Annotated in this window: 52 protein-coding genes (2 of these 52 cut by a window edge); 8 read left to right on the top strand and 44 right to left on the bottom strand. The window is 68.3% G+C overall.

What is annotated here, in order from left to right; genetic code table 11:
- The 11 genes from CHC08_RS15935 to rpsP all read right to left on the bottom strand — a co-directional run.
- Positions 1-1,042, bottom strand: the 5' portion of a protein-coding gene (locus CHC08_RS15935; protein WP_089208055.1) for a YifB family Mg chelatase-like AAA ATPase. Its footprint begins 605 nt before the window's first position; the window shows 1,042 of its 1,647 coding nt (coding positions 1-1,042); its start codon is at positions 1,040-1,042; the stop codon falls past the left edge of the window.
- Positions 1,043-1,105: 63 nt separating this feature from the next.
- Positions 1,106-1,459 carry a YraN family protein gene (locus CHC08_RS15930; RefSeq protein ID WP_089208054.1) on the bottom strand — a complete coding sequence of 118 codons (354 nt, stop codon included), beginning with the start codon at positions 1,457-1,459 and terminating at the stop codon, positions 1,106-1,108.
- Positions 1,460-1,765: 306 nt separating this feature from the next.
- Positions 1,766-2,089 carry a DUF2469 domain-containing protein gene (locus CHC08_RS15925; RefSeq protein WP_089208053.1) on the bottom strand — a complete coding sequence of 108 codons (324 nt, stop codon included), beginning with the start codon at positions 2,087-2,089 and terminating at the stop codon, positions 1,766-1,768.
- A gap of 39 nt (positions 2,090-2,128) precedes the next feature.
- On the bottom strand, positions 2,129-2,815 hold the full coding sequence (locus CHC08_RS15920) for a ribonuclease HII (protein ID WP_089208052.1): 687 nt from the start codon (positions 2,813-2,815) through the stop codon (positions 2,129-2,131).
- 64 nt (positions 2,816-2,879) lie between these two features.
- Complete coding sequence (lepB, locus tag CHC08_RS15915; protein ID WP_089208051.1) at positions 2,880-3,509, bottom strand: signal peptidase I; 630 nt, start codon at positions 3,507-3,509, stop codon at positions 2,880-2,882.
- 9 nt (positions 3,510-3,518) lie between these two features.
- Positions 3,519-4,388 carry a signal peptidase I gene (lepB, locus tag CHC08_RS15910; RefSeq protein WP_089208050.1) on the bottom strand — a complete coding sequence of 290 codons (870 nt, stop codon included), beginning with the start codon at positions 4,386-4,388 and terminating at the stop codon, positions 3,519-3,521.
- Between the two features lie 156 nt (positions 4,389-4,544).
- A complete protein-coding gene (rplS, locus tag CHC08_RS15905) occupies positions 4,545-4,898 on the bottom strand; it encodes a 50S ribosomal protein L19 (RefSeq protein WP_089208049.1) in 354 nt (117 codons plus the stop codon).
- A gap of 292 nt (positions 4,899-5,190) precedes the next feature.
- Positions 5,191-5,964, bottom strand: a complete 774-nt coding sequence (gene trmD, locus CHC08_RS15900) for a tRNA (guanosine(37)-N1)-methyltransferase TrmD (RefSeq protein WP_089208048.1) — start codon at positions 5,962-5,964, stop codon at positions 5,191-5,193.
- 1 nt (position 5,965) lies between these two features.
- Positions 5,966-6,481 (bottom strand): ribosome maturation factor RimM, encoded by a 516-nt coding sequence (rimM, locus tag CHC08_RS15895; protein WP_089208047.1) that lies wholly within the window; start codon positions 6,479-6,481, stop codon positions 5,966-5,968.
- Positions 6,482-6,584: 103 nt separating this feature from the next.
- Positions 6,585-6,827, bottom strand: coding sequence for an RNA-binding protein (locus CHC08_RS15890; protein WP_089208046.1), 243 nt, complete (start codon positions 6,825-6,827; stop codon positions 6,585-6,587).
- Between the two features lies 1 nt (position 6,828).
- Positions 6,829-7,335 (bottom strand): 30S ribosomal protein S16, encoded by a 507-nt coding sequence (gene rpsP / locus CHC08_RS15885; protein ID WP_089208045.1) that lies wholly within the window; start codon positions 7,333-7,335, stop codon positions 6,829-6,831.
- A gap of 258 nt (positions 7,336-7,593) precedes the next feature.
- Here rpsP and CHC08_RS49590 point away from each other — a divergent pair, with 258 nt between their 5' ends.
- Positions 7,594-7,899, top strand: a complete 306-nt coding sequence (locus CHC08_RS49590; protein WP_179282065.1) for a hypothetical protein — start codon at positions 7,594-7,596, stop codon at positions 7,897-7,899.
- Between the two features lie 306 nt (positions 7,900-8,205).
- Here CHC08_RS49590 and ffh read toward each other — a convergent pair whose 3' ends face one another.
- The 9 genes from ffh to CHC08_RS15835 form a co-directional block, all read right to left on the bottom strand.
- Positions 8,206-9,762, bottom strand: coding sequence for a signal recognition particle protein (gene ffh, locus CHC08_RS15875; protein ID WP_089208044.1), 1,557 nt, complete (start codon positions 9,760-9,762; stop codon positions 8,206-8,208).
- Between the two features lie 85 nt (positions 9,763-9,847).
- Positions 9,848-10,408 carry a GTP-binding protein gene (locus CHC08_RS15870; RefSeq protein WP_089208133.1) on the bottom strand — a complete coding sequence of 187 codons (561 nt, stop codon included), beginning with the start codon at positions 10,406-10,408 and terminating at the stop codon, positions 9,848-9,850.
- A gap of 13 nt (positions 10,409-10,421) precedes the next feature.
- Complete coding sequence (locus CHC08_RS15865; protein ID WP_089208134.1) at positions 10,422-10,778, bottom strand: DUF742 domain-containing protein; 357 nt, start codon at positions 10,776-10,778, stop codon at positions 10,422-10,424.
- Between the two features lie 354 nt (positions 10,779-11,132).
- Positions 11,133-11,546, bottom strand: a complete 414-nt coding sequence (locus CHC08_RS15860) for a roadblock/LC7 domain-containing protein (protein ID WP_204359038.1) — start codon at positions 11,544-11,546, stop codon at positions 11,133-11,135.
- Between the two features lie 55 nt (positions 11,547-11,601).
- Positions 11,602-14,745, bottom strand: coding sequence for a sensor histidine kinase (locus tag CHC08_RS15855; RefSeq protein ID WP_089208042.1), 3,144 nt, complete (start codon positions 14,743-14,745; stop codon positions 11,602-11,604).
- 248 nt (positions 14,746-14,993) lie between these two features.
- Entirely contained in the window at positions 14,994-16,283 is a 1,290-nt protein-coding gene (locus CHC08_RS15850) for a flavin-dependent oxidoreductase (protein ID WP_089208041.1), read from the bottom strand.
- Between the two features lie 25 nt (positions 16,284-16,308).
- Positions 16,309-17,178, bottom strand: a complete 870-nt coding sequence (locus CHC08_RS15845; RefSeq protein ID WP_089208040.1) for an ABC transporter permease — start codon at positions 17,176-17,178, stop codon at positions 16,309-16,311.
- Positions 17,175-17,954, bottom strand: a complete 780-nt coding sequence (locus CHC08_RS15840) for an ABC transporter permease (RefSeq protein WP_089208039.1) — start codon at positions 17,952-17,954, stop codon at positions 17,175-17,177. The genes CHC08_RS15845 and CHC08_RS15840 overlap by 4 nt, the downstream gene beginning before the upstream one ends.
- Positions 17,951-18,937 (bottom strand): ABC transporter substrate-binding protein, encoded by a 987-nt coding sequence (locus CHC08_RS15835; RefSeq protein WP_179282064.1) that lies wholly within the window; start codon positions 18,935-18,937, stop codon positions 17,951-17,953. The genes CHC08_RS15840 and CHC08_RS15835 overlap by 4 nt, the downstream gene beginning before the upstream one ends.
- Positions 18,938-19,191: 254 nt before the next feature.
- Here CHC08_RS15835 and CHC08_RS15830 point away from each other — a divergent pair, with 254 nt between their 5' ends.
- The gene (locus CHC08_RS15830) at positions 19,192-19,968 is read left to right on the top strand and encodes an ABC transporter ATP-binding protein (protein WP_179282063.1); all 777 of its coding nucleotides are present in this window, start codon (positions 19,192-19,194) and stop codon (positions 19,966-19,968) included.
- Positions 19,969-20,635: 667 nt separating this feature from the next.
- On the opposite strand, the gene CHC08_RS15825 is transcribed toward CHC08_RS15830, so the two are convergent.
- The 6 genes from CHC08_RS15825 to CHC08_RS15800 all read right to left on the bottom strand — a co-directional run bounded on the left by CHC08_RS15825 (position 20,636) and on the right by CHC08_RS15800 (position 28,044).
- On the bottom strand, positions 20,636-21,175 hold the full coding sequence (locus tag CHC08_RS15825) for a GTP-binding protein (RefSeq protein ID WP_089208132.1): 540 nt from the start codon (positions 21,173-21,175) through the stop codon (positions 20,636-20,638).
- Between the two features lie 7 nt (positions 21,176-21,182).
- The gene (locus CHC08_RS15820) at positions 21,183-21,584 is read right to left on the bottom strand and encodes a DUF742 domain-containing protein (RefSeq protein ID WP_089208036.1); all 402 of its coding nucleotides are present in this window, start codon (positions 21,582-21,584) and stop codon (positions 21,183-21,185) included.
- Between the two features lie 9 nt (positions 21,585-21,593).
- The gene (locus tag CHC08_RS15815; protein WP_089208035.1) at positions 21,594-22,016 is read right to left on the bottom strand and encodes a roadblock/LC7 domain-containing protein; all 423 of its coding nucleotides are present in this window, start codon (positions 22,014-22,016) and stop codon (positions 21,594-21,596) included.
- Positions 22,013-25,144 carry a nitrate- and nitrite sensing domain-containing protein gene (locus tag CHC08_RS15810; RefSeq protein ID WP_179282062.1) on the bottom strand — a complete coding sequence of 1,044 codons (3,132 nt, stop codon included), beginning with the start codon at positions 25,142-25,144 and terminating at the stop codon, positions 22,013-22,015. The genes CHC08_RS15815 and CHC08_RS15810 overlap by 4 nt, the downstream gene beginning before the upstream one ends.
- 195 nt (positions 25,145-25,339) lie before the next feature.
- On the bottom strand, positions 25,340-26,737 hold the full coding sequence (locus CHC08_RS15805) for an aminobutyraldehyde dehydrogenase (protein ID WP_089208033.1): 1,398 nt from the start codon (positions 26,735-26,737) through the stop codon (positions 25,340-25,342).
- Between the two features lie 35 nt (positions 26,738-26,772).
- Positions 26,773-28,044, bottom strand: a complete 1,272-nt coding sequence (locus CHC08_RS15800) for a glycosyltransferase (protein WP_179282061.1) — start codon at positions 28,042-28,044, stop codon at positions 26,773-26,775.
- Between the two features lie 126 nt (positions 28,045-28,170).
- Between CHC08_RS15800 and CHC08_RS15795 the strand changes: the two genes are divergently transcribed.
- A complete protein-coding gene (locus tag CHC08_RS15795; RefSeq protein WP_089208032.1) occupies positions 28,171-28,797 on the top strand; it encodes a TetR/AcrR family transcriptional regulator in 627 nt (208 codons plus the stop codon).
- Here CHC08_RS15795 and CHC08_RS15790 read toward each other — a convergent pair.
- From CHC08_RS15790 to CHC08_RS15775, 4 genes are read right to left on the bottom strand one after another with little or no spacing between them, the layout of a single operon-like run.
- The gene (locus tag CHC08_RS15790; protein WP_089208031.1) at positions 28,791-29,816 is read right to left on the bottom strand and encodes an ABC transporter ATP-binding protein; all 1,026 of its coding nucleotides are present in this window, start codon (positions 29,814-29,816) and stop codon (positions 28,791-28,793) included. The genes CHC08_RS15795 and CHC08_RS15790 overlap by 7 nt on opposite strands.
- Positions 29,816-30,589, bottom strand: coding sequence for an ABC transporter permease (locus CHC08_RS15785; protein ID WP_089208129.1), 774 nt, complete (start codon positions 30,587-30,589; stop codon positions 29,816-29,818). The genes CHC08_RS15790 and CHC08_RS15785 overlap by 1 nt, the downstream gene beginning before the upstream one ends.
- On the bottom strand, positions 30,582-31,463 hold the full coding sequence (locus CHC08_RS15780) for an ABC transporter permease (RefSeq protein ID WP_179282060.1): 882 nt from the start codon (positions 31,461-31,463) through the stop codon (positions 30,582-30,584). Before CHC08_RS15780 ends, CHC08_RS15785 begins: the two co-directional genes overlap by 8 nt.
- Positions 31,463-32,590, bottom strand: a complete 1,128-nt coding sequence (locus tag CHC08_RS15775; protein WP_179282059.1) for a polyamine ABC transporter substrate-binding protein — start codon at positions 32,588-32,590, stop codon at positions 31,463-31,465. The genes CHC08_RS15780 and CHC08_RS15775 overlap by 1 nt, the downstream gene beginning before the upstream one ends.
- A 363-nt stretch (positions 32,591-32,953) precedes the next feature.
- On the opposite strand from CHC08_RS15775, the gene CHC08_RS15770 reads away from it, so the two are divergent.
- A complete protein-coding gene (locus CHC08_RS15770) occupies positions 32,954-33,922 on the top strand; it encodes a hypothetical protein (RefSeq protein WP_089208030.1) in 969 nt (322 codons plus the stop codon).
- A 157-nt stretch (positions 33,923-34,079) separates the two neighbouring features.
- Positions 34,080-35,177 (top strand): SIS domain-containing protein, encoded by a 1,098-nt coding sequence (locus CHC08_RS15765; protein ID WP_089208029.1) that lies wholly within the window; start codon positions 34,080-34,082, stop codon positions 35,175-35,177.
- Positions 35,178-35,377: 200 nt separating this feature from the next.
- Here the strand turns inward: CHC08_RS15765 and CHC08_RS15760 are convergent, their stop codons facing one another.
- Together CHC08_RS15760 and CHC08_RS15755 are read right to left on the bottom strand one after the other, a co-directional pair.
- Entirely contained in the window at positions 35,378-35,854 is a 477-nt protein-coding gene (locus tag CHC08_RS15760) for a DUF742 domain-containing protein (RefSeq protein ID WP_245878343.1), read from the bottom strand.
- A 267-nt stretch (positions 35,855-36,121) separates the two neighbouring features.
- Positions 36,122-38,737 carry a sensor histidine kinase gene (locus CHC08_RS15755; RefSeq protein WP_245878342.1) on the bottom strand — a complete coding sequence of 872 codons (2,616 nt, stop codon included), beginning with the start codon at positions 38,735-38,737 and terminating at the stop codon, positions 36,122-36,124.
- 900 nt (positions 38,738-39,637) lie between these two features.
- On the opposite strand from CHC08_RS15755, the gene CHC08_RS15750 reads away from it, so the two are divergent.
- Entirely contained in the window at positions 39,638-40,474 is an 837-nt protein-coding gene (locus tag CHC08_RS15750) for an ABC transporter substrate-binding protein (RefSeq protein ID WP_245878341.1), read from the top strand.
- 220 nt (positions 40,475-40,694) lie between these two features.
- Here CHC08_RS15750 and CHC08_RS15745 read toward each other — a convergent pair whose 3' ends face one another.
- The 7 genes from CHC08_RS15745 to CHC08_RS15715 all read right to left on the bottom strand — a co-directional run bounded on the left by CHC08_RS15745 (position 40,695) and on the right by CHC08_RS15715 (position 49,347).
- Positions 40,695-41,252 carry a GTP-binding protein gene (locus tag CHC08_RS15745; RefSeq protein ID WP_089208126.1) on the bottom strand — a complete coding sequence of 186 codons (558 nt, stop codon included), beginning with the start codon at positions 41,250-41,252 and terminating at the stop codon, positions 40,695-40,697.
- 10 nt (positions 41,253-41,262) lie between these two features.
- Positions 41,263-41,625 carry a DUF742 domain-containing protein gene (locus CHC08_RS15740; protein ID WP_089208026.1) on the bottom strand — a complete coding sequence of 121 codons (363 nt, stop codon included), beginning with the start codon at positions 41,623-41,625 and terminating at the stop codon, positions 41,263-41,265.
- A 27-nt stretch (positions 41,626-41,652) separates the two neighbouring features.
- Complete coding sequence (locus tag CHC08_RS15735) at positions 41,653-42,075, bottom strand: roadblock/LC7 domain-containing protein (protein ID WP_089208025.1); 423 nt, start codon at positions 42,073-42,075, stop codon at positions 41,653-41,655.
- A complete protein-coding gene (locus CHC08_RS15730) occupies positions 42,072-45,284 on the bottom strand; it encodes a nitrate- and nitrite sensing domain-containing protein (protein WP_089208024.1) in 3,213 nt (1,070 codons plus the stop codon). The genes CHC08_RS15735 and CHC08_RS15730 overlap by 4 nt, the downstream gene beginning before the upstream one ends.
- Positions 45,285-45,415: 131 nt before the next feature.
- Complete coding sequence (locus CHC08_RS15725; protein WP_089208023.1) at positions 45,416-47,695, bottom strand: [protein-PII] uridylyltransferase; 2,280 nt, start codon at positions 47,693-47,695, stop codon at positions 45,416-45,418.
- A gap of 3 nt (positions 47,696-47,698) precedes the next feature.
- The gene (locus CHC08_RS15720) at positions 47,699-48,037 is read right to left on the bottom strand and encodes a P-II family nitrogen regulator (RefSeq protein ID WP_089208022.1); all 339 of its coding nucleotides are present in this window, start codon (positions 48,035-48,037) and stop codon (positions 47,699-47,701) included.
- On the bottom strand, positions 48,034-49,347 hold the full coding sequence (locus tag CHC08_RS15715) for an ammonium transporter (protein WP_089208021.1): 1,314 nt from the start codon (positions 49,345-49,347) through the stop codon (positions 48,034-48,036). The genes CHC08_RS15720 and CHC08_RS15715 overlap by 4 nt, the downstream gene beginning before the upstream one ends.
- Before the next feature lie 264 nt (positions 49,348-49,611).
- On the opposite strand from CHC08_RS15715, the gene CHC08_RS15710 reads away from it, so the two are divergent.
- Positions 49,612-50,541 carry an ABC transporter substrate-binding protein gene (locus CHC08_RS15710; RefSeq protein WP_089208020.1) on the top strand — a complete coding sequence of 310 codons (930 nt, stop codon included), beginning with the start codon at positions 49,612-49,614 and terminating at the stop codon, positions 50,539-50,541.
- A gap of 156 nt (positions 50,542-50,697) precedes the next feature.
- On the opposite strand, the gene CHC08_RS15705 is transcribed toward CHC08_RS15710, so the two are convergent.
- From CHC08_RS15705 to CHC08_RS15685, 5 genes are all read right to left on the bottom strand, one after another.
- Positions 50,698-51,636 carry a sigma-70 family RNA polymerase sigma factor gene (locus tag CHC08_RS15705; RefSeq protein WP_089208019.1) on the bottom strand — a complete coding sequence of 313 codons (939 nt, stop codon included), beginning with the start codon at positions 51,634-51,636 and terminating at the stop codon, positions 50,698-50,700.
- Between the two features lie 247 nt (positions 51,637-51,883).
- The gene (gene hutI / locus CHC08_RS15700) at positions 51,884-53,053 is read right to left on the bottom strand and encodes an imidazolonepropionase (protein ID WP_089208018.1); all 1,170 of its coding nucleotides are present in this window, start codon (positions 53,051-53,053) and stop codon (positions 51,884-51,886) included.
- An 88-nt stretch (positions 53,054-53,141) separates the two neighbouring features.
- A complete protein-coding gene (locus CHC08_RS15695; protein ID WP_089208017.1) occupies positions 53,142-54,515 on the bottom strand; it encodes a formimidoylglutamate deiminase in 1,374 nt (457 codons plus the stop codon).
- Entirely contained in the window at positions 54,503-55,666 is a 1,164-nt protein-coding gene (locus CHC08_RS15690; protein WP_089208125.1) for an allantoate amidohydrolase, read from the bottom strand. The genes CHC08_RS15695 and CHC08_RS15690 overlap by 13 nt, the downstream gene beginning before the upstream one ends.
- Positions 55,667-55,954: 288 nt before the next feature.
- A complete protein-coding gene (locus CHC08_RS15685; RefSeq protein WP_089208124.1) occupies positions 55,955-56,641 on the bottom strand; it encodes an SDR family oxidoreductase in 687 nt (228 codons plus the stop codon).
- Positions 56,642-57,086: 445 nt separating this feature from the next.
- Here CHC08_RS15685 and CHC08_RS15680 point away from each other — a divergent pair, with 445 nt between their 5' ends.
- Positions 57,087-57,671 carry the 5' portion of an ATP-binding cassette domain-containing protein gene (locus CHC08_RS15680; protein WP_089208016.1) on the top strand. The gene runs 375 nt beyond the window's last position, so only the first 585 of its 960 coding nucleotides appear in the window; its start codon is at positions 57,087-57,089; its stop codon lies off the right edge, out of view.

Below are 57,671 nucleotides of genomic sequence, written 5' to 3'. Positions count from 1 at the left end.
CCTCATCCATGAACAGGACTCCCCGATGAGCGAGCGAGACCGCACCGGGGCGGATCATTCCGCCGCCACCACCGATGATGGCCGCGACGGTCGCGGTGTGGTGGGGCGCCATGAAGGGCGGACGGATCAGCAGCGGGCGGTCCTGGGGCAGCACTCCGGCGACCGAGTGGATCGCGGTCACCTCAAGTGCCTGATCCAGTTGCAGAGGCGGGAGCAGGGTGGGCAATCGCTCGGCGAGCATCGTCTTGCCGGTGCCGGGAGGGCCCAGCATCCAGAGGTTGTGCCCGCCGGCGGCGCAGACCTCCAGCGCGTGGCGGGCGAGGGGCTGGCCCGCCACGTCTCCCAGGTCGGGGAGTATCGCGCCGGGGCCCGCGGAGGCTCCGTGACCGGCCGAGAACCCGGGATCGGCAAAAGAGCCGGGCCCGCCCGAGGACCGGGAGAATCCGGGCACGCCCGAGGAAACCGGTCGCGCGCCATCCCCTGCGCCGCCGGGGCCGGGTCCTTCGGCGGGCAGGCCGTCGAACGGATCGTCGCTCCGAAGCCAGCTCACCAATTGCCCCAGGGTGGCGGCCGGGATCACGGTCACATCCGGCACGAGACCGGCCTCGGCGGCGTTGCGTGCGGGGACGACGACGGTGCAGGCACCGGCGGCGACGGCCGCCAGCACGGCGGGGAGCACGCCTCGCACCGGTCTCACGGATCCGTCGAGACCGAGCTCACCCAGGAAGAACGGCTCTGCGACCTTGGCGATGGGCACGACTCCGGCCGCCGCCAGCAGTGCCACTGCGATCGCGACATCGAACATGCTTCCTCGCTTGGGCAGGCTGGCGGGAAACAGGCTGACGGTGATCCGCGCGTCGGGCCATGTGTGGCGGCTGTTGACCACGGCCGAGCGGACTCGATCTCGTGCCTCGCTCAGCGCGGTGTCCAGCATGCCGGTGAGATGGAGACCGGCCAGGCCGTTGCCCACGTCGGCCTCGACCTCAACGAGATGGCCTGTCACGCCGATCAGCGCGACACAGTGTGTGCGTGCGACGGCCACTCACGCCACCCCCTGGATGTGGCGGACGATCCAGGACAGTCCGGGGGACATCTTCGGAGGCATCTAGCTCATCCCCCGCTCATGGCGGATGACAAGATCTCCGGCGAACCGCTCCAGCGCGATGACATCGATGCGGACCGCGTCGAACCCCTCGGCCTGCTCACCCAGCCATCTGCCCGCGAGCCTGCGCAGGCGGGCGACCTTCGCCTCGGTTACCGCCTCGAAGGCGGTGCCGTGGGTGCGGCCGGACCTGGTCTTCACCTCTACCACGACGAGCGTCCGCCCCTCGCGGGCGACGACGTCGATCTCTCCGTCCGGGCACCGCCAGTTGCGATCCAGGATCTGCATGTCGTGTGCCAGCAGATAGTCGACGGCGACCTGCTCACCGTGCTTACCGAGCTCATCCTTCGTGGCCATGGAACCACCTCCGGTTCCAGACCTTCGCTCAGCTCACCACGGCCCCGAGGAACCGAATTCGGCTCTGTGGACACACAGCCACCAGAGGCCACACCTGTGGACAACTCTCGACCGGCCGTGAGCCGCACTCATCGAAAAATGCTCGCGGAGCCCCGAGCGCCTACGGAGCAACGCCCGTCGAACAGCCCTCCAGGCGCGGCAGGAGGCACTCGTCAAGCGCCCCGGCGCACACGGAGCAGAACCTACGGGGCCGCACTCGTCGGGCGACGCCCCTCGATCGGTCTGTGAGGGCTCCTGGAGGACGTCTCAGCCGGAGAAGCCCTCCTTGGGCATCTGCAGGTCCGGCTTGGCGAGCTCCTCGACGTTCACGTCCTTGAAGGTGACCACGCGCACGTTTTTCACGAACCTCGCGGGCCGGTACATGTCCCAGACCCAGGCGTCCTGCATCTTCACGTCGAAGAACACGTCGCCGTTCTCAGCTGTGCGGACGTCCAGATCGACGGAGTTGGTGAGATAGAAACGCCGCTCGGTCTCCACCACATAGGTGAACAAGCCGACGACGTCACGGTACTCACGGTAAAGCTGCAGCTCCATCTCGGTTTCGTACTTCTCGAGATCCTCTGCGCTCATACCGGTCCTCCTGTTAAACGCCCTCCCCGGCCCGCCCGATCAGGCGACACCGGCCCCCACTTCATTCTCACCCATCACCCCGCCCGCCCCTGACCGCGCCACCGTCGAGAAGGAGAAACGGTGATCCGGACAAGGGCCGTAAGTCTCAAGGGCCCTGCGATGATCTACGGTGCCATACCCCTTGTGTACGGCGAAGCCGTATCGGGGATGGCATTCGTCCAGCGCGATCATCATCCTGTCTCGTGTTACCTTGGCCACGATCGAGGCCGCGGCGACGCAGGCCGCGACCTGGTCACCCTTCCATATGCCGAGTGACGGGACGGGCAGCCCTGGGACGGGAAACCCGTCGGTGAGCACATAACCAAACTCACAGGATAGCCGTGCCACGGCCCGGCGCATTCCATCGATGTTGGATTTATGGAGGCCCCTCGTGTCGATCTCGCCCGGCGGGATCACCACCAGGCCTATCGCCTCCGCCGTCGCCGTGATCCGCTCGTACAGCGCCTCGCGCCGGGAGGCCGTCAGCAGCTTGGAATCGTTCAGGCCGTCGATCGGACGGCCCAGCACCACCGCGGCGACCACCAGCGGCCCGGCGCAGGCCCCCCTGCCGGCCTCGTCGACTCCCGCCACGGGACCCAGCCCGCGGCGCGTGAGAGCCCGCTCATAGCCGTACAGTCCCGAATCCCTCCGGACCACACTGGGTCTGGGGCGAAACGCAACCGTCATGGCACCACGGCAGACAGAGCAACCATTCCCAGAGAGTACGCCCCATCCGGTGTAATCGGTACTGCTATCTCACCTTGGTGAACGACTTGGTGAACGTCTCGGGCGTCGAAAGGATGGTCGCCCTGGAGAACGGCCAGTAGATCGCGAAGGCGCGACCGACCACGTCGTCCTCGGAGATCGTCCCGTCCCCCTCGTGCACCTCGTGGTCCCGGGAGTCGGCGGAGGCCGAACGGTGATCGCCCATCACCCACAGGCGCCCCTGGGGCACGACCTTCTCGAACGGATCACCCGAGGGAAAGTCCATGGAGTACAGGTAGTCGCCCTCGTCGATCGGCACCCCGTTGACCGTGATCCGCTTCTGGGCGTCGCAGCACTTCACGGTGTCACCGCCGATCGCGATGACCCGCTTGATGGTGTCTTCGTTGCCCCAGCCCTTGAAGACGACGATGTCTCCGCGTTCGGAAGCGCCGTGCAGCTTGTTGACGATCACTCGGTCGTGCTCGACGAGGGTGTTCTCCATGGACTCCGAAGGGATCCAGAACGACTGGAAGACGAAGGCCTGGAGCAGCAACGCCACCACCACACCGCACACGAGCAGGAAGAGCGACTCGCGCAGACCACCCTTTCCGGATGACTTTTTCCTCTTGCCCTTCTCGGGCTCGTTTTCCTTCTTGGCCTCGGGGTCAACGGTCATGGGGTACGGCTACCGCCTTGAAAGCCAGCGACGACGCCACAGCAGCAACGGCACGGCCCCCGCGAAACCGGCGAGGAGCGGGGCGGCTCCCGCCGCCGCGGAGGCGGCCTTGAGGGCCGGCTGGCTGAAGGTGTCTGGAATGGGAAGAATAGTGGCCCTGGAGAAAGGCCATACGATCACGAAGGCCCGGCCGATCACCTTGTCCACCGGGATCGTCCCCCCACCGGGGTCACCCTGGTGGGAGCGGGAGTCGAGGGAGACCGACCGGTGGTCGCCCATCACCCACAGGCGATCCGCCGGCACCTTGATCTCGAACTCCGATGTGGATGGCTTGTCGCCGGGGTAGAGATAGCTCTTCTCGTCGAGGGGGACGCCGTTGACCGTGACCCGGCCCTGCGCGTCACAGCACTTCACCGTGTCGCCGGCGACGCCGATGACCCGCTTGATGTAGTCCTTCTCGCCGGGCACCACGCCGAAGGCCGTGCCGACCCAGCGGAAGAAACCGGCCACCGGGTTGGACGGCTCCTCGAACTGCACCTCACCGTCCCAGGATTCGACTCCGGAGAAAACCACCACGTCACCGCGCTCGATGTCACGGATCCGGTAGACGGGCTTGTTGACCAGGACCCGGTCGTTGACGAGGAGGGTGTTCTCCATCGACTCCGACGGGATGTAGAACGCCTGGATCACGAAGGTCTTGATTATGAGCGCGAGGACCAGTGCGACGACGACCAGGACGGGCAGCTCTTTCCAGAAAGAGCCCTTTTTCTTGTCCTTGTCACCCTTGGCGCTCTTCTGCGTTTCTTCGGCGACCACGTCCACCTCGTCCTCGACAGGTCGACGCGAAGCTGCGCCGTACTCCCGGTCTTCGCTAGTCATCGCTGACGAGCCTAGATGATGCCCGAGGTCAACCGGTCGCGTGGTGGGGTACGTACAGCTATGCGTCTTGCCATAGGAGGCCAAACCTCCTTACATGCGTCTGGCCCGCTCCCCAGAGAGTAGAGGGTGCGGGCCAGGCGAAGGCTACCGGGCGCTCTAGCGCGCGTCGCGCTTCTCGCGGATGCGGGCGGCCTTGCCGCGCAGGTCGCGCATGTAGTAGAGCTTGGCGCGACGGACGTCGCCGCGGCTCACGAGGGTGATCTTCTCGATGACCGGGCTGTGCACCGGGAAGGTCCGCTCGACACCGACGCTGTAGCTGACCTTGCGGACGGTGAAGGTCTCGCGGGAGCCACCGCCCTGGCGGCGCAGGACAAAACCCTTAAAGATCTGGACACGGGAGCGGCTGCCCTCGATGACGCGGACGTGAACTTCGAGCGTGTCACCAGGACGGAAGTCCGGGACATCGGTGCGGAGCGCGGTTTTCTCGAGCTCGCTGATCAGCGTGTGCATGGCAGTGCTACCTCATTTACGCGCGCACGCGGAGGTCCACCCGACCGCGATGAGGCGGCATCATGATGGACACACGTGCTGAAGTGGATGGTCTCCTGGAAGCCGGAGTCGCTCTACCCGGCAGTGCGCGCCGACCCGTGAACGACCGACGACAACGCTTCAGTCTGCCATATCTTCGCGGCAGACTGAAAATCAACCCGTCTGAACGCCTCTGCGGCCCTCGCCGAAAGGCGGAAGGGCCCGCCGGTGAGGCACTCGGCCCCGGCCACGCCGTGACGATCAAACGGGCAGGTCAGGGCCGGGTGGGGAGTCCGAGCTCCGACAGGAGCCGCCGATCGTGCTTGTCCAGGCTCTCCGGATCGAGCAAGGCCAGCAGCTCGGGACGGTTCGCGGCGGTACGGCGGAGCGCCTCGTCCCGCCGCCACCGGGCGACCTTGCCGTGGTGCCCGGAGAGCAGGATCTCCGGGACCTCGTGCCCCCGCCACTCCGGCGGCTTGGTGTAGACGGGACCCTCGAGGAGGTTCTCCATCGCTCCCGGCGCGAACGAGTCGTCCACGGCCGAGCGGACATTGCCTAGCACCCCGGGCAGCAGTCGTCCGACCGCCTCGAGCATCACCAGCACCGCCACCTCGCCACCGGCGAGCACGTAGTCGCCGATGCCGACCTCGTCCACCCGCATTCGCGAGCCGTACTCGGCCATGACCCTGGAGTCGATGCCCTCGTAGCGGGCGGGGGTGAACAGCAGCCAGGGCTCCGAGGCGTACTCCATCGCGAGCTTCTGGGTGAAGGGCACCCCGCTGGGGGTCGGCACGACGATCCTGGGCTGGGCGGCCGGATCGGCGGCGAGGACGGCGTCGATGGCCTCGCCCCACGGGTCCGGCTTCATGACCATGCCCGGGCCGCCGCCGTAGGGGGTGTCGTCAACGGTGCGGTGCACGTCGTGGGCGTGGTCGCGGAGCTGGTGGAGGTGGATGTCGAGGATGCCGCGCTCGCGGGCCTTGCCGATGAGGGAGACGTCGAGCGGGGCGAAGTATTCCGGGAAGATCGAGATGACGTCGACACGCATGTCAGGCGATCGCATCCGGGTCGAGCAGTCCGGTCGGCCCGTCCACGACGAGGATGCCCTTGTCGAGGTCGATGACGGGAACCAGAGCCTTCACGAAGGGCACGTAGACGTCGGCCTTGCCGCGCCGTACGACCAGCAGGTCCTGGCCGTGGTGGAGCACGTCGGACACCTCGCCGACCCGCTCGCCGTCGGGTGTGACCACGGCGAGGCCGATGAGCTGGTGGTCGTAGAACTCGTCGGGATCCTCGGGCGGCGGGATGTCGGCCGAGTCGATGACGAGCATGGTGCCGCGGAGCTCCTCGGCGTGGTCGCGGTCGTTCACGCCCGCGAACCTGATCAGCAGGGTTCCGGAGTGCCAGCGTACGGACTCGATGAGCAGCGGACCGGTGGACGCCGGTTCGGTGGCGATGGCCGCTCCGGCGACGAACCGCTTGTCGGGCTCATCGGTGCGCACCTCCACGGACACGTCGCCCCGGAGTCCGTGCGGGCGGCCTATCCGTCCTACGACAAGCTGCACGCCCGCCTCCTCAAATATTTGCGTGTCATGAAAAGAAGATGGAAAGCAGACGGGTCACCCACGCTCGGTGGGTGACCCGTTCGCTTGGTGGATCTCGTGTCGGCTAGCGGGCCTCGTTCAGATCGAGTAGATCGACCCGAACGTACTTGCCGTCGCCCAGAGCGTTCACGACAGTGCGAAGCGCCTTGGCCGTACGGCCGCCACGGCCGATGACCTTGCCGAGGTCCTCGGGGTGGACCCGGACCTCAAGCACACGCCCGCTGCGAATGCGGCGGCCGTGAACCTGGACCTCGTCGGGATGTTCGACGATGCCCTTCACCAGGTGCTCGAGGGCCTCCTCGAGCACCTCAGGCCTCGCCTTCCGGCTTCTCCTCCACGGCCGGCTTCTCCTCGGAGACCGCGACGGGCTCGGCGGCCGCGACGGGCTCAGCCGGTGCCTCGGCGACGGGCTCGTCAGCCTTCACAGCGGCCTTACGAGTCGACTTCTTCGGCGTGGTGGCGGCGGCCTCAAGGGACAGCGCCTCCTTGGCCGCGGACTCGTAGACGGCGTGACGGTCGGGCTTGGCCTCGGCGACCAGGAGCGGAGCCGGAGCGGGCTCGCCCTTGAACTTCTGCCAGTCACCGGTGAGCTTGAGGAGCTTCAGCACCGGATCGGTCGGCTGTGCGCCGACACCCAGCCAGTAAGCCGCCCGCTCGGAGTTGACCTCGATGCGCGAGGGGTTCTCCTTCGGGTGGTACAGGCCGATCTCCTCGATCGCCCGGCCGTCACGCTTGGTGCGGCTGTCGGCGATGACGATGCGGTACTGCGGGTTGCGGATCATGCCGAGCCGCTTGAGCTTGATCTTGACTGCCACTGGTGTGGTCTCTCCTGCATTAGAGCGTGGGTGAACGGCATCTCGTCGAGTGGGGCACGAAGAGAGGACCGATCGAGGGACAGGCATGGCACGCGGGGGTGAGAGGGCACCCACGTGTCACGATGTTCCAACATGCCATTGTGCCAGACGCGCGGCAGTGCCTGGCCAATCCCCAGACATCTCATGCGGCTGGCAGAGGGCAAATCTCGGTAATTCGCGTGTGTCCGGCGTGCTGGGCGGCTCGATCTGCTGCGCTAAATGACCGCCGTGGCAACCACCCTGAGATCTCTGCTGCTGACCGCGACCGGATCCGTCGCCGTACTGGGTGCGGTGCTCGCCATCAGGGCGACCCCGGCCGGTTTCGCCGACATGACCCCCGGCGGCACCCCCGGCACCACCCACACCGACGTCGACGACGCCCCGGCCTCGACCGCACCCGCGGCCCCGTCCGCGACCCCGTCCATGATCCGGCTCTCGCCTCCGGCCCCTTCCCCTGCCCCGGGTGACAGAAGACCTCGGAACGAGTGGGGGTCTCGGGGCGGGTGGGAGCCTCGGGACCGATGAAGGGCGTGTGACGACGAAGGCGGGGACCGTGGTTTCCCACGGTCCCCGCCCTCCGCCTTCTCACGGATCAGCCGGGTCATCCGTCCGAGCCGTCAGAGGAGCCGAACGGTCCACCCGGCTCACCGTGGCATCCGAAATGCCTGCCCAAGCCGTCCGAGCCGACCCACCGAGAGCCGTTCGAACCCGTTCGAGGCTCACTGCACTACTTGGGCTCTACTCCAAGCAACTCCAGGGCCGTCACGACGATGAAGCCCAGCACGATGACCACCCAGATCCACCGTGCCCGCCGGTGAAACCCTCCGTCGCTCATTTCTGGCCGGGGAGCTTGAACTTCGAGGGGTCGAAGCCCGGCGGCAACTCCAGGCCCGGCGGGAGCTGCCTGCCGCCCAGGTTTCCGAGGACCCCGCCCGCGCTCGGGACGGCCGGGGTGTCGGCCGAGTCGGACCCGCCCTTGGCCAGCCCCGCCTTGCGCGGGTCGCCACTGACCCGGCGCCCCTTGGCCGCCTTCTTCTGTGCGGCCTTGCCCGCCTTGCGGCTCCCCGGCATACCGGGGATGCCCATTCCGCCCGCCATCCGCTTCATCATCTTCTGGGCGTCGAAGAAACGGGTGACCAGGCCGCTCACCTCGGTCACGGTCACGCCGGAACCCTTGGCGATGCGAGCCCTGCGAGAGCCGTCGATCATCTTCGGGTTCTGACGCTCGCCGGGGGTCATCGAGCGGATGATGGCGGCGACGCGGTCCAGGTCGCGGTCGTCGACCTGGTTGAGCTGCTCTCGCATCTGCCCCATGCCGGGCATCATGCCGAGCAGGTTCTTGATGGGCCCCATCTTCTGGACCATCATCATCTGCTCGAGGAAGTCCTCCAGGGTGAAGCCCTCGCCCGAGGTGAGCTTGCCCGCCATCTTGGCGGCCTCGGTCTCGTCGAAGGTCTTCTGGGCCTGCTCGATCAGGGTGAGGATGTCACCCATGTCGAGGATGCGGGAGGCCATCCGGTCCGGGTGGAAGGCGTCGAAGTCTTCGAGCTTCTCACCGGTGGACGCGAAGATGATCGGTTTGCCGGTGATGTGGCGGACCGACAGGGCGGCGCCGCCCCTGGCGTCGCCGTCGAGCTTGGTGAGCACGACGCCGTCGAAACCGACGCCCTCCATGAAGGCCTGGGCCGTGGAGACGGCGTCCTGACCGATCATGGCGTCGACGACGAACAGGACCTCGTCGGGCGAGACCGCGTCGCGGATGTCGGCGGCCTGCCTCATCAGCTCCTGGTCGATGCCCAGACGGCCGGCGGTGTCGATGATGACGATGTCGTGCTGCTGCCGCTTGGCGTGGTCGATCGACTGGCGGGCCACGGCGACCGGGTCGCCGACGCCGTTGCCGGGCTCGGGCGCGTAGACCGCGACGCCCGCGCGCTCGGCCATGACCGCGAGCTGCTGAACCGCGTTGGGGCGCTGAAGGTCGGCGGCGACCAGCAGCGGGGTGTGGCTCTGCTCACGCAGCCAGCGAGCGAGCTTGCCCGCCAGCGTGGTCTTGCCGGCGCCCTGAAGGCCCGCGAGCATGATGACGGTCGGCGGGTTCTTCGCATAGCGAAGCCGCCGGGTCTCGCCGCCGAGGATCTCGACAAGCTCGTCATTGACGATCTTGACGACCTGCTGCGCCGGGTTCAGGGCCTGGGAGACCTCGACGCCCCGGGCGCGCTCCTTGACCTGGGCGACGAACGTCTTGACCACGGGCAACGCGACGTCGGCCTCGAGTAGCGCGATGCGGATCTCGCGGCAGGTCGCGTCGATGTCGGCCTCGGACAGCCGACCCTTGGAACGGAGGGAGGAGAAGACCGATGTCAGCCGGTCGGAAAGTGTCTCGAACACGTGATTTGGCCAGCCTCTGCGCTACAGGTCTGCGACTCGACCTCCCAGCCTATCTCGTTGGGAGGTGCGACTGACGCCTCGGCGCCTAGCGGCCCCAGCCGGGAACGGCCATCCGCATGGTGAGGGCGTGCTCCACCAGCGTGATGAGCGTGGCCTTCACCGCGTCGCGCGAGCGCGCGTCGGTCCGGGCGATGGGGATGTGCGGCGCCAGGGTCAGCGCCTCACGCACCTCGTCCTCACCGTGCAGGTAGGACCCGTCCCATCCGTTGACCGCGACCAGGAAGGGGAGCTTGGCCTCCTCGAAGTAGTCGATCGCCGGGAAGCTGTCGGCCAGCCGCCGGGTGTCGACCAGCACGATGGCCCCGATGGCGCCGCGGACCAGGTCGTCCCACATGAACCAGAACCGGTGCTGACCCGGCGTACCGAACAGGTACAGGATCAGGTCCCGGTCCAGCGAGACGCGGCCGAAGTCCATCGCGACCGTGGTGGTGGTCTTGTTGGGGGTGAGACCGAGATCGTCGATGCCGGCGCTGGCATCGGTCATCACCGCCTCGGTGGTCAGCGGTACGATCTCCGACACCGCCCCCACGAACGTGGTCTTACCCACGCCGAATCCACCGGCGACGACAATTTTCGTCGATGTCAGGCCGCCGCCGCGGCTAGAGCCTGCGAAGTCCACTGAGCACCCTTTCCAGCAGGTTGAGATCCGGCTTGCCCGCGTCCAGCTGCGGCTGATGCAGCTGAACCAGACCCTCGGCCGCCATGTCCGCGACCAGGATCCGGGTCACGCCGAGCGGGATGCGGAGCATCGCGGAGATCTCAGCGACCGAACGCACTTGCCGGCACAAGGCGCTGATCGCCTGGTACTCCGGAGTGCGGGTGGATAGATCTTGGTGTACAGACGTCGCCGAGGAGACCAGGGCCTCCAGGGCGAGCTGGGTCCGGGGGGCGGTCCGCCCCCCGGTTACGGCATACGGCCGGACGAGGGAGCTCTGCTCCCCCTGTGGCGGCTGCATGAGATGCGACGGAGCACCCTGTTGACGATAGGGGTCCTCCGTCTGCGGGTAGGGAGGAGCACCCTGCTGCTGCCGGTAGGGGTCCTCCGTCTGCGGGTAGGGAGGAGCACCCTGCTGCTGCCGGTAGGGGTCCTCCGTCTGCTGATAGGGATTCCCCTGCTGACGATAGGGCTCGTCCGCCGGCTGGTAGGGGTTTCCCTGCTGCTGACGGTAAGGATCGTCCGCCGGCTGGTAGGGACCCCCCTGCTGCTGACGGTAAGGGTCGTCCGTCGCCTGATAAGGCGACCCGCTCAACGGGTCACCCTCACCGGTCCAACCGCGACCTGCCACGGCAGCCTCCTAGCGTCATCGCCATCACCGAGGGTGAGAAGACTGAAGCTCGGCACGGACGGCCGGTGTCAGGACCTGACCGGCTCGCTCGACGAGCAACGTCATCTGGTAAGCCACCAACCCCATGTCGCAGTCGGCGGCGGCCAGTACGGCGAGGCAGGAACCATCACTGATCGACATGATGAGGAGCAGCCCTCGCTGCATCTCCACCACGGTCTGCGTGACGGCTCCACCCTCGAAAACCCTCGAGGCGCCCTGGGTCAGACTGATCAGACCGGCGGCCACAGCGGCCAGCTGGTCCGCCCGGTCCCTGGGGAACCCGTCGGAATACGCCAACGGCAGACCGTCCGCCGACACCACAACCGTGTGCGCCACGCCTGGGACGTTGCTCACAAAATCGGTGATCAGCCAATTGACCCCCCGGGCGGCCTGGCTCATTTCGCGCACGTGTCATCCTCCTTGGCGACCATGATGAGCTCAGTCATCGGTCCTCCTAGTTTCCTTCAACGTTTCGACCGAAATCGGGATACGGCTGCCCGTCGCCTGTTTCGCCCCTGGCTGCCGCGCGGCCCTGTCGGACTCCCTGCTGGAAGCTCGCCAGTCGGTTGCGCACCGCCTCCGGGGAGACGACGGGTCGGGGCATGGGAGTTTGGGAGGCCGCGCTCAGATCGGGAGCGGCCGTTCCCGGCACCAGGTTCGCCTTGGGCACCCGCTTGGGCAGCCCCGAACCGGTGACCCCGCCAAGTGAGGGCTCGCTGGCCGCCTGAGCCGCCTGCCAGCCCACGTCCGCCGGCGACGACCAGGATTCCGGTGCCGGGGCGGGCTGCTGTTGTGGTTTCTGCTGTTGCTGTTGCTGCTGGGGCAGCGGTTGGGGCCTGGAGGTCTCCTTGACCGTCTCGGGCGGGTCCTGGACGGGCGCGACCGCTACGGGCTCGACCTTCCTGAACCAGTCCGACTCGACCGCCGCGAAGATCGGCAGGAATTCCTCCCGCGCCTCCTCCATGGGTGAGGAGTCGGGAACCACCGGCAACGGGCCGGTGTTGTCCGCGGTGTCGAACCCGCGTCGCTCGAACATTCCCGAGTTGCCCGCGGACGGCCATCCGACGGAGTCGCCCCCGTGGATCGAGGTGCTGCCCCATCCCTCGGAGTTGACGGCCTGCGTCGAGGAGTTGTTGGACCAGACATCGGAGTCCGCCCCGCGTACGGGCGTGTTCAGCGCGTTCGACGTCTGGGACCAGATCCCGGAGTCGCCACCGCGCATCGGGTCGTTCGGCCACGGCCCGGGTTCCACCTGGGAGGTGTTCGCCCAGCTGGGCGTGCCGCTCGGCGGCCCCTGGGCCGGCCTGCCGTACTGGCCGCCGTCGTAGGAGGGCCGCGGGGCCTCGAAGGAGTTGAACTGCTGCTGCTGTTGCTGCCCGATGTCGAAGGAGCGCTGGGCGGCCTCGAACGAGGCGAAGGCCTGCTGGGCGGGGTCGAGCGAGGTGGGGCTGGCCATCACCGGCGCCCGGTCCATCGAGGTCATGGATCCGGCCCAGTCGCCGCTCTGCGACATTCCGGGACCGCCGGGCATCTGCCGGTTGGCGGGGGCGGAGAGCATGTTCTCGGGGAGCTGGACCATGGCGGTCAGACCGCCGCCGTCCTGCTGCCTGAGCTGCACGCGGATACCGTGCCGCAGGGCCAGACGGCCGACCACGAACAGACCCATCCGGCGGGACACCGAGACGTCCACCACCGGGGGGTTGGCCAGTCGCCAGTTCGCCTGGGCGAGCTCCTCGGGGGTCACGCCGATGCCGATGTCGCTGACCGAGATCATCACGCCGCCGCCGTCGATGCGGTTGCTGGACACGATGACCTTGGTCTCCCTGGGGGAGAAGGAGATCGCGTTCTCCACGAGCTCCGCGATCAGGTGCACGACGTCGTTGACGGACGTGCCGACCACGGCCACACCGGTGGAGAGCTGCAGGTTCACCCGCTCGTAGTTCTCGACCTCGGAGAGCGAGGCGCGTACCACGTCGATCAGCGGGATCGGCTGGCTCCAGCGGCGCGCGGGTTCCTGGCCGGCGAGGACCAGGAGGTTCTCACTGTTACGGCGCATGCGGGTGGCCAGGTGGTCGAGGCGGAACAGGCTGCCGAGACGGGCCTCGTCCTGCTCGCCCTGTTCTAGGCTCTCGATCAGTGAGAGCTGGCGCTCGACCAGAGTCTGGCTTCGCCGGGAGAGGTTGACGAACATCGCGTTGACGTTGCTCCGCAGCGTGGCTTCCTGACCGGCCAGCCGGATGGCTTCGCGGTGGACCTCGTCGAAGGCCCGGGCCACCTGGCCGATCTCGTCGTCGGAGACCACTCCGATCGGGGAGATCTCCAGGGGAGCGGCGTTCTCTCCGCCCTCCCGCAGCTTCTGCACGGTCTCCGGGAGCCGGCGACCGGCGATCGACAGGGCCTCGGTACGCAGCGTGCGCAGCGGCCGGACCAGCGACTGGGCCATCAGGACGGTGATCGCGAGGACGAAGAGCAGCAGGACCGTGACGATGGCCCCGCCGATCAGCGCACTGTTCTGCTCCGCCTGCTGGAGTTGCTTGGTCCGGACGATGATCGATTCGCCGATGCTCTTCTGGACGTCGCGCATGTTCTCGATGACGTCGCTGGTGGAGCTGAACCACTTGTCGATCTGCGACCGGGGCAGCAGGGGGACGGCACCCGGCAGCTGCCTCAGGGTCGGGGCGATCAGCGCGCGGATGCGGAGCTGCTCGGCCTGGTCCTTCTTCGGGCCGCTCACCGTGTCGTCGTAGGCCTGGCGCTGGGTGAGCGAGGCCTCGGCGCGGAAGGTGACGAGCTCACTGTCGCGCTGAGCGCGGGAGGAGACGAAGGCGTCGAAGCTCTCGCCGACGAAGCGCTGGGAGGCAATGATGATCACGAGGGCGGCGCGCTCGCGAGAGGCCTGCTCCTTCGCGCGGGTCAGCGCGCCGAACGCGCCGACGCTGCTGGTGAGGGCCTCGTCGTTGGTGACGCCCTGGCCGATCTCGTTGTGGATCGCGTGCAGGTCCAGGATCGCCCGCGAGTACATGTCCATGGCGGGCTGGGCCAGCATCTCGGTGTTCGCGACGACCTGGCGCATGCTGGTGAGCTCCGTCAGGCGGCTGCGCACCTGGGCGATCTCGTCGTGGATGCGTTGCCCACCCGAACTGCCCTGGCTGATCTGCTCGACCGAGTCGACCTTCGCCCGGACCTCTCCGGCGGCCTTGTTGACGACCGCCTGCTGGTTCCTCATCGCCGTGCGTGTGTTGGCGATGCGGCGACCCTCGGCGATGAAGCGCACGGAGAGGTCTCGCTCCAGTGCCAGCTCGTGGGTGAGGTTGCTCAGGTGGACGGCGAAGTCGGCGATCGCTCCCGCGCGCTCGTAGTCGGCTGCGCTGGACACCGAGGACACGATCCGAAGACCACCGAAGGCGACTCCGGCGAGGGTCGGGATGAGAACGAGGGCGATCAGCCTGGATCGCACACGCCAGTTGCGCAGCGCGAATCTGCCGCCGCGCCGGACCTCGGGGGCCCCGTACTCGTCGGCCCTGTCCTCGTCCTGGTCTCTGGACGCTTCGAGTGCCTTGTCGATGTCGGAGGCCTCACGCGGTGATGCTGTCCTCATAGATATCCGCTGCCTCTCGTCGGGCGGCCGGGTACGGAGAGGATCGCGTCAAACACCTGAGCGGTGTGAAACACCTGGGAGGTGTGAGACACCGACGCGTCCATGGGGCGAGGGTTATTGGAGCACAGCTCCTTGAATTCGGCCAATGCCCCTAAGTACCTCAAATCGGACTTTCCATCCATATTTGCCTAATTCCCTCATCAACGGCTCCCTGGTCCCCGCGACGCTCAAACGATGAATCATCACCATTACGCCTGATATGCGACATTCCACGAAGAACGGTCGTTAAGAGCTTTAATGTCCATATCGGTGATCCGCTGCTGGGCAGCGGCCATATCCGTCAGTTCCTTCGATGTGAGCACGTCTTTGATGTCGTCGAACCCATCGGGCGCTCGCTCGGTGACCAAGGTGATGGTCTCCTCTATGGGCAGCTCACGATGGGCGAGCACGAGTTTGGTGGTGGCGGTCCTGCGGTCCTGTTCGTACGCGGCCAGTCCCGCGGCCGGGTCGGCCGCACCGGCCAGTTCCCTGGCCAGGACGCGGGCGTCCAGTACGGCCTGCGAGCCGCCGTTGCTGCCCACCGGATACAGCGGGTGAGCGGCGTCACCCAGCAGAGTGACCCTGCCCGTCCCCCACCAGGGGAGCGGATCCTTGTCCACCATGGGATATTCCAGGATCCGCCCAGAACCGGAAATAAGCGCCGGCACGTCCAGAAAGGGCAGCTGCCAGCCGGCGAAATGCGGGAGCACGTCCTCCAGTCGGCCGGGTCTCGACCAGTCGGCGGCCGCAAGGGGACCGGGTTCGGCGATCGCCACCTCGGCCACCCAGTTGATCAGTACTTTCCCCCGGACCGGCGCCGAGATGGGGTAGACCACGAACTTGGACACCGCCATGGCACCCGCGACGATCAGCGTGGTGCCGTCGAGGAAGGGATCTCCCTCGGCCGTTCCCCGCCACATCCGGATCCCGTTCCACATCAGCGGCCCGTCGTCGGGATGCAGCCGGGCGCGCACGGTCGAGTGGATGCCGTCCGCGCCCACGAGGACGTCGGCCGTCTCCTTCAGAAGCTCGCCGGTCCGCACGTCACGCAGCGACGCCGTAACCCCGGTGAACCCGGCGTTCCCGGCAGTTTCAATCGAGTGTTGCTCGAAGTCCTCCAGCGACAGCCCGGTCCTGACGGCACCAGGACCGAGCCGCTCGCGTACCGCGGAGAGAAGCAGCATCTGCAGCTCCCCGCGGTGAATGGAGTACTGGGGCCAGTTGTATCCCGCGTACCTTCCGCGCGGCAGCGCCAGGATCGTCCCGCCGAACCTGTCCGTGTAGGTCTGGTAACTCGTCGGGACGCCGATCTTCGCGAGCTCGTCCCCCAGGCCGAGCTCGATCAGCTCCCGGACGGCGTGCGGCTGCAGGTTGATGCCCACCCCGAGGGGGCGCAACTCCAGGGCCGACTCGGCGACCACGCAGTCGATACCGGCGGCGTGAAGGCTCAGCGCGGTGGTGAGCCCTCCGATGCCACCGCCGATGATCAGTACTTGCATGGCCGCCTCGATGTCCGCCCAGGGTTCATATCGCCCCCCGCGAGCTCAGGTGCCACCTGAGTGCCCGCTTCTCCACCGCCACGAAGACGGCGTTGAGCAGGTATCCCAGTACGCCCAGAATCACGATTCCCGCCCACATCTGGGGCAGTTCGAAGCTGCGCTGGGCGCCGATGAGCAGCGAGCCGATGCCCACGGTGCTCCCGATGAGCTCGGACAGGATCATCAGGATGAGAGCGAGACCGAGACTGATCCGGAGGCCGGCCACGATCTTGGGGGCCGCGGCGGGGATGACGATCCACATGAGCCTGCGGATCCCCCGGACGCCGAAGACCTCCGCGCTGTCCAGGTGGAGCTGCTCCACCGTGCGGACACCGTCGATGGTGTTGAGCAGCACCGGCCAGATGACGCCGGAGACGATGGTCGCCACCTGCATGGGCGTTCCGAGCTGGAACGCCGCGATGTAGAAGGAGATCAGGGTGGGCGGCGGAATCGCCCGCCCGAAGTGGATCATCGGCTCGATGTAGTCGGCCAGCTTGCGGGACAGACCCAGCGCGATGCCGATGGCAACCCCCACGAGGCAGGCGAGCACCCAGCCGCCGAAGAGGTTGTACAGACTGTGCCCGAAGTCGTCCAGCGCGTCCTGGGTGAGGAACAGCCGGCTCGCCGGGCCGGAGAACCACAGCTCGTGCATCGCCACGACGATCTTCGACGGCGGCGGGAAGTAGCTCTCCTGGATGATCCGGGTGGCCACCTCCCAGGCCGCGATCAACACGATCGCGAGCCAGAACCGGGAGAACGCCCCGACGAGAACGCCGCGCACCGCCGTACCGGCCCGGCCCGGCGGACGGGCGTGCCGGCTGGTGTCGTCATGCGTCGCCGTATCGGCCTGGCTCATGCCGCCGTCCTCTCGGTGCGGGCGAAGTGCCAGCGGAAGGCGCCGCGCTCCACCCGGACCAGCAGCGCGTTGACGATGAGTCCGAGGACTCCCGCCCAGATCGCGCCGGCCAGCATCACGTCGGTGTTACCTCCGGAGCTGCCCGCGTTGATGAGGAAGACGCCGAGGCCGCTCGAACCACCGCTCAGAAGCTCGGCACTCACGACCACGACCAGCGCGATGCCCGCGGAGACGCGCACCCCGGTCGCCACGAACGGGGCCGCGCTGGGTAGCGAGACCCGCCAGAGCACGGCCAGGGGGCCGAAGCCGAAACTGCGCATCGCGTCCTTCGCCACGGGATCCACGTCTTGAAGTGCATAAAGCGTGTTGAGCAGGATGGGCCAGCACGCCGCGTAGAGGATCAGCGAGATCTTCATCTCGGTCTCGGAGGTGAACAGCAGGATCGCCAGCGGGATCAGCGCCACCGAGGGGATCGGGCGGAGAAACTCCACCACGATCCTGCTCGGCGTGCTCAGCCACGGGACCGATCCGAGCACCACACCGACGACGACCGCCACGACGACGGCCAGGACCAAACCGACCAGCCAGGCCAGGACCGTGTCCGCCACGCCGGCGAGGAACACGGGGTCCCCCGCCAGCGTGACGGATCGGAGCAGCACCACGGAGATCGGTGGTACGACCTCCGAGTCGACGATCCCCAGCCGGACGACCATCTCGGCCAGGGCCATCGCCGCACAGACTCCGATCACCCCTCGGATGACACGGGTTCTGTTCATTTGCTCGAAGGGGCCGCGATGAGGTCCTGCACGTTGAGGGTCTCATCGAGAAGGCCGTACTCGTGCATGGTGTCGGCGACCCGCTGGAGCCTGGTGGCGTTCAGCGTGGTGGGGAAGCCGCCGATGGCGAGGCTGGCTGCCGCGTCCGCCTTGATGGTGGTGTACTTCGGAATGATCGCGACCACGTTCGCCCGGTCCGCCGCCAGCGCCATGGCCTTGCCCATCGCCCGCTGGAACGCCGCCACGGTGTTGGGGTTCGCCTTGGCGAACTCCGAGGTCGCCGCGTAGCCGGCGATCGGGAAGTCAGCGGTCGGGCCCTGGGAGGTGTCCCAGATGACCCGGGCGCCGATGGACTGACCGATGAAGGTGCCGAACGGCTCCACGGGCTGGATGGCGTCGGCCTTGCCGGCCTTCAGCACGCCCTCCATCTCCGGGAAGGGGAACTCCACGAAGTTCTTGTCCTCGTCGAGGTCGAAGTTGTTCGCCTTGGCGGCGGCGCGGATCAGCATCGTGGAGATGTTGCGCTTGGTGTTGACCGCGATGGTCTTGCCCTTGAGGTCGGCCACGGTCTGGATCGGGCTGTCCTTGGCCACCATGATGGTGTGCGTCCCCTTGGCGCTCTGGAAGCCGTCGGAGACGATCTTCAGGTCGATGACGCCCTTGGCGTCGGCGCTGAAGAAGGAGACGTAGTTACCGAAGCTGATGTCCAGCGCGCCGCTCTTGAGCTTCGGGATCGCCTCCGCGCCACCCGCGAGGGTGGTCAGCGCGACGTCGAGGCCCTCGGCCTTGAACAGGCCCTTCTCCATCGCGATCTGCAGCGGGGCCGTGTCGACGACCGGGATCGTGCCGATGTTGATTTTGGTCTTCTCGAGGGTGGACCCACCGGCGGCCGTGGCCTTGGTGGACTCCTCGGCGCCGCTGCATCCGGTGGCTGCAATAAGCGCCAGCGCCAGGATTCCGACGATGGATGAGCGTAATTTCATGGATCCTCCAGGACCGCACAGCAAGAGAAGACCGCACAGCATGAAGAAACGATCTTCGGAAAGAGAATGGCAGGATCGTAGCGCACATACATGTCTATGAAATGACTTCTACCACTCTGGCATCAAATTTCCGATTTAGAACATATGTCATGATAAATGACGAAAAGGCACAAATCGGGCATAACATGACTGTGGACTTGACCTCCGCTAGAGTCCCCGCACAAGCTCCAGCGAATCGCGCCCTAGGAATCACCTTGCTTGAGATCGCCAACCTCACCCACACCTACGGCAGTGGCGAGAAAGCGCACCGGGCCATCGGCGGGCTCGAACTGAGCGTCGCCGAGGGCGAGCTTCTCTGCATTGTCGGCCCCTCAGGCTGCGGAAAGTCCACTCTGCTGCGTTCCATCGCCGGGCTCATCAAGCCGACCGGCGGAACCATCGAGGTCAGCGGAGTCCCGGTACGGCAGACGCCCGACAACCTGGCCGTCGTCTTCCAGGACTACAGCCGTTCGCTGTTCCCCTGGATGTCGGTGGGCGACAACGTCGCCCTGCCGCTGCGCCGCCGGAACATGGACCGCAAGCAGCGCATGGCCGCCGCCCAGGAGGCGTTGGAGCAGGTCGACCTGCCCGCCGCCGCGAGTAAATATCCCTTCGAGCTCTCCGGTGGCATGCAGCAGCGCGTGGCGATCGCCCGGGCGCTGGCCTACCGTCCCGCGCTGATGCTGATGGACGAGCCGTTCGGCTCCGTCGACGCCCAGACCAGGGAGGACCTGGAGGATCTCGTCCTGCAGGTCAGAGAACGCCACCAGATGACGATCGTCCTGATCACCCACGACATCGACGAGAGCGTCTACGTCGGAGACCGGGTCGTGGTGCTGTCCAAGTCGCCTTCGAGGGTCGTCGGCGACCTGCGCGTCAACCTCCCAGGTCCCCGCAACCAGATCACCACCAGGGAGAATCCGGAGTTCGTCCGCCTGCGCGCCGAGGTCGGCCGCCTGGTCAGGGGAGTCGAGCCGGCCCTCGCGAGCTAGTCGCCTGAATTTCGGCTCAGCCGGCGACGGGCACGTATTTCCCTGAATCCCCAGCTCACACCGCGTGCGATTGCCTCGCGGACAATTTTATTGATGGAACGTTCAAAAGCATGTCCGCCGGTTATACGAGGCGGGCATGCTTTCGGCTGTCGCCATTGATTCCGGCCCCGCCGATCCGCGATCGCCCCGTTCTCTCACTCGATCGCAATCACCCGATCACGCGCTGTTCGATAGCACGCGCCGGCGCGAATCAAATGGCCGAATGCGACCAAAGATCTTTATGAGAAAGATCTTCATGAGAAATAGGTTCCGCGTTCGAAACGAATTCAAATCGTCATCGAATTTTCATACCGCCGCGGCTCGGCGGAACGGATTTCCGTGGAGGACGCGCGCCCGCCCGCCCGGGCCGCCACCGTCACAAGCGGAAGATCAAATCTCCGTACGGACTCTGCCGACGTGCCGCCCGGCCGCCGTCGCCGGGCCGAACCGGGGTGTGCGCCCGCCGATGGCCGTTCTCCCGCCGCGAGACGCGGGACCGATGCCAGGGGGCCCGCCGGTTGGCGCGGGTGCCGGGGGTACTGCGGACTGCGGGGTACTGCGGGGTACTGCGGGTACTGCAGAAACACAGCGTGGGCCCACCCGTTGGGGTGAGCCCACGCAGTGACTTTCAGACCCTGAGGGTGAGGACGTGTTCGACCAAAGTGATCAAGGTTGATTTCACCGCGTCGCGGGACCGGGCATCGGTCCGTACGACAGGAATGTGCGGGGGGATCGTCAGAGCCTCGCGCACCTCCTCCTCACCGTGGGCGTGTGAGCCTCCGAAACCGTTCAGCGCCACGACGAATGGCAGCCCGGCCTCTTCGAAGTAGTCGATCGCCGGGAAACTGTCTGCCAGCCGCCTGGTGTCGACGAGCACGATCGCACCGATCGCACCCTTCACAAGGTCGTCCCACATGAACCAGAACCGGTGCTGACCCGGCGTACCGAACAGGTACAGGATCAGATCGCGGTCCAGCGAAACCCGGCCGAAGTCCATGGCGACCGTGGTGGTCCGCTTGGTCGGAATGTGCGAGAGGTCGTCGACTCCCGCACTCGCCTCTGTCATCACCGCTTCCGTGGTCAGCGGCATGATCTCGGAGACCGCACCAACGAAGGTCGTCTTGCCGACACCGAACCCGCCGGCAACAACGATCTTCGTCGATGTCAATCCGGCGTCAGAGCCTGCGAAGCCCACTGAGCACCCTTTCAAGCAAGTTGAGATCCGGCTTTCCAGCATCCAGCTGCGGCTGGTGAAGCTGCACCAGGCCCTCGGCCGCCATGTCCGCGATCAGTACACGGGTCACACCCAACGGCATGCGCAACAACGCCGACAACTCGGCGACCGAGCGCACCTGCCGGGACAACGAAATGATCGCCTGGTACTCCGTGGAGAGCGTGGATATATCCACGTTCGCCAACGTCGCCGAGGAAACCAGCGCCTCAAGAGCAAGCTGTATCCGGGGGGCGGTCCGTCCCCCGGTCACAGCGTACGGGCGAATCAAACGATCTCGCCCACTCTTCGCCTGAGACGTATTAGGGGACTCCTCCCCCGGTCCACGCCAACCCGGTGCGTCCATATCACCCCCCTATCGCTGAACAGACTGCAGCTCGGCGCGGAGCGCAGGCGTGAGCGCCTGGCCGGCACGCTCTGCCAACAGCGTCATCTGGTAGGCCACAAGGCCCATGTCACAGTCCGGCGAGGCCAGTACGGCCAGCGCTGAACCGTCGCTGATCGACATGGTCAGCAGGAGACCCCGCTGCATCTCGATCACTGTCTGCGAAACGGAGCCGCCCTCGAAGACGCGGGCGGCCCCCTGGGTCAGGCTGATCAGGCCTGCCGTGATCGCGGCGAGCTGGTCGGCGCGATCCTTCGGGAAGCCTTGCGAGTAGGCCAGCGGAAGGCCGTCCGCGGAGACGATCACCGCGTGCGCCACCCCCGGCATCTCCTTGACGAACTCGGTGATCAGCCAGTTGAAGCCGCGGGCGGCCTGACTGAGTTGGTTGTTCACTGGTTCTCTCCCTCGACGGCGTTGGACCGCTGGCTCATCTCAGCGCGGCCCTGCCGTACGCCTTGCTGGAAACTGGACAGACGACTGCGCACCCGTTCCGCGGAGATCGGCGGCATCGGGGCCGCCGGCGCCGCCGGAGCCGCGGAGGCGGATCCGGGAACGAGATTCGCCTTCGGCACACGCTTGGGCAGACCCGCTCCGGTCGTGCCACCCTCCGCGGGCTTCTTGGCGGCCTCGGCGGCCGCCCAGCCCTGGTCCGCGGGAGTGCTCCACGGTTGCCTGCCGACGGGCGGCGCGGCCGACCGGGGCTGTTGTGTCTGCTGGGGCTGCTGCGGCCTCTGTGACAGTTGCGGGGGACCTTCCTGGGGCTGAGCGGCCCGGAGCCCCGCGGGGCCCTGAGCGCCGATTGGGGGGGTTTTAGGCTGTCGGGGCTCCAGGCCGTGCGGCCCCGGCCGCCGGACCCGGGGCTCCAGCGGCCGGAAACCACCCTCGGCTGCGGGAGTCGCGGGGTCCGCGGGTGCGGAGTCGAGCGGCTCGACCTCGGATTCGGCTCCGACGTCGCTGCCACGGAACCAGTCGGATCCCACCGCCGCGAAGATCGGCAGGAACTCATCCGGCTTCGAGTCCAGCGCAGACGTCTCGACCGCGGGCATGGTCTGGGTGTCCTCCGCCAGGTCCGCGCGCTGTTGCGCCCACGGATCGGGCTGAGGGACCTCCTGTCCCGGCGGCGGGAACGACGTCTGCGAGGTCGACGAGAAAGGCGACGACCACAGATCCTCCACCGCGGAGGCGGACACCACCGGCGCCGCCCAGAGGTTGTTCGACCCCTGCGCCGGAGTGGGCGGCTGGGGCGGCTGTGCCGGAACCGGCGGCTGGGCGAGTCCCTGGGGTCCCTGGGGCGGCCGTGCCCCGCGCACCGGGGCGGCTCCGAACGGATCCGGGTTGTTCGACGCCGAACCGAACGGGTCGGGATTGTTCAACGCCAGGCCGAACGAGTCCATGTTGCCGGACGTGGCGCCGAAGGACCCCAGGCTGTTCGACGTGGCGTCGAACTGGATCGGGTTGTTTGATGTGGAGTCGAAGAGCCCCGGGTTGTTCGACGCGGAGCCGAACGAGGCCTGGTTGCTGTTCGACGCGGAGCCGAACGAGGCCTGGTTGCTGTTCGACGCGGAGCCGAACGGGGCCTGGTTCGCCGGGGCGCCGAACGACGCGGACAGCCCTGACTGCCCGGCAGGGCCGGCCATCGCCGGCTCGGGCTGGGCCACCACCTGCACGGGAAGGAGGACGACGGCGCTCAGGCCGCCGGTCTCCGGACGCCGTAGCTGAACCCGGATGCCGTGGCGCATGGCCAGACGGCCGACCACGAACAGGCCCATCCTGCGGGAGACCGACAGGTCCACCGCGGGCGGCTCGGACAGACGGCGGTTGGCCTCGGCCAGCTCTTCCTCGCTCATGCCGATGCCCGAGTCCGTGACCGCCAGGATGACGGCCCCCATCTCGTTGCCGTTGCTGGTCACCGTGATCTTGGTGTCCTGCGGCGAGAAGAAGATCGCGTTCTCGACGAGCTCCGCGATCAGGTGGACGATGTCGTTGACGGCCTGGCCGATGACCAGGATGCCGGACTCGACCCGCAGGGTCACCCGCTCGTAGTTCTCGACCTCCGACAGGGAGGCGCGGACGACGTCGCTGAGCGGGACCGGCTCACTCCACCGGCGGCTCTGCTCCTGGCCGGCGAGGACCAGGAGGTTCTCGGAGTTGCGGCGCATGCGGGTGGCCAGGTGGTCCAGCTTGAAGAGGCTGCCCAGCCGGGCGTCGTCCTGCTCGCCCTGCTCCAGGTCGTCGATGAGGTCGATCTGCCGCTCCACGAGCGACTGGGTGCGCCGGGAGAGGTTGACGAACATCGCGTTGACGTTGCTCCGCAGGCGGGCCTCGTCGCCCGCCAGCCGGATGGCCTCGCGGTGGACCTCGTCGAAGGCCCGGGCCACTTCCCCGATCTCGTCGCGGGAGACCACTCCGATGGAGGGCACCTCGACGTGTGGAGCGTGGTCGCCGGACTCCCGCAGCACGCGGACGGTCTCCGGCAGCCGGGTGTCTGCCACCTCGAGCGCCTCGGTCCGCAGCCTGCGCAGCGGCCGGACCAGCGTGCCGGCCACCCAGGCGGTGATCAGCAGGATCAGAACCAGCAGGACCAGGATCGCGGCACCGGAGATGAAGGCGCTGCGCTGTTCGGCGCTCTCCATCTCCTGGCTGCGGGCGACCACCGCGGCGGAGAGGCCGCGCTCGACGGTCCGCATGCCGTCCACCATCGCGGTGGAGGAGTCGTACCACTCGGTGATCCTGAGTCTGGCCAGCGGTTTGTTCTCGCGCATGCGGGACATGACCAGGGCACGCATGGCGTCGGCCCTGTCGATCTTCGGGCCGCTGACCACGTCGCGGAACCGTTTGATGTCGCCGGCCGTGGCGGTCGCCCGGAAGGAGGCCAGCTCGCTCTCCTGGCTCTTGTACGCCCCCAGGAAGTCGGCCGGGTCGTCGAAGTCGAACTTCCGCTGGATCAGGCCGACGAGCAGGATGCCCCGCTCCCTGGCGACCTGCTCCTTGGCCCGGGTCAGCGCGCCGAGCGCGAGCGCGTCACCGATGAGGCGCTCGTCGCCGCCGCTGCGGCCCAGGTCGTCGTGGAGGGTGATGAAGTCGGCGATCATCCGCGAGTACATGCCCAGGGCCGCGCGCGGAAGGACGTTGCTCCCGGTGATCAGCTTTCGCAGACCGGGGAGACCCTCCAGCCAGCGGCGCATCTGGGAGGTCTCGGTGCGGACACGCAGTGTCTGCGCGCTGTCGAGGCCGTCGATTGCGGTCAGAACCTGCTTGGAGGTCCGGTCGACCGTCTGCTGCTGATCCTTGACCTGCTTGAACCGGGCGGCGTTGCGGTTGTTGGCGATGTACCAGGCGGTGAGGTCGCGCTCCTCTGCCATCTCGTGGGAGAGGGTGCCAAGACCCTCGACCAGTGAGGCGACCTCGGTCATCCTGCCGTACTCGGCGGCGGTGGACAGCGAGGCGGTCAGCTGAAGACCGGACAGCAGGACGGCCGCCGCGGTCGGGAGCAGGATCAGCGCGACCAGACGGGGACGCACGCGCCAGTTCGCCGGCAGGAGTCGACTGCCCACCCCTGACGCGCGGTGGCTCCGGCGGTCTTGTGTCATCACTGGCCTACGTAGCCCCTCGACAGGTTTGGAAGCGGCGGAAGCAATTTGAGCACATCCTTTATGTCACTTCGAATGGAGTAAATGCCGACGAAAGCCCGCAAAAGGGATTTTCGACATCAAAGATCAAGCGGGCCGGAATGAGTCTCTGGCCTCCGGAGCCTGATGTTTGATCATCAGGTGGCGGGTCACCGAATATTCCTGGACCGCCTCCTGGCTCATGTCCTTGCCGAAGCCGCTTCCCTTGACCCCGCCGTGCGGCGCCTCGGAGGCGATGGGCAGGTGGTCGTTGACCCAGGTCACGCCCACGTCCAGCCGGTGGGAGACACGCAGCGCCCTGGCCACGTCCCTGGACCAGACCGAGGAGGCCAGGCCGTAGGGGGTGTCGTTGGCCAGCCGCACCGCCTCGTCCTCGCCGTCGAACGGCAGGGCCACCAGCACCGGGCCGAACAACTCGCCCTGGACGATCTCGCTGTCCTGGCGGGCGTCGGCGATCAGCGTCGGCGGATAGTAGAAGCCCGGACCATCCTGCGGGGCGCCGCCGCAGAGCACGGAGGCGCCAGAGCGTTCCACGAAGCCGTGCACGCGGTCGCGGTGACCCGCGGAGATCAGCGGGCCGATGTCGGTGGCCGGATCCCAGGGATCCCCCACCTTGATCTGTTCGAGCGTCGCGCGAAGCGCCTCGACGGCCTCGCCGTACACCTCGCGGGAGATGTAGACGCGGGTCGCGGCCGTGCAGTCCTGACCCGTGTTGTACGTGGCGCCCATCGCCACGCCCCTGGCCATCTCGGCCAGGTCCGCGTCACCGAAGACCAGGGCCGGGGCCTTGCCGCCGAGTTCCAGGTGGACCCGCTTCAGCGATCCGGCGGCCCCGCGCATGACGGCGCGGCCGGTCGCGGTGGAGCCCGTGACGCTCACCATGTCGACGCCCGGGTCACCGACCAGGGCCTCTCCCACCTCCGCGTCGCCGAGAACCACCTGGAGCAGACCCTCGGGCGCCCCGGCACGGGCGAACAGCTCGGCCAGCCTGAGCGTGGTGCCCGGCGTCTGCGGTGCGGGCTTGATGACCACCGCGTTGCCCGCCGCGAGTGCGGGACCCACCTTCCACACGGCCATGACAAGGGGGAAGTTCCACGGGGCGATCGACCCGACGACGCCGACCGGACGGCGGACCAGCACCGAGGTGTAGCCGGAGCTGAGCACCCCCGCCCCGGTGCCGTCCAGCGAGCGGGCCGCCCCGGCGAAGAAGCGAAGGTTGTCGGCCGCGAACGGCAGCTCGCCGTCGCGGAACACCGTCGCGGGCTTGCCTGTCTCGGAGACCTCCAGCCGGGTGAGCTCCTCGGCGTCGTCCTCGACGAGGTCGGCGAAGCGCAGCATCACCCTGGCCCGCTCGGCCGGGGTCGCCGCGCTCCACTCCTCGAAGGCGGCGCGCGCGCGTCGTACGGCGGCCGCCACCCCGTCGAGCGGGGTGTCGGCCACCTCCCGCAGGAGCTCGCCGGTTGCCGGGTTGATCAACTTGCCCATGGAACTTCCCTCGTCGTGGTCGTGCGGGGAACCTTTTAGGCGCCGGCCTTTTCGATCAGATCCGCGGCCTTGCGCAGGCCGTCACGCCGACGGATCTCCTCGCCGGCGGCGGCCAGGCGCTCACGGAGTCCGGTGTCGCCGAGCAGCCGCTCCAGCGCGCCGGTCAGCTCGGAGTCGGTGAACTCGTAGGTGGACAGGCGCACGCCGTAGCCGAGCTCGTGGACACGCTGCGCGTTGTCGTACTGGTCCCAGAACAGGGGCAGCAGGATCATGGGCTTGCCGAAGTGCAGCGCCTCGGTGGTGGTGTTGTTGCCGCCGTGCGTGATGACCAGGTCCACCAGAGGAATGATCTTGGTCTGCGGCACGAACTCGGCGCCCCACATGTTGTCGGCGAGCTCGATCTCCTCGTGCAGCGGGCCCATGGAGACGATGAAGCGGTGCGGGGTGGTGCCCAGAACCTCGATGACCCGCCGCATCAGGGAGACGTCCGCCGAGCCGAGCGAGCCGAGCGAGAAGTAGATCAGCGCGCCGTCCTTGGCGGCCAGCGACTCGGGGATCTCGAAGCCGCCGTCGGTCTCGCGGACCGAGGAGTCCAGGCGGTGCCAGGAGCCGGGCAGCGGACGGGCGTCGGTGTAGTCAGTGATCTCGGGGAAGACGTAGAGGTTCAGGTCCCCCTCGTGGATGAAGTCCAGGTCCGGCAGCGGCTCGGCGCCCTGGGCGACGACCCATTCGTTGAAGGCCGTCCAGATCTCACGGTGGGTGCGGTCGTACTCGGCGCGGAAGGCGTCCCACTCCGAGCGGTCGTCGGCGGGCAGCCCCGAGAAGACCGGCGCCACGTCCTCGCCGCGCACCTCCAGCGGGTTGCAGGAGACGATGCGGACGAACGGCTTGCCCGCCGTCAGCAGCGCCGGGAAGGTGATGACGTTGTCCTCGACGATGACGTCGGGCCGAACGCGCTCGATGATCGCCTTCAGCTGCGGCTCGCAGTACTTCACGCCGTCGATGAGCGCGTCCCAGATCGGCTTGGTCACCGTCTCCAGCTGCACCTGAGTCGATTTGCGATATTCGGGGGCGGTGTCCCGGATGAAGTCCTTCCAGAACTGTCCCGCGTCCTGCTCCTCCTCTGACGGCGGCGCGAGGTCGACCAGATCCTCCTCGAACCCCAGAGCCTCCAGTTTTCCCTTCCAGGAGGATTCAGCGGCGAAGACGACGCGGTGTCCACGCCGACGCAGAATGTCACCGATGCCGATGCAGTTGTTCGTCGGCCCGTAGGCACTCTCCGGCATGAACAGGATCGTGAGAGACACCACGCCTCCTAGCGTCTAGGTTGTTGGCTTTTTGAAGAGCGATTCAATTGTCTAGCTAGCAAAACCGGCCGAAAACGGTCACTATGGACCCCGGCACAGAGAATGGTCTTCGACAAGCGGGGAATTATGACGCGCAAGGGGCGGGCGGATCGGCGTCTGGATCTCATCGCGGCCGCGCACCGGGCGATCATCCGGTACGGCACCGAGGGAGTTCATCTCAACCACGTCGCCGAGGAGGCCGGACTGACCTCCGGGGCCGTCCTCTACCACTACCCCCGCCTCGGTGAACTGCTGGTCGACGCCCACCACGCCGGGATGGAGCGCTTCTACGAGCAGCGCCTCAAGCGGATCAACGGCATGCGCGACCCCGCCGAAAAACTCGTCGTGACCATCCGCTCGGGTCTGCCGCACGGCCCGGACGACCCGGACGTCCGGCTGCTCAACGAACTCGGCGGAGCCGCGGCCCGCAACAGGATGTACGCGCTGCTGCTCACCACGCTCTACGACCGCCAGGTCTCGCTGTACCAGAGCATCCTGGACACCGGAGCCGCGCTGGGGACCTTCACCCTGACCGGTGACGCGCTGGTCATCGCCCGCAACCTGGTCGCGCTCGAAGATGCGTACGGTTACCGCATAACGGCCCGCCACCCGGTGATCGGCCCGGAGGAGGCGGTCGAGCTGATCCTGGCCTATGCCAGGATCGCGACCGGCAACCCGCTCAAGGCGAACAACCCGCTCAAGACGTCTCACTGAGGGATCAGCACTCCGTCCCCGGCAGACCAGGAGAGTGCCACCGGAGATCCCGCCTGGACCTGGGTGGCCCCCTGCGTGGCCACCAGAACCGGCGTCGAGCGCCCGGCCACCCGGACCGAGACGTGCGAGACACCACCGTAGAAGCTGACGTCGACGACGTCTCCGCGAAGAACGCCCTGGCCGTCCAGCCTGAGCCGCTCCGGCCGTACGGCGAGCAGCGCGGGCGTCCCGTCGGGCAGGGTCGACACTCCGGGGAGCACCCCGAGCCCGTCACTGGCCAGGCCGACCGAGCAGGCCCTGCCCTCGAAGAGGTTGTTGGCCCCCACGAAGCCGGCGACGAACGGGGTGCGCGGGCGTTCGTACAGCTCCACCGGCGCGTCCACCTGCTGGACCCTGCCCTCGCTGAAGACCGCGATCCGGTCGGCCAGGGACATGGCCTCCTCCTGGTCGTGGGTGACCACGACGAAGGTGATGCCGACCTCGTTCTGGAGCCGCTTGAGCTCCAGCTGCATCTCCGCGCGCACCTTCTTGTCCAGCGCCGACAGCGGCTCGTCCAGCAGCAGCAGGCGCGGCCGCTTCACGATCGCACGGGCCAGCGCGACCCGCTGCCGCTGGCCGCCGGAGAGCTGCTGCGGTTTGCGCCCGGCCATCGTGTCCAGCCCGACCTTCTCCAGGACCTCGCCCACCCGGCGGCGGATCTCCGCCCCAGCCAGCTTCTCCCTCTCCAGGCCGTAGGCGACGTTCTTCGCCACGGTCATGTGCGGGAACAGCGCGTAGGACTGGAACATGAGGTTGACCGGCCGGCGGTGCGCGGCCTGCCGGAGAAGGTCCTCGCCGTCCAGCGTGACGGTGCCCTCGTCGGGGGCCTCGAAGCCGGCCAGGATTCTCAGGAGGGTCGTCTTGCCGCAGCCGCTGGGACCGAGCAGCGCGAAGAACTCGCCCTGCCGGATCTCCAGGGAGACCTCCGACAGAGCCGTGATGTCGCCGAACCGGCGGCTGACACCTGTGATCTGCAACATTAGGACAGGGACTCCGTCAGTCGGGTCATCCGCTGCGCCGCGATCACTACGGTGAAGCTCACGGCGAGCAGCAGTGTGGCCAGCGCGTTGATCTCCGGAGTGACCCCGAAGCGGACCATTGAGTAGATGACGATGGGCAGGGTGGGCTCGAGCGGCGCCGCGGTGAAGGACGCGATCACGAACTCGTCGATGGAGAGTGTGAACGCCAGCAGCGCACCCGCCACGATGCCCGGCGCGAGCTGCGGCAGCGTGATGCGGAAGAACGTGGTGAACGGCGTCGCGCCCAGGTCCCTGGACGCCTCCTCCAGGGAGGTGTCGCTGTTGGCGAGCCGGGTCCGGACCACCGCGGTCACGAACGCCATGCCGAACACCGTGTGCGCCAGCACCACCGAGTACAGGCCGAGGGTCGCCTTGATCGTGGCGTAGAACACGAGCAGGCCGATGCCCAGCACCAGGTCGGGCAGGACGGCCGGCATCACGCTGATCGCGTCCAGCAGCCGTGACCTGCTGTGGCGGGCCAGGCCCACGGCCAGCAGGGTGCCGAGCGCGGTGGCCAGCACCGTGGATCCGACCGCCACGATCAACGTGTTGATCAGGCCCTCGCGGACGTTGGCGTCCGAGGCGAGCTCGCCGTACCACTTCAGGCTGAAGCCGCCGAAGGTGTAGGGCGAGTCGTCGGAGTTGAACGACATCACAACAAGGACCACGATCGGCGTGTACAGGAAGACGTAGGTCATCCAGAAGGGGACGTACATCAGGCGGGGTCTACGCACGGCGGGCACTCCAGGCCTGCAGGAGGAGCAGGACGATCAGCACGGCGATCAGCGCCAGCGAGAGGGTGGCTCCGAACGGCCAGTCGCGCGCCTTGAGGAACTGGTCCCTGATCAGGTTGCCGACCATGATCGAACGGCCGCCGCCGAGCAGCTCGGGAACGACGAAGTTACCGAAGCTCGGCACGAAGACGAACAGGCACCCGGTGATCACACCCGGCAGGGTCAGCGGCAGCGTCACGGAGAGGAACGTCCGGGCGGGCCTGGCTCCGAGGTTGGCCGAGGCCTCGCGGAGCTGCGGGTCCAGCTTCTCGATCGCCGCGTACAGGGGCAGCACCATCAGCGGCAGGTAGGAGTAGATCAGGCCGGTGATGATGGTGCCCTGGTTGTAGAGCAGCTCCAGCGGCTTGTCGATCAGCCCCAGGTCCATGAGCGTGGAGTTCACCAGGCCGGGGCCGCTGAGCAGGATGATCCAGGCGTAGATGCGGACCAGGAAGTTCGTCCAGAACGGCAGCACGATCGCGACCAGGGCGATCGTCTTCCACTTCCGGGGGAGCTGCGCGATCAGGTAGGCCGTCGGATAGCCGACCAGCAGAGCGATCACCGTGGCGATTGTGGCGATCTTCAGCGAACCGAGCACGACGTCGAGGTAGAGCGGGTCGATCAGCCGGGTGAAGTTCTCCCCGGTCAGCTCGTAGACGATGCCGCCGAAGCGGCCCCTTCGGAAGGGGATGTAGCTGAGAAGCAGCGCCAGCGGGACCAGCAGAAGAACGATCAGGTAGGTCAGACCCGGCCCCAGGAAGACAAGCCGTCCCAGGGCACGCGACCGGCGCGCCTGTGACTTCACAGGCGCGCCGGAGACGGTGGAACGTGCCACTACTTCGCCGAGACCTCGGTCGCGAGCCGGGTGAACTTCACCGAGTCCTCGCCGAGGTCGACGATGGACTCACCCTCGAGCAGCTGCGAGGGGGTCATCTGGAGCGGGGCGTTGGCGGCCTTGAGCGCGGGGTCGATGGAGTCCATCGCGGCCTTGTTCGGGACCTTGTAGAGGATCGTCTCCGCGGCCCAGCCGTGGATCTCCGGGTCCAGGATGTAGTTGATGAACGCGTGGGCGGCCTCCTTGTTCTTGGAGGACTTCAGCACCACCATCGTGTCCACCCAGAGGTCACTGCCCTCCTTCGGCACCACGAACTTGATGTTCTTCTCGGTGGTCGGGCACCAGCCGTCCCACGCCTCGACCATCACGGCCTCGCCGCTCTTGAGCTTGTCGCCGAAGGTGGTGTCGTCGTAGCCGAGCAGCTTCGGCTTGGCCTCCAGCAGCTTCGCCTTGACCTTGGCGATCTCGTCGTCGCTCTTGGTGTTGACCGAGTAGCCGAGCGCCTTGATGGCGGGCAGGGCCAGCCAGCGCTCGGTGGTCATCATGGTGACCTTCTTCAGGGCCTCGGCCGGCGGGTCGAGGATGTCGTTCCAGCTCGTCGGCGGGGTCTTCACCAGGTCGGTGCGGTAGCAGATGCCCGTGGTGCCCCAGGTGTAGGGGACCGAGAAGGTGTTGCCCTTGTCGTAGGCGAGCTCCTTGGCCTCGGGGTAGAGGTTCGCGAGGTTCGGGATGAGCTCGGGGTGGATCGGCTCCAGCAGGCCGGCCTCGTTGAGGGCCTGGGCGTACTGGCCGGAGACGAACGCCACGTCGAAACCGGTGTCGGAGCCGGCGGTCAGCTTCGCCATGATGATTTCGTTGGTGTCGTGAAGCGCGACCTTCAGGTCCAGCCCGAGCTTGGACTTGACCTTCGCGGGGAGGTCTTCGGGGGTGTAGCCGGGCCAGACCGAGATGGCCACGCTCTGCTTGGAAAGATCCGCGTTCGGGTTGAGCTGCGCGGAAGAGGCACTGGCGGCGGGGACGGCGGCAGTGGTGTCTGCGGCCTCCCCGCCGCAGGCCGATGCTGCGAGCGCAAGTCCGACCACCATGACGGCAGCCGGAAAACGACGGGTGTACCGGATACGGGACACGGCCGCATTCTCCTTCAAAATTCAGTGTAAGTGGGGGCAGACTGGTCGCAGTAGACACGGCAGACCAAAGCAGGAGTGTTGCAGTCAAGAATAACTTGAGCAAGACTTTTCGGGACACCGCCCCTGGAAAGCCTGGTTTGTTTGGTGAACCGATGTTCAATATGGAAGCGACTCGACACGGTTCCGGAGGCCGGCGATGGGCGAACGAGCCAACTAGTTGAGGCTTTGACCTGCGCTGTTTCCAAACCATTCATCGTTCGTCACTTTCACCCGCTTCCCGAGCCCGCCTCTTCCGGTTTCTCAAGTGGTACTCAAACGTCATCGAATCGTCAGGATGATCCGGTCGGTGAACGCGGGTTCGACGTGGATCAGACCAATCGCTCGGTGGTCGTCGGCGAGAGCGTGGTCGTGAAATGGCTCACCCCTCCCGCCCCGCTCCCCCAGCCGACCCCGGACATGTTCGCCCACCTGACCTCGGTCGGCTTCACCGCGACGGCCACGCCGTACGCGGCCGTGTCCCGCCGGGACGATGAAGGCGAACTGTTGCTCGCCCTGGTCACCGCCTACCTCCCGGATGCCGTGGACGGCTGGGAGTGGTGCGTGGACGAGGCCGTCTCCGGCGGCACGTCCTTCGCCGCCGACCTGGGCGTTCTCTCCGCCGACCTGCACGCGGCGATGGCCACCCCGTCCGAGACCTTCCCCGACCCCGTGCGCACCGCGACCTTCCCCGCACGGCACACACCAGACAAACGTGGACATCATGGCACTGGACCGGTGAACCGGTGGTTCACCCGAGCCGAAGAGGCCGTGAACACGGCTCTCACGCTGACCGGCGGTGACGACGGCGACTGGCTCTCGGCCCACGCCGGCGCGCTCCGCGCGGAGATCGCCCCGCTGGCCTCCTCCGGCGCCACCCCGCTGATCCGCATCCACGGCGACCTGCACGTGGGTCAGATGCTCCGCTGGCGTGACGGTTACGCGGTGATCGACTTCGACGGCAATCCGACGGTCGTCGGCGCGGATCCCTTCCAGCCCGCCGCCCGTGACCTCGCCCAGCTCACCACCAGCCTCGAACACGTCGGCCAGGTCGCCGTCAAGCGCCGCGACGCCGACCCCCTCGTGATCGCCGGATGGGCCGCCGGCGCCCGTGCCGCCCTGGAGTCCGCCTATCTCGGCCGCCTGACCGAACTCGGCCACGCCGGCCTGCTGGACCGCTCCCTGCTCCGCCCGTTCGAGATCGAGCAGGAGTGCCGCGAGCTCATCTACGCCGCCGGTCACCTCCCCCGCTGGCGTTACGCACCCATGGGCGTCCTACGGTCGTGGTACCGGTGACCCGACATCGGTCGCGGTACCGGTGACCTGATGTAGGTCGTGATACCGGTGAGCCGACGTTGGTCGTGGCACCGGTGACCCGACGTTGGTCGTGATACCGGTGACCCGACGCTGGTCGTGGCACCGGTGACCCGACGCTGAAGTTGAAGGAGCGCATGTGAATCCCGAGCTGTACCTCGCCGACCTGGAGGCCAAGCCTGCCGCGCTGGCCGCGCTGGCGAGCGCCCTGGAGACCGGAGACCCGTTCGACGGGATCCCGGCCGGCATCCGGCGGGTGGTCTTCCTCGGCATGGGCAGCTCCCGATACGCCGCCCGGGTGGCCGCGCTGCGCCTGCGGGCGGCGGGTGTGGACGCCGTGGCCGAGTACGCCTCGGCCACCGCGTCCTATCCGGCGACTCCGGACACCCTGGTCGTTGCGATCTCCGCCACCGGCGGCAGCAGGGAGACCCTCGACGCGGTCGCCCGTTACCGCGGCCGGTCCTTCGTGCTCGCCCTGACCAACAGGCCCGGCTCCGCGATCACCGAGGGCGCCGACCTGGTGGTCCCCATGGTTGCGGGCGAGGAGCGCGGCGGCGTGTCCTGCCGGACCTTCCAGCACACCATCGGCCTGCTCCTGGCCCTGCAGAACCACCTCACCGCCACCCCGTCCGGCCCGCTCCACGGCCTCGGCTCCCTGCCGGGCATGTCCATGCCCGGCGGGGACGTGCCCGGCGGGGACGTGTCTGGCGGGGACGTGTCTGGCCTGGACATGCCCGGCATGAATGTGCCCGGCGTGAACGGGCCTCGCCTGGACGTGCCCGGCCTGCTGCGCCGTACGGCCGAGGCCACCACCGACCTGCTGGACCGTCGCGGCGAGTGGCTGGAGCCGGCGATGAGCCTGCTCGACGGGCCGAACGGCGTCTACACGATCGCCCCCGCCGAACACCTGTCCTCCGCCGAGCAGTCCGCCCTGATGTTCCGCGAGGGCCCCCGCCGGGCGGCCGACGCGTGCGAGACCGGCGACTGGTCCCACGTGGACGTCTACCTGACCAAGACCCTCGACTACCGGGCCATCCTGTTCCCCGGCTCCCCCTACGACGACCAGGCCATGGAGTGGATCCGCGAGCGCGGCTCCACCGTCCTCACCGTCGGCGGCGAGCTCCCCGACGCCAAGGGCTCCGTCCGCTACCGCCACGACGACGACCCCGACGTCGCGCTCCTGACCGAGACACTGGTGGCCGAGCTCATCGCCGCCCGGTGGTGGCTCGCCGGATAACCAGTGCGCCTCACCCGAACGAGGACGAGCGGCCGCATCCGCACCGCACCCGGTCAGCTGATCGGGCAGCCTCGGCGCCCGGTAGCCGCCGGCGAGAAAGCAGGCGGCCCCACCCTGTCTCGGCACGCGGATCCCAGCGGAACAGCGGCCCACCCCGTCTCGGTACGCGGAGCCCGGTGGAACGGCGGACCACGGGGCGGTCAGAGGCTGTTGAGACCACCGAGGACGCGTTCGAGGAGGTCGGGCCCCGGGCCCCTCTCATCGATCTGGGGATGGTGGATCCGGACCAGGCCCTCGGACTCCATGTCCGTGATCAGGACGCGCGCGACGCCGAGGGGGGTGCCGAGGAGGGCGGATATCTCGGCGACGGAGCGGATCTGACGGCAGAGCTCGCTGATGACCCGGTATTCGCGAATGTAGGACAGGCCGAGCTGCTCGGTGGTCGCGGAGGAGACCAGGGCCTCCATGGCGAGCTTGGTGCGCGGAGCGGTCCGCCCGCGGCTGACGGTGTACATCCGCACCAGCGAGCTCTCCTCCTCGGGAGGCTCTCCGTATGCCGAGCCGTACGGGAGGGGCACGTCCTGTTGCGAGTTGTACGCCGGAGGCTCGTCCCACGGGTCGTCGCCAGGAGGGTCGGCCGGCGCGCCATGTCGGAATGGTTCCTCCTGGGGCGGCACATGGCCGTCCCTGGACCTCAGCCGATATCGAGGGGGGTCTTCCCGTGGCAGGTCACGGCCATCCTTGGACCCCTGCCGATAACGGGGAGGGTCTTCCCGTGGCAGGTCATGGCCGTCTCTGGATCCCTGTCGATATCGAGGGGGGTCTTCCCGCGGCGGCACATGACCGTCCCTGGACCTCAGCCGATATCGGGGAGGGTCTTCCTGTGGCAGACCACCACCGTCTCGGGACCCCTGCCGATCATTCCAGTATTCACCCTGCACGGTTTAATTCTCCCGGTTCGGGAGCTCGTTACGGGCCTTGCGCACGCCCTCCTGGAAACTGGACAACCGGCTGCGGACCTTCTCGGCCGAGATGGGCGCCGCGGGCGGCTGAGGCTGGATGAGCGGGCTCACCGAGCCGGGGATCAGATTGTCCCTGGGAGCCCGTTTGGGCAGGCCCGACGCGGTCGTCCCGCCGGAGGTGGGGACGCTCGCCGCCTGGGCGGCCCGCCAGCCGCTGTCACCGGGGGACGACCAGGAGTCGGGCTCGGCCCGGGGCTCCGCGGGAACGGCCCGGCCCGAATCCACGGCGGGGAACTCGGCGGTGGAGGGCTCACCGTCGGGGTTCTCCGCGAGAGTCGCGGCGATGCGGAACCAGGCCGACTCCACCGCGGCGAAGATCGGCAGAAACTCGCCCTCCGAATCCGGCGACGACGCTCCCCCCTTCGGCATCGATCCGAGGCCGTTCGCCTCGCCGAGGCGACGGTCGAGCGGGTCGGGCGGCGGCTGGGGAAACCGGCTGTCCTCCCGCTCCGCCCAGGTGAGCCGTTCGGCGGGCGGGTTCCACACGCTCGGCTCCGCCATCCCCGCGGGCCAGGTCTGCGATGGCACCGCGGACATCTCCTGGGCGAACGGCGCCGCCAGGAGGGGAACCACGGGGAGCGGCCCGCCGAACCGCGCGGGCGCGGCACCGGTCGCGGTGAGGGAGCCGGGGAGGGGGGTGGCATCGGGGAGAGGGGCGAGCAGGCTCTCGGGAAGGACGATCATGGCGTTCAGGCCGGTTTCCTGGGGGCTGAGCTGAACGCGGATGCCGTGTTTGAGCGCGAGGTGGCCGACCACGAACAGCCCCATGCGGCGGGCGACCGAGGCGTCGGCGGTCTGGGGGTTGGCCAGGCGCCAGTTCACCTGGGAGATCTCGTCGGGCGTCATGCCGATGCCCTGGTCGGCCACCGAGATCATCACACCGCCGCCGTCGATGCGGCTGCTGGACACCACGACCTCGCTGGTCCTGGACGAGAACGAGACCGCGTTCTCCACCAGCTCCGCGAGCAGGTGGACCACGTCGCTCACCGCCGGGCCCGCCACGGCGACCTCGGAGTTGACCCGGGTCACCACCCGTTCGTAGTTCTCCACCTCCGACAGCGAGGCCCGGACCACGTCCATCAGCTCGACCGGCTGACGCCAGCGCCGCACCACCTCCTGACCGGCCAGGACCAGGAGGTTCTCGCTGTTACGGCGCATGCGGGTGGCCAGGTGGTCGAGCTTGAACAGGTCGGCCAGGCGCTGGTCGTCGCGCTCGCCGCGCTCCAGCCGTTCGACCAGGGTGAGCTGGCGTTCCACCAGTGTCTGGCTCCGGCGGGAGAGGTTGACGAACATCGCGTTGACCGTGTTGCGCAGCCTGGCCTCGTCGCCCGCCAGCCGTACCGCCTCCCGGTGAACCTCGTCGAACGCCCGCGCGACCTCACCGATCTCGTCGCGGGACACGACCCCGATCGACGGCACCTCGGCGGGGAGCTCACCGTCACGCGACTCGCGCACCTGCTGGACGTAGGCGGGCAGCCGTTCTCCGGCGACCTCCAGAGCCTCCCTGCGCAGCCGCTGCAACGGTCTGACCAGCGAGCGCGCCACCCCGGTGGTGATCAGCAGCACGATCAGCAGCAGGCCCGCGACCGCTGCGGCGACCAGCAGGGCACGACTCTGCTCGGCGTTCCTCAGCTCCTGGCTCCGCACGACGATGTCCTGGGCGTACCGCTTCTCGACCTCGCGCATCCGGTCGATCGTCACCGACGACGCGTCGTACCACTCCTTGGCGTCGTCCTTCTTCGCCAGGTCCAGCCCCTTCAGCGGGGCGCCGGAGGCCGCGCGGAGCAGGATCAGCTCCCGGAGGAACTCGGCCCGGTCGGCGGTCCTGCCGTTGACCGTCTCGTCGAAGAGACGGCGGCCCTCGCCTCCGGCCTCGGCGGCGACGATCTTGCGTTCGTTGCGCTCGGTGGAGAGCGCGCCGAGGAACGCCTCCATCTGCCCCTGCTCGAACCGCTCGGCGACCAGCACCACCGTGAGCAGAGCACGCTGGAGTGAGAGCGCCTCCTTGGCGCGGGCGAGGGCCCCCAGGGTAAGGGCCTGGCCCAGGAGCACATCGTCGGCGCTGCCCTTGCCGAGCTCGTCGTGGAGGGAGAGCAGGTCGGCCATGATCAGGGAGTAGGCGTCGATGGCGGCGTCGGGCAGCAGCGTCGACTTCAGCGCCTGGTCCCGCAATGGCTGGAGATCGTCCAGCCGGGCGAGCCCGGTCTCGACCTTGTCCTTGGTACGGCCGCTCAGCGCGTCCATGAGCGGGGTGCCGCTGTCGCGGACGCGCCTCACCGCTCCGTCCACCGAACTCATCCGGTCGGTCACGACCTTCACGCCGCCCTGCGGCCGGCCGAGGGCGATGAACCAGGCCATGCGGTCGCGCTCGGAGGCCAGCTCATGGGTGAGCTGGCCGACATGGTCGGAGAGCCTGGCGAGGTCGTTGACCCGTTGGTAGTCGGTGGCAGCGCGCATTGAGGCGAATACTTGGACCCCGCCGAGCAGCACCGCGGCGACGGTGGGCACCAGGATGAGCGCGACGAGTCTCGAACGCACGCGCCAATTCCTCAGGCGCAGACCGCTGCCCGAAGCCTGGACCTTGTGTGTACTCACCGAACGCTGCCTCTCGGTGGATGAGCCGCCTGGCCGAATTTCCCATGACTCCGGGCAATTCGAGCACATCTCAACCCATGAGGCCAATGGAACCAAGCCCAAACAAATACCCAGTTCGCTGGGCAACCGGGGGGAAATCTGGGGCTCCAACCAAGATCCAAGGCTCCGGATTTGGGCATCTAAATACCATTATCGGGCGTTTATCCCATATATATGACCGTTTGCATCGTTCCATTACGGACGCGCAGACGGGCGGACGGCAGGGTGGGGGGTCACAACGATCTCTAGAAGATCAAAATATTGCTATTTGCGATATCTCCGCTACGTCCCACCCTCTGCGCCCCTGGCCTCCCCTCGGGCGCGAACGCCCGAGAGGCCTCCCATCGCACCGGGTGCGAAGATCGGCGCTCCACGCCCGCCCAACGGCAAGGCTCCCGCGCCGTCACCGCCGAACCGGAGGCTCCGGCGCATCGCCGAAACGCACCCTTATCCGATCAACTCAATTTTCGAACACCTGTTCAATGAAAACGAACGTTACCGCATGCGGTCATCCCGCTTCAAGGAACTCCGCCGAAGACACGATCGCCTCCCGAGGACGCCTCCTCGCGGCCCGCCGTGCCCGGCGCGAAAGCCGGGGTGCCGGCCCTCGCTACACTCGGCGGATCCTGGCGTCGAGCTTCGGAGGAGAGAGTGGCCTTATCCGACGGCCCGGGCTTTTCCGGGTCCCCAAGCAATCGATCGGCCGGCCTCATGAGAAGACGGCTCGCGGCGGCAGCCGCGGCGCTCCTTCTCCTCACAGCGTGCAGCGGCGAACAGGAGAGACCTCCGGCGACGGGCGGCACCGTGAAGATCGCCATCAACGGGTGGGCGGGCTACGAGGCCAGCGCGGCGGTCCTTTCCCGCCTCCTGACCCAGGAGCTCGGTTACCAGGTGCGGAAAGTGCCGCTCAACGAGGCCGAGTCCTGGAAGGGACTCGAAAAGGGCACGGTCGACGTCATCGTTGAAAACTGGGGACGCGAGGCGGAGAAAAAAACCTACATCGAGGAGAAGAAAGTCGCGGTCTCCGCCGGAAGAAATGGAAATAAAGGTGCCATTGGGTGGTACGTCCCACAATGGATGGTTGACCGATACCCGGATATCACCGACTGGCGGCAACTCAACAAGTACGCCCATCTATTCAAGACGAATAAATCAGGCGATTTGGGCCAGCTCCTTGACGGAGACCCCTCGTACGTCACCAACGACGAGGCGCTGGTCCGCAATCTCGGCCTCCGCTACAAGGTCGTCTACGCAGGCAGCGAGAAGGCCCTGATCGACGCCGCCAGGCGGGCGACCCAGCAGCGTACCCCGCTGCTGATGTATTTCTACGAACCACAGTGGCTCTTCGCCCAGACCAAACTGGTGAAGATCAATCTTCCGCCGTACGCGATCGGTTGTGACGCCAGAGCCGCCGAGGTCAAGTGCGACTATCCGCCCTACCTGCTCGACAAGATCGTGAGCAGGCGGTTCGCCGACACCGGCGGCAGGGCCTACGAGCTGGTGCGCAACTTCGTGTGGACGAACGACCAGCAGAACGCGGTCGCGAACGACATGACCAACAACGGCCTCAACGCCGACCAGGCCGCCGTGAAGTGGATCAAGGCGAACAGGATCGTCTGGAAGGACTGGGTGCCCGGCTGACCCCCGACGTCTCAGCGCTCCAGCCGACCGACCCCGACGTCCCACCGCTCCGACCATGGGGCCCAACCGGCTGTCCCCCGACATCCCGGCGCTCCGGCCGCGCGGGCCCGGCCGGTCGGCCGGCCCGCGACGGTCAGGCCGGACGCGAAAGGCGGCCGTCCGCGGGTGTTCGCCCGCGTGACGGCCGCCTCGGCGGAAGCTCCGTTTTTCCCAGGTCTCCCTAGACCGGCGTGCCATAGGACGCGCGGACACGCAGGACATGCTCCACCAGGGTGATGAGCGTGCTCTTGACGGAGTCGCGGTAGCGGGCGTCGGTGCGCACGACGGGAATGTGCGGGGCCAGCGCCAGTGCCTCCCGCACCTCGTCCTCCGAATGCGGGAACTGCCCGTCCCAGCCGTTGACGCCGACCACGAAGGGGAGCTTGGCCTCCTCGAAGTAGTCGATCGCCGGGAAGCCGTCGGCCAGGCGCCTGGTGTCGATCAGGACCACCGCGCCGATGGCGCCGCGGACCAGGTCGTCCCACATGAACCAGAACCGGTGCTGACCGGGGGTGCCGAACAGGTAAAGGATCAGGTCCTTGTCCAGCGAAAGGCGGCCGAAGTCCATGGCGACGGTGGTCGTCGCCTTGTTCGGGGTGAGGCCGAGGTCGTCGATGCCGGCGCTGGCGTCGGTCATCACCGCCTCCGTGGTCAGCGGGAGGATCTCCGACACGGCGCCCACGAACGTGGTCTTGCCCACGCCGAACCCGCCCGCGACAACGATCTTCGTTGACGTCAGGCCTCCGTGATTAGAGCCTGCGTAGTCCACTGAGAACCCTTTCAAGCATGTTGAGATCCGGTTGTCCCTGTTCGAGACGTGGCTGGTGGATACGGACCAGGCCCTCATCGACCATGTCGGCCACCAGCACGCGGGCCACGCCGAGCGGAATCCTCAGCAGGGCCGAGATCTCCGCGACCGACCGGAACGAACGGCACAGCCTGATGATGGCATCCTGCTCGGGAGTGAGCAGGGCCATATCCTCCTCCATGATGAACGAGGAGGAGACCAGAGTTTCCAGAGCCATGTGATAGCGCGGTTCGGATCGGCCACCGGTGACCGCATATGGACGGAACAGGGGCTCCTCGTCCCCGGTTCCGTCACCGCCGAGCACGGCCCTCTCCTGTGAAGAACACGCTCACTAACGGCTCCGGGAGGACTGCAGTTCGGCCCGCAGAGCCGGGGTGAGCACCTGGCCGGCCCGGTCGACGAGCAGGGTCATCTGATAGGCCACCAGACCCATGTCACATTCGGGAGAGGCCAGCACGGCGAGCACCGAACCGTCGCTGATCGCCATCACCAGCAGCAGGCCGCGTTCCATCTCGACCACGGTCTGGGTGACCGCGCCGCCCTCGAAAACGCGCGACGCGCCCACGGTCAGGCTCAGCAGGCCGGCCGCGACCGCGGCCAGCTGATCGGCTCGATCGGTTGGAAAACCCTCGGAGCTGGCGATCCGCAGTCCGTCGGCCGAGACGCACACCGCATGCGCGACCCCGGGGGTACCGCGGACGAACTCGGTGATCAGCCAGTCGAACCTGCGTGCCTCATGGCTCAGAGTCGTCACGAACCCTCCTCCTTGACCCCCGGGTTACCGGTGGCATCTTCATCTACTTCAGCACGGCCCCGCCGCACACCTTGCTGGAAACTCGACAGGCGGCTACGTACACGGTCCGCCGATATCGGCGGCATCGGGGTGGTGGACGGCTGCACACTGGCTGCGACGCCGGGCACCAGGTTGGCTCTGGGAGTGCGCTTGGGCAGGCCTGCCGCGGTGACCCCGCCGAGGGCGGGTTCGCTCGCCGCCTGCGCCGCCTGCCATCCGGCGTCGGCCGGCGTCTGCCAGTTTCCGGGCTCTCGCACCGGAACCCCCTCCCTGGCCGATCCGCGGATCGGCTCACGAAGCGACTCGTGGATCGGCTCCGCCACCGGCTCGCGAACCGGTGAGCCGGTGGTTCCCTGGATCGTTTCCGAGAACGGCCCACCGGTCGCCGGACCGGACCCGGCCGGGGAGTCCAGCGGGCCGGGAAGCGGCGTCACCGCTCCCTGTGCGGGCTCCTCGGCGACGGCCTCGCGCTCACTCTCGTCCGCCCGGCGGAACCAGGCCGACTCGATCGAGGCGAAGATGGGCAGGAACTCCTCCGGCTCGGCTTCGAGCGGGGAGTATCCCACCGCGGGCATCGACGAGGTCTCCGCGTCGTCGTACGAGGCCTCTCCCCAGCTGGGGAACCCTGTGGGAGGGGTGGCTCCGTTGCCGTTCGTGTCCTGGGCCGGGCGCCGGGGAAGGGCGAACTCGCCGGTCACCGGGGCGCCGAGTGAGGGCGCGGGGAATCCCTGCCGGCCGGCCGAATGGTCGTCGGACAGCGACGTGGAGCCGTACGGGGATGTCTGCGGGTCGGCCGCGCCCGGGGCCCGGCCGAAGGACGACTCCCCGTACCCCGGCGAGACGGAGGTCTCATCGAAGGGAATTCGCGAGGCGGGCGCCTCTCCGAAGGACGACTCACTGTACGAGGAGCCCCGCGGAGCCGGAGGCTCACCGAAGGGAGTTCGCGGGGCGGGAGGCTCACCGAAGGGAGTTCGCGGGGCGGGAGCCTCGCCGAAGGACGACTCACCGTACGCAGGGCTCCGCGGAGCGGGCGTCTCTCCGAAAAGGGATCGCGGGGCAGCGGTCTGGCCGAAGGACGAATCCCCGTACGAGGGATCCCGCGAGACGGAGGTCTGACCGAAGGACGCCTGGCCGAAGGAGCCCTGCCCGTAGGGACTCTGCTGGGGAGGCGGGTTGACCCCCCACGACGGGGTCTGGGTCGGCTGGGCCATCTCGACCATGAGCTCCGGCGGGAGGAGGACCATGGCGACGAGGCCGCCGGCCTCCTGCGGACGGAGCTGGACGCGGATGCCGTGGCGGAGCGCCAGGCGGCCGACCACGAACAGGCCCATCCGCCGCGACACCGAGACGTCCACGACGGGCGGGTCGGCCAGGCGCCGGTTGGTCTCGACCAGTTCCTCGTTGGTCATGCCGATGCCGACGTCGCTGACCGCGAGCAGCGCACCGCCACCCTCGATCATGCTGCTGGAGACCACGACCTGGCTGGCCCGCGGGGAGAACTGGATGGCGTTCTCCACCAGCTCGGCGACCAGGTGGACGATGTCGTTGGCGGTGCTGCCCGCGACCGAGATCGCGCGGTGCACCTTGACCTGGACGCGCTCGTAGTCCTCGACCTCCGACAGCGAGGCGCGCACGACGTCGACGAGTTTGGCCGGCTGGCTACGCCTGCGGGTCGGCTCGTGACCGGCGAGGACCAGGAGGTTCTCGGAGTTGCGGCGCATGCGGGTGGCGAGGTGGTCGAGCTTGAACAGGTCCGACAGGCGGCCGCCGTCCTCCTCGCCCTTCTCCAGACCGTCGATCAGCGAGATCTGCCGCTCGACCAGGGTCTGCGTACGGCGCGACAGGTTGACGAACATCGCGCTGATGTTGGAGCGGAGCTCGGACTCCTCGGCGGCCAGCCGGACGGCCTGCCGGTGGACCTCGTCGAAGGCCTTGGCGACCTCCCCGATCTCGTCCTTGGTGTCGACGGAGATGGGGGCGATGTCAGGTGTCTGGGTCTCTCCGGAGACCCGGAGCCGGCGCACGACCTCGGGAAGCCTGAATCCGGCCACGTCCAGGGCCTCGACCCGCAGGCGGCGCAGCGGCTGGACCATCGAGCGGGCGATGAGGACGGTGAGACCGAGGACCAGGAGCAGCAGGACCAGGATCAGCCCGGCCGTGATGATCGCGTTGCGCTGCTCGGTGTCCTCCAGCACGCGGGCCCGGGTGATCACGTCACCGGCGACCTGGGTCTCGACCTTCTTGATCCGGTCGATGGTGGTGCCGTTGTCCGAGAACCACTGCTTGACGGCGTTGAAATCGGAGATCAGCCGACCGGTGTGCTGCTTGTCGCTTCCGAGCACGATCGCCCTGGACTTGGTCAGCTCGGCGCGGTACACCTTCTCGTCCTGCATGGCGTTGACGAAGAGCTGGCCGTTGTCCGGGCTCGCCTCGACGCTGAAGTCCGCCTCGTACTCCTGCATGCGCGAGCGGGAGGCGATGAACTTCTCGAGCTCCTGCGCGTTGATCAGCGTGGGAGCGTAGTAGCCGGCCAGCAGGCGAGCCCGTTGCTGGGAGATCTCCTCCTTGGCGTGGGCCAGCGCGCTGAGCGCACGGGTGTTACCGATGATCTCCGAATCGTCGCTGACCAGGGTCAGCTCCTCGTGGAGCTGCAGCAGCGGGGCCACCATCTGGTTGTACCGTTCCACCTGGGCGGTGCCGGTCACCTTGCGCAACTCGGGCAGTCCCGCGAGCTGGTAGGTCACGTCCTTCGCCGCCTTGGCCACCCGGGGGCCGTAGGACTCGTCGATCCCCTGCAGCTGCAGCCGGACCCGGTTGACGATCGCGTCGACGGCCTTCTTCTGCTCGTCGGCGCTGTCCTTCAGCCCCTTGTTCGAAGGCTGGAACAACGACCAGGCAACGCGGTCACGCTCCAGTCCGAGCGCCTGGGCCAGGTCGCGCAGCCCTCCCGAGTAATCCGCCGCGGCAGCGGTCCGCTGGTACCCGGCCACGCTGTCGATGGAGGTGACAACACGGGTGGCGGCGAGCACGACGCCCACCACGGTCGGGACCAGGATCAGAGCCGTAAGGCGCGAGCGAACGCGCCAGTTTCTCAAGCCGAACCGGGCGGCAGGCCGCTTGCCACGGTCGTGTGCCGGAGCACCCCCGCTGTCGGTTGTCGCCGTCGTCACCGCTCTCGCTACCCCTCACCATCACGACACAAGTGGGATTCATCAGACCACAAGGTCACGTGAAAGATTCGGCAAAGCCGACATACCGGACTTAATCGTTACGAAGGAGACGGTTGAATGATTGACGAAGGTTACCGCAGGGCGGCCAGCACCTGGTCACGCACCTGCACCCGCTGAGCCTCGTCCGTCAGGGGACGGCCGGCCCTGTCAACCACGTAGAAGACGTCTACCGCCTCTGCGCCGAGAGTCTCCACACGTGCGGCCCTCACGTCAAGACCACATTCACCAAATGCTCTACCGATTCGCCACAGAAGCCCTGGACGATCATGCGCGCGCACCTCGATGACGGTCGCCGTGTTGGACGCGTCATCCACGAGCGTCACCCGGGGCGGCGCCACGGGCACCCGGGTCGGGCGCATCGATCTGGTCCTTCTGGCCAGGCGCTGTTCGATGTCGAGCCGTCCGGCCAGGACCAGCCGGAGGTCGGCCTCCAGCGTCGCGGGGTCGGGCGGCGAGCCGTACTCGGGGATGACCGAGAACTCGATCATGGCGGTCGATCCCGCCGAGGCCGCCGAGGCGGCGCGGACCACCATCCGGTGCGCGGCGAGCACTCCGGCCGCGCGCCAGAGCAGCCCGGCCCGGTCGGGCGCGACCACGGTGACCGCTCCCCCGTTGATCCGTACGGCTCCGCCGCCGTGTCGGGCCAGGGAGGCCTGCTCAATCGAGAACGAGGGCGCGGGCCGCAACGGGGTGCCGGAGAGCGCCGAGCGGACCCGGCGCACGAGGTCGGCGACCAGCGAGGCCTTCCAGGAGTTCCACGCGGCGGGACCGGTGGCGTTGCCGTCGGCCACCGCGAGGGCGGCCAGCAGTTCGAGCACCTCGCGCGAGCCCACGGCCTCGGCCACCCGGGAGATCGTCACCGGGTCGTCCAGGTCGCGCCGGGTGGCGGTCTCGGGCAGCAGCAGGTGATGGCGGACCACGGTCTCCACGATGTCCACGTCCGCGGAAGGCAGCCCTATCCGGGCGCTGATGTCGCGGGCGACGACGGCGCCGACGGTGGAGTGGTCGCCGGGATAGCCCTTTCCGATGTCATGCAGGAGCGCGGAGATGAGCAGCAGGTCGGGCCGGGACACCTCACGGGTGAAGGAGGCGGCTCCGGCGGCCGCCTCGATCAGGTGCCGGTCCACGGTGTAGCGGTGCACCGGGTTGCGCTGCGGGCGGTGCCGTACCCGCTCCCAGTCGGGCAGCAGCCGGACCAGCACCCCCGCCTGGTCGAGCTCCTCCCAGACCGGAACGGCCGCGCGCCCGGTGCCGAGCAGGGCGACCAGCGCGTCTCGCGCCTCGTCCGGCCAGGGCACGGGAAGGGGCGGCGACTGGGTGGCCAGCGCGGTGATGGTGGCCGGCGCGAGTGGCAGCCCCGCCTCCGCCGCCGCGGCCGCGGCGCGCAGGACGAGCACCGGATCCTTGCGCGGGTTGACCCCGCGGGCGAGCACGACCTCGCCGCCGTGCTCGACGACGCCGTCCGCGAGCGGGCGACGCCCTCTCGGCGTAGGGCCCGTCAGCAGCCGGTCCACGGTGCGCCAGGTGGCGTCGAAGGCGTGGCCGATCGTCCGGGCGGCCTCGGCGAGCCTGCGCATCAGCGCCTCGGCGTCGAGCAGGCCCAGGATCCCGGCGACCGCGTCCTGCTCCTGGAGCACCAGCCGGTCGGCACCGCGAGCGGTCACCAGGTGCAGGCCGTGCCGGATGTCGAGCAGCAGCTCATAGGCCTCGCGGACCCTCGGGCCCGGGGCCGAGGCGACCCAGGCCGCCGCCACCGCCTGCATCGCCTGCACGTCGCGGATCCCGCCGCGCGCGTCCTTGAGATCGGGTTCGAGCAGGAACGCCAGCTCACCGCTCGTCTCCGCCCGCTTGTCGGTGGCGTCGCGCAGCTCACCCAGGCGGCGCCGGGAATCGGCCCGCCACTCGGCGAGCACGATCTCGCGCGCCGACCGCGTCAGCTCGGGATCCCCCGCCACGTGCCGGGCCTGGATCAGCCCGAGCACCGCCTTGAGGTCCTCCCTGGCGACCTTGGCGGCCTCGTCGACGGTCCGGACCGAGTGGTCGAGACCGACACCGGAATCCCAGATCGGATACCAGATGCGATCGGCGATGCGCGCCACGTCATCGCGGCCGTTGTGCAGCAGGACCAGGTCCAGATCGCTGCCCGGCGCGAGCTCGGAGCGCCCCAGGCTCCCAACCGCGACGAGCGCGACCCCGGTGAGGGCGCCGCGCTCGTCAACGTTTCTTGTCGTTCCCCCGTTTTGCCCGTACGGCGTGCCACAGGCGGTCCGGAGCAGGTCCGTCAGCCAGCGGTCGATGTCCGCGGCCCGCTCCTTGCGGGCCGCGGCGTACGAGCGAGTGTCGCCTCTCACCGTTTAAAGCGCCTCAGGTCCGCGCTCGCCGGTGCGGACCCGGATCACGGTTTCCACGGGAACGGACCAGACCTTGCCGTCACCGATCTTGCCGGTCTGCGCGGCCTTGACGATGACGTCGATGACATCGTCGGCGTCCTCCTCTTCGGCGAGCACCTCGACGCGGACCTTGGGCACCAGGTCCACCTGGTACTCGGCGCCCCGGTAGACCTCGGTGTGACCGCGCTGGCGGCCGTATCCGCTGGCCTCGCTGACCGTCATGCCCTTGATCCCGAACTGCTCCAGGGCCGCCTTCACGTCATCGAGCTTGAACGGCTTGATGATCGCGGTGATGAGTCTCATGCGTCCACCTTCTTAGACGCCGGGGCGGGAACCGGACCGTTGACGGCGGCCACGCCCGAGGAGTGGATGGTGCCGAGGTCGTAACCGGTCTCGGCGTGGGAGGTGATGTCGACGCCGGTGATCTCTTCCTCGGCCCCGATCCGGAAGCCCATCACCTTGTCAATGATCTTGGCGATGATCCAGGTCAGGATGAAGGAGTAGGCGCCGACCGCGACCGGGCCGAGAACCTGCAGGCCCAGCTGCTTCAGACCACCGCCGTAGAACAGGCCGGTGCTCTGCTGGTCGAGGAAGGGGTAGGCGGCGAGGAAACCGAGGGAGACCGCGCCGATCACACCGCCGACCAGGTGAACGCCGACCACGTCGAGCGAGTCGTCGTAGCCGAGCTTGTACTTCAGGCCCACGGCGTAGGCGCAGATCGCACCGGCCAGCAGGCCGATGACCATGGCCGCCCAGGGGTCGACGAAACCACAGGCGGGGGTGATCGCGACCAGACCGGCGACGGCGCCGGAGGCGACGCCGAGGCTGGTGGCGTGGCCGTCGCGCAGCTTCTCGACCACGAGCCACGCACCGGCGGCGACCGCGGTGGCGATCTGGGTGTTCATGAACGCGAGTCCGGCGGTCCCGTCCACGGCGAGCTCGGAGCCGGCGTTGAAGCCGAACCAGCCGAACCACAGCAGACCGGCGCCGAGCAGTACCAGGGTCAGGTTGTGCGGTCGCATCGGCTCCTTGCGCCACCCTGCGCGTTTGCCGAGCACAAGCGCGAGGGCGAGTGCCGCCGCTCCCGCGTTGATGTGGACCACCGTGCCGCCGGCGAAGTCCTCGATGCCAAGGTTGAACAACCAGCCGTTACCCCAGACCCAGTGGGCGACGGGGAAGTAGACGATGGTCACCCAGACGGCGCTGAACAGCACCCAGGCGCCGAACTTCGCCCGGTCGGCGATGGCACCGCTGATCAGCGCGACGGTGATGATCGCAAAGGTCAGCTGGAAGGCCGAGAAGACGAGGCTCGGCATGCCGGTGCCGTCGTCCTTGGTGGCCGTTTCGACCAGGCTCTGCAGTCCAAGGGCGCTGAAGCCGCCGACGAACTTGTTGACAAGCTCGCTGCCGTTGTCGGTGAAAGTCAGAGAGTGCCCGTAGATAACCCAGGCGATAGTGACGGTGATGATGCTGACGAACGACATCATCATCATGTTCAGGACACTCTTGGCCCTGGTCATGCCCCCATAGAAGAACGCAAGGCCAGGTGTCATCAGCAACACCAGTGCGGTGGCTGTGAGCATCCAGGCAGTGGTGCCGCTATCGATCTTCATTCGACGCGACCCTCCCTTACAAATGGCGTGTGGCCGATTTCACAGGCGCAGTGATCGCTTCCTGGGCTCCATCGACCGGCCGCGCACTGACGTTGCGCCAAAGCGTGTTCTTCCGCCGTTTCAGGTCGTGACTCTGCGTGTTTCACATCTGTGAATCTCGGTCCCATCGTGTTTCGCCGGTGTTTCGGACAGGTCCCGTCTTGACCTGGAGATGACCACAACTAGGCTTAGGCATGCCTTGCCTAAGAAATCGAGGGGACCCCCATGACCATCCGCATAGCCAGGGTCGCGGCCGCCGTCGTGCTGTCCGTCCTCGCCGTCTCCGCCTGTGGCTCCTCCGGCGATGATCAGGCCGCCGAGGGCCCGACCCGCACGATCAAGCACGCGATGGGCGAGACCAAGGTGCCCGAATCGCCCAAGCGGGTCATCGTGCTGGACACCGACAAACTCGACAGCCTGGCCTCCCTGGGCCTCACCCCGGTCGGCGCGACGCAGGCGGGCGCGAACCAGACCTGGCCGAAATACCTGGGACCCGCGCTTGACGCCGTCAAGGTGGTCGGCACCATCCAGGAACCCAACCTCGAGGCCATCACCGCGCTCAAGCCGGACCTGATCCTCGGCTCGAAGTTCCGGCAGGAACCGCTGTACGCCAAGCTCAGCCAGATCGCACCGACCGTTTTCACCGACCGGGTCGGGATCACCTGGAAGGAGAACTTCCTGCTCGACGCCGACGCTCTGGGGAAGAAGGCGCAGGGGGAGAAGCTTCTCGCCGACTACGAGGCCCGGGCGCGGGCTCTGGGCGGCTCCGACGCGGTCAAGGTGAGCATCGTACGCTTCATGCCCGGCCCGATCCGGATGTACGGCCCCGAGTCGTTCAGCGGCATCGTCGTCGGCGACGCCGGTTTCGGCCGCCCCGCACCGCAGATGCTGCCCGACGTCGAGGACAAGCGCTTCGGTGAGCTGAGCCAGGAGAACCTCGCCCAGGCCGACGGCGACGTGCTCTTCTACACCGCCTTCGGCGACCAGGCGGCGCAGACCCAGGCCTCGGTCATCGCGGGCCCGCTCTGGAAGAACCTGCCGGTGGTCAAGGCCGGCAAGGTCCACAACGTGAACGACGAGACCTGGATGACCGGCATCGGCGTCACCGCCGCCGGAAAGATCCTCGACGACCTGGAGAAATACGCCAAGTCGTAGGTCGTGGGGCGGGAAACCGCCCGGTGGGCTCCGTGCGGCCGAAGCGATCACCACGGGCCCGTTCAGGGCGGATCGCCGTTTCGAAAGAAGCGCGGAGCGCCGCCGACCGGCGATCGGGTATGGCCCGCGCGGGCCATACCCGATCGATGAGCCGCCTCAGGCGGCCGTGGCCATCTTCCGCAGCCGGGCCAGGGCGTCGCGCTCGATGCGGCGGGCGCGGTCACGGCCGATGCCGTAGCGCTCGCCCACCTCGGTCAACGTGTGCTCCCGCCCGTCCATCAGGCCGTAGCGCCAGCGAAGCATCTCGCGGGTCTGTCCCTCCAGCTCGATCAGCCACTCCTCCAGGCGCTCGCGCTCCAGGGTGTCCATGGCCTGCTGCTCCGGATTTGCCCACGTGTCGTCGGCGATCATGTCGCCGAGCTCGGTCTCGTCCTCGTCACCCACGCCGAGCTGGAGGGAGACGGGGTCGGAGGCCCAGCGGCGCAGCTCGCGGACCCGCTCGATCGGCAGTTCGAGCACCGCGGCCAGGTCGGCGTCCGTCGGCTCCTGGTCGAGCTCGGCCAGCATGTCGCGGCGGACCCGCATCAACCTGGTCATCTGCTCACCCGCGTGGGTGGGCAGGCGAACCGGCCGGGCCTGCTCGTGAATCGCGCGGCCCACCGACTGGCGGATCCACCAGGTCGCATACGTGGAGAACTTGTAACCACGCCGGTAGTCGAACTTCTCAACGGCGCGGACCAGGCCCAGGTTCCCCTCCTGGACCAGATCGATGAGCGGCATTCCCCGCCCGGAATATTTGCGCGCGACCGCCACCACAAGACGTAGATTGGCCTCGATGAATTCATCTTTGGCCCGCTGTCCTGAAATGGCCAGTCGTTCAAGCTCCTCATCGGCGGCATCCGCGACCCGCGGCTCCGCCAACCCGCCGTCCAGCAACTGTTCCGCGAAGAGACCTGCCTCGATCCGCTTGGCGAGTTCGACCTCTTCCTCTGCGGTGAGCAGAGGCACACGCCCGATTTCTGCCAGATAAGTCCCGAGCAGGTCTCGATCAGAGACGTGCTGGTCCTGCGTCCGATTCCCCGTCGGCCTTGCCATCCGATGGCACCTCGCTCCGCCTGCTTATGGCATATCCGCACGCTGCCAATGGCCCCTTACATGCACGAACATGCCGCTTGACTATTCAACGGACGGGCCAGAGCAAAGATTCCCTCAAGAAGTACGCCTGGAGAACGGTTTCGGATTCCTCCTCAAGGAGGATGCCTTCGACCGTACCGTCACAAAGCCCGCGACTTTCCCCGATCGCGGTGGCCTAAACGCAGGCCGAGCGGGGTCGGATACAGGCTCAGACCAGGCGGCGGCCTTCCTTCCAGACCTGCGCCACCAGCGGTACCCCCGGCCGGTAGGCGAGATGGACGTAGGCCGGGGCGTCGAGAATCACCAGATCGCCCCTGGATCCCACCCGCAGCGTGCCGATGTCACCGCGGCGCAGCGCCCTGGCTCCGCCGTACGTGGCGGCCCTGATCGCCTCCAGCGGCGTCATCCGCATCTCCCGCACCGCCAGCGCCACGCAGAACGGCATGGAGGAGGTGAAGGACGAACCGGGGTTGCAGTCGGTGGCCAGCGCGACCGTCACCCCGGCGTCCAGCAGGCGCCGGGCGTCCGGGTACGGCGAGCGGGTGGAGAACTCCGCGCCGGGCAGCAGGGTGGCCACCACCCCCGACGACGACAGCGCCCAGACGTCCTCGGCGGTCAGGTGGGTGCAGTGGTCGGCGGAGGCCGCGCCCACCTCGGCGGCGATCCGCACGCCGGGGCCGTTGCCGAGCTGGTTGGCGTGGATCCTGGGCAGCAGTCCCGCCTTCGTCCCCGCGAGCAGGATCTCCCTGGTCTGGTCGGCGTCGAACGCGCCGCGCTCGCAGAACACGTCGATCCATTTGGCGTACGGCGCGCAGGCCTCCAGCATCTCCCCGGTCACCGTGCGGACGTAGTCGTCGGCCGAGGACGCGTCCGGCGGCACGACGTGCGCGCCCAGGTAGGTGGTCTCCTCGGTGAACGCCTGGGCGATCTCCAGGCAGCGGCGCTCGTCCTCGACCGTGAGGCCGTAGCCACTCTTGATCTCGACCGTGGTGGTGCCCTGGGCCTGCATCTCGGCGACCAGGGCGGCCGTTCGCGCCGCGAGCCGGACGTCGGTGGCGGCGCGGGTGGCCGCGACCGTGGTGCGGATGCCGCCGGCCGTGTAGGACGCTCCCGACATGCGGGCGGCGAACTCGGCGGTGCGGTCTCCGGCGAAGACGAGGTGGGCATGGCTGTCCACGAACCCCGGGATGACGCATCGGCCATCCACGTCCACCCGCTCGTCGGCGTCGGGGGCGCCACCGGCGGGTCCGACCCACACCACCCGGCCGCCGTCGACCACCAGGGCCGCGTTCTCGATCTCCTCCCGTCCCGGATCACCGGTGTAGAGCAGACCGATTTGATCGAAAAGAGTGCTCACAGGTCGTTCACCGCTCCTCATCCCGCCTACCGTTCCCCGCCGTCGACCGCTCCTGTCCGCCACCAGGCCGGCGTCGTCTCCGAACCGGCCTGCTCACTCCGCAGCGCTCTTACCCTTCCCCGTTGTCCCTTCCCGGACCCCGCGCCTCGGCGATCGCCTCGCCGAGCATGGCGCCCACGTCGCCGAGGACGTGGCGGCCGTCGGCGACCACCTGACGGCCGCTCGACACCACCGAGTGCACGTCGGCGGCCGTCGCGGCGAAGATCACGACTTCGGGCGCGTCCGCCTGGGACGCTCCCGCCGTACGGACCGAGTCCAGGCGCACCGACACCAGGTCGGCCCAGGCGCCCGCGAGGAGCATGCCCGCGTCGGGGAAGCCGAGCGAGGCGTGCCCCGCCACGGTGGCGGCCGCCAGGAGCTCGGCGGCCGACCAGTGACCGCGCCGCTCGGTGGCCAGCCGCTCGTCCAGCTCGACCGCGCGGGCCTCCTCGAACAGATCGATGACCGCGTGGCTGTCGGAGCCGAGCGTGATCGGCGAGCCCATGTTGAACAGCGCCCTGGCCGGGCCGATGCCGTCGGCGAGGTCACGCTCGGTCGTCGGGCACATGCACACGTGGGTACGGCAGCCGCCGAGCAGCGCGATGTCCACGTCGGACAGGTGCGTGGCGTGCACGGCGGTCGAGCGGGGACCCAGCGCGCCGTACTCGCTCAGCAGCTGGACCGGGCTGGCGGCGTACCTCTCCACGCAGGCGGTGTTCTCCGCCCGCTGCTCGGACACATGGGCGTGCAGCGGGACCGCGTGACGCTGGGAGAACTCCGCGACCAGGTGCATCTGCTCGGCGGGGACCGCGCGGACCGAGTGAATGGCCACGCCGATCTCCACGTCCCGCGCGCTGCGATAACACTTCGTGAGCGACTCCGTCCGCATCGCCCACCTGTCGGCGTCCCCGTCGCCGAACCGCAGCTGGACACCGCTCAGCGGGGTGCCGACGCCGCCGGTCAGGTAACAGGCGTCCAGCAGCGCGATCCGCAGACCCGCCTCCCGCGCGGCCTGGACGAGCGCGTGACCCATGGCGTTCGGGTCGTCGTACGGCGTGCCGCCCGGGGTGTGGTGAAGATAGTGGAACTCCCCGACGCAGGTGATCCCCGCCAGCACCATCTCCGCGAACGTGGCCCTGGCGAGCTTGAGATAGGAGTCGGGATCCAGCGTCGTGGCGACGCCGTACATCTGCTCGCGCCAGGTCCAGAAGCTGCCCTTCTCCCGCTGCGTCACCCCGCGCAGGGCGCGATGGAAGGCGTGGGAGTGCGCGTTGGCCAGGCCGGGGACGGTCAGCCCGCCGAGCCGGACGGCTCCCGCGGGGGGATGGGTCACGCCGAGGGTGACCTCGGCGATCCGGGAGCCCTCGATCCTGACGAGCACTCCCGCCACGACCTCGCCCGGCGGCAGCCAGGCCAGCTCGCACCAGTAGCTCAGCTCCCGCACAGGTCCTCCAGGGCGGTGGCGAGGGCGGTGACCCCCGCATGGCAGTCGGCCGTCTCGGCGTATTCATCCGGAGAGTGTGAGATGCCCGTCGGATTGCGAACGAACACCATCGCGCTGGGCACGCCCGCGGACGCGAGGATCCCGGCGTCGTGTCCGGCTCCGGTCGCCAGGATGGGGGCGCCCCCGACGGCTGCGGCGATCCGCTCCCGCAGGACCACGTCGAAGTCGACGACCGGGGTCCACGACTCCGCGCTGACCTCGGCGCCGGAGAACTCGACCAGCTCGGCGACCAGCGCCCTGACCGCGGCCTCCTCGCCGCCTCTGGCGTCCAGCCAGGCGCTGACCAGGCCGGGAACGGCATTGGCGTTGTTAGGCGACACGCGGAACTTGCCGAAGGTGGCCACCACTCCGCCCCGCTCGGCGGCCTCGCGGGCCCGCAGCACGGTCCGGGCGAAGGGCAGCATCGGGTCGTCGCGGTCTTCCAGACGCGTGGTGCCCGCGTGGTTGGCCTGGCCGCGGAAGTCGAACCGCCAGCGGCCGTGCGGCCAGATGGCCGAGGCCACCCCGACCGGCGCGTCCCGGTGGACCAGGTCCTGCCCCTGTTCGACGTGAAGCTCCAGGAATACGCCGACGTGTCCCAGGGTCTCGGGGTCGCGGCCCAGCTCACCCGGGTCACGCCCGGCCCCGCGCAGCACCTCCGCCAGCGAGTCGCCCTCGTCGTCGGTCAGGCCACGGGCCCTGTCCGGGTCGAGCACTCCGGTGAGCAGCCGGGACCCCATGCACGGAACGCCGAATCTGGCGCCCTCCTCGTCGGTGAAACAGGCGATCCCCAGGGGGCGGCCGGGCTCGAAGCCGCGGGCCCGCAGCACGTCGAGGGCGGCGAAGGCCGACACGACGCCGAGGGGGCCGTCGAAGGCGCCGCCCTGCCGCACCGAGTCGAGGTGGCTGCCCGTGACCACACCCGGCCGCTCCGACGGGTCCCCCCACCAGGCCCACAGGTTGCCGTTGCGGTCCTCACGCAGATCGAGACCGCGCCCGGCGGCCTCCTGGCGGAACCACTGCCTGAGCTCCAGATCGGCGGGCGACCACGCGTCACGCAGGTAGCCCCGGGTCCGGTCGTCACGTCCGAGGTGCTCGATGGCACCCCACATCTCGTCGAACACCCTCCCATTATGTGAATGGGATCATTCATTGGCGAACCGCGCGCGCGAAAAATCTCAGAGAACGGCGAGAGTCCGGGTCACCGTGCCCCCGGACTCTCCCGTCGGCCGGGCCGGTCTCTCAATCCACCAGCCCGGTCTCCCCCGACTGCCTAGGCTCTCGACCCACCGGCCCGGCCTCTTCCCCGCCGGTCGACCTCTCAACCCACGCCCCGGTCTCTCCTCGGCTGCCTGGGCTCCCAATCCACCGACCCGAGCTCTCCCCGGCCACCCCGGCTCTCAGCTCACCGGCCCGCCCGACGGGCGGACGGTGATCTCGGTGACGTGGGCGTCCCGGGAGGCCGTCAGGGCCGCCAGCGCCGCCCGGGCCACCGAGTCCGGGTTCAGATACTTCTCCGGCTCGTAGGCCCCGCCCTCCTGGGCCCGGACCTCGCGCTGCATGTCGGTGGCGGTCCGCCCCGGGTAGACGGTGGTCACCCGGAGGCTCGGCTCCTCCGCCCGGAGCGCGTCGGCGAAGGAGCGCAGCGCGAACTTGCTCGCCGAATACGAGGCCCAGCCGGGGTTGGACCGCTGCCCCGACCCCGAGTTGATCAACACGACCTGACCGTGCGCCGCGCGCAGCGCGGGCAGCAGCAGCCGGGTCAACTCGGCCACCGCGATCACGTTGATCTCCATCGTGCGCCGCCAGACCTCGGCCGGGGTCTCCTCGATCCGCCCCAGGGCCATCACTCCCGCGCTGTGCACCAGCACGTCGAGCCGGTCGATCCCGGCGACGTCGGCCTCGGTGACGGAGGTGAGCTCCACCGGCCACGGCCGGGCGCCCGGCAGGCCGTCGCACACCTTGGCCAGCCCTTCGGCGTCCCGGCCGCCGAGCAGTAGGTCGTGTGTCGGGGCCAGGGCGTGCGCGATCGCGGCCCCGACCCCTCTGGAGGCTCCGGTGACCAGCGCGGTCGGTCGTTCAGACATGCGGGCCACCTTACTCGGGGCGGAATGTCGCAGGCCCGGGGCGCTCCAGGGTGAGGGCGTAAACGTTGTGCGGGTAACGGTGATCGCTCGGCTGGATCCGGACCTCCTCGGCCGCGGCCTCCAGGATCACGCACCGGTACCACTCGCCGTCCTCCAGGAACTCCCGGCGGCGCCGACTTCAGGCCCGGCTGACCTGGCTCGACGAGGCCGTGGAGAGGTCAGGAACGGCGAGCTCCCCTGAAAAACCAGTTGAGTTTCCAGCGGAGGAGAGTCCTAGTCTCTCTCCGGAGCCCCTCGCCCCTCCCCGAGCACGTCCCCTTCCAACCCCGGAAACGCACCTTCCAGGCCTCCCCCTGATCCTCGGAGCCTCCCGAGCGCTTCCGGCTCCCGGCACTTCCCCGAACAGGCCTTCCGGCACCCGGAACTCCCCCCGAAACGGAGAATCATGATCATCGAAGCGCACGGCCTGCGCAAGACCTTCACCGCCAAACGCGGGCGGGGCAGGACCGAGGAGGTCGAGGCGGTCCGGGGCATCGACCTGGCCGTCGACGAGGGCGAGGTCTTCGCCTGCCTGGGCCCGAACGGCGCCGGCAAGACGACCACCGTCCGCATGCTCGCCACCTTCACCGCCCCCACCTCCGGGACCGCACGGGTGGCCGGGCACGACGTGGTGAACGAGGCGGGCAAGGTCCGGGAGAAGATCGGCTATGTCAGCCAGGCCGGGGGCGTGGACGACAACGCCCCGGGCCGCGAGAGCCTGCTCCTGGCCGCGCGGATCACCGGGCTCTCCCGTAAGCAGGCGCTCGTCCGCGCGGACGAACTGCTGGAGACCTTCAGCCTGACCGAGATCGCGAACCGCCCGGCGAAGACGCTCTCCGGTGGTCAGAAGCGGCGGTTCGCGCTGGCCATCGGCCTGGTGAACCGGCCACCGCTGATCTTCCTGGACGAGCCCACCACCGGCCTGGACCCGCAGAACCGCGCCAACCTGTGGGACGAGGTCCGCGCCCTTCGCGACCAGGGCACCAGCGTG

This window comes from Streptosporangium subroseum (assembly GCF_900188345.1).
Taxonomy (GTDB): domain Bacteria; phylum Actinomycetota; class Actinomycetes; order Streptosporangiales; family Streptosporangiaceae; genus Streptosporangium; species Streptosporangium subroseum.
Note: the sequence above shows the minus strand (reverse complement) of the source record. Positions and strands in the feature narration are given on the sequence as shown.

Coding starts and splice junctions, on each gene's coding strand:
- CHC08_RS15930 (WP_089208054.1), bottom strand. CDS start 1,459: ATGGCCACGAAGGATGAGCTCGGTAAGCACGGTGAGCAGGTCGCCGTC.
- CHC08_RS15925 (WP_089208053.1), bottom strand. CDS start 2,089: ATGAGCGCAGAGGATCTCGAGAAGTACGAAACCGAGATGGAGCTGCAG.
- CHC08_RS15920 (WP_089208052.1), bottom strand. CDS start 2,815: ATGACGGTTGCGTTTCGCCCCAGACCCAGTGTGGTCCGGAGGGATTCG.
- lepB (WP_089208051.1), bottom strand. CDS start 3,509: ATGACCGTTGACCCCGAGGCCAAGAAGGAAAACGAGCCCGAGAAGGGC.
- lepB (WP_089208050.1), bottom strand. CDS start 4,388: ATGACTAGCGAAGACCGGGAGTACGGCGCAGCTTCGCGTCGACCTGTC.
- rplS (WP_089208049.1), bottom strand. CDS start 4,898: ATGCACACGCTGATCAGCGAGCTCGAGAAAACCGCGCTCCGCACCGAT.
- trmD (WP_089208048.1), bottom strand. CDS start 5,964: ATGCGTGTCGACGTCATCTCGATCTTCCCGGAATACTTCGCCCCGCTC.
- CHC08_RS49590 (WP_179282065.1), top strand. CDS start 7,594: ATGACCGCCGTGGCAACCACCCTGAGATCTCTGCTGCTGACCGCGACC.
- CHC08_RS15865 (WP_089208134.1), bottom strand. CDS start 10,778: ATGCAGCCGCCACAGGGGGAGCAGAGCTCCCTCGTCCGGCCGTATGCC.
- CHC08_RS15860 (WP_204359038.1), bottom strand. CDS start 11,546: ATGAGCCAGGCCGCCCGGGGGGTCAATTGGCTGATCACCGATTTTGTG.
- CHC08_RS15855 (WP_089208042.1), bottom strand. CDS start 14,745: ATGAGGACAGCATCACCGCGTGAGGCCTCCGACATCGACAAGGCACTC.
- CHC08_RS15850 (WP_089208041.1), bottom strand. CDS start 16,283: ATGCAAGTACTGATCATCGGCGGTGGCATCGGAGGGCTCACCACCGCG.
- CHC08_RS15845 (WP_089208040.1), bottom strand. CDS start 17,178: ATGAGCCAGGCCGATACGGCGACGCATGACGACACCAGCCGGCACGCC.
- CHC08_RS15840 (WP_089208039.1), bottom strand. CDS start 17,954: ATGAACAGAACCCGTGTCATCCGAGGGGTGATCGGAGTCTGTGCGGCG.
- CHC08_RS15835 (WP_179282064.1), bottom strand. CDS start 18,937: ATGAAATTACGCTCATCCATCGTCGGAATCCTGGCGCTGGCGCTTATT.
- CHC08_RS15820 (WP_089208036.1), bottom strand. CDS start 21,584: ATGGACGCACCGGGTTGGCGTGGACCGGGGGAGGAGTCCCCTAATACG.
- CHC08_RS15805 (WP_089208033.1), bottom strand. CDS start 26,737: ATGGGCAAGTTGATCAACCCGGCAACCGGCGAGCTCCTGCGGGAGGTG.
- CHC08_RS15795 (WP_089208032.1), top strand. CDS start 28,171: ATGACGCGCAAGGGGCGGGCGGATCGGCGTCTGGATCTCATCGCGGCC.
- CHC08_RS15790 (WP_089208031.1), bottom strand. CDS start 29,816: ATGTTGCAGATCACAGGTGTCAGCCGCCGGTTCGGCGACATCACGGCT.
- CHC08_RS15720 (WP_089208022.1), bottom strand. CDS start 48,037: ATGAGACTCATCACCGCGATCATCAAGCCGTTCAAGCTCGATGACGTG.
- CHC08_RS15715 (WP_089208021.1), bottom strand. CDS start 49,347: ATGAAGATCGATAGCGGCACCACTGCCTGGATGCTCACAGCCACCGCA.
- CHC08_RS15710 (WP_089208020.1), top strand. CDS start 49,612: ATGACCATCCGCATAGCCAGGGTCGCGGCCGCCGTCGTGCTGTCCGTC.
- CHC08_RS15705 (WP_089208019.1), bottom strand. CDS start 51,636: ATGGCAAGGCCGACGGGGAATCGGACGCAGGACCAGCACGTCTCTGAT.
- hutI (WP_089208018.1), bottom strand. CDS start 53,053: ATGAGGAGCGGTGAACGACCTGTGAGCACTCTTTTCGATCAAATCGGT.
- CHC08_RS15690 (WP_089208125.1), bottom strand. CDS start 55,666: ATGTGGGGTGCCATCGAGCACCTCGGACGTGACGACCGGACCCGGGGC.
- CHC08_RS15685 (WP_089208124.1), bottom strand. CDS start 56,641: ATGTCTGAACGACCGACCGCGCTGGTCACCGGAGCCTCCAGAGGGGTC.